At 54.1% G+C, this 57,671-nt stretch carries 55 protein-coding genes and 2 tRNA genes (1 of these 57 only partly in view); 38 read left to right on the forward strand and 19 right to left on the reverse strand.

Features of this window, described 5'->3' with window-relative positions:
• The 5 genes from NXT00_RS07990 to brnQ form a co-directional block, all read right to left on the reverse strand.
• Positions 1–555, reverse strand: the 5' portion of a protein-coding gene (locus NXT00_RS07990) for an ABC transporter ATP-binding protein (RefSeq protein ID WP_259158674.1). The gene continues 897 nt to the left of window position 1, outside the view; 555 of the gene's 1,452 nt are visible here — the first part of the coding sequence; its start codon is at positions 553–555; the stop codon falls past the left edge of the window.
• The gene (locus tag NXT00_RS07995) at positions 555–1,382 is read right to left on the reverse strand and encodes an ABC transporter permease (RefSeq protein ID WP_259158675.1); all 828 of its coding nucleotides are present in this window, start codon (positions 1,380–1,382) and stop codon (positions 555–557) included. Before NXT00_RS07995 ends, NXT00_RS07990 begins: the two co-directional genes overlap by 1 nt.
• A complete protein-coding gene (locus tag NXT00_RS08000; RefSeq protein WP_259158676.1) occupies positions 1,383–2,324 on the reverse strand; it encodes an ABC transporter permease in 942 nt (313 codons plus the stop codon).
• Positions 2,315–3,853 carry an ABC transporter substrate-binding protein gene (locus tag NXT00_RS08005; RefSeq protein WP_259158677.1) on the reverse strand — a complete coding sequence of 513 codons (1,539 nt, stop codon included), beginning with the start codon at positions 3,851–3,853 and terminating at the stop codon, positions 2,315–2,317. The genes NXT00_RS08000 and NXT00_RS08005 overlap by 10 nt, the downstream gene beginning before the upstream one ends.
• Positions 3,854–4,207: 354 nt before the next feature.
• Entirely contained in the window at positions 4,208–5,572 is a 1,365-nt protein-coding gene (gene brnQ / locus NXT00_RS08010) for a branched-chain amino acid transport system II carrier protein (RefSeq protein ID WP_259079849.1), read from the reverse strand.
• A 340-nt stretch (positions 5,573–5,912) separates the two neighbouring features.
• On the opposite strand from brnQ, the gene NXT00_RS08015 reads away from it, so the two are divergent.
• Both NXT00_RS08015 and idi read left to right on the forward strand, forming a co-directional pair.
• A complete protein-coding gene (locus tag NXT00_RS08015; RefSeq protein WP_259158678.1) occupies positions 5,913–6,410 on the forward strand; it encodes a hypothetical protein in 498 nt (165 codons plus the stop codon).
• Positions 6,411–6,436: 26 nt separating this feature from the next.
• Positions 6,437–6,976, forward strand: a complete 540-nt coding sequence (gene idi / locus NXT00_RS08020) for an isopentenyl-diphosphate Delta-isomerase (protein ID WP_259158679.1) — start codon at positions 6,437–6,439, stop codon at positions 6,974–6,976.
• Here idi and NXT00_RS08025 read toward each other — a convergent pair.
• Positions 6,973–7,770, reverse strand: coding sequence for a phosphotransferase (locus NXT00_RS08025; protein WP_259158680.1), 798 nt, complete (start codon positions 7,768–7,770; stop codon positions 6,973–6,975). The genes idi and NXT00_RS08025 overlap by 4 nt on opposite strands.
• Positions 7,767–8,978, reverse strand: coding sequence for an alpha/beta fold hydrolase (locus NXT00_RS08030; protein WP_259158681.1), 1,212 nt, complete (start codon positions 8,976–8,978; stop codon positions 7,767–7,769). Before NXT00_RS08030 ends, NXT00_RS08025 begins: the two co-directional genes overlap by 4 nt.
• 33 nt (positions 8,979–9,011) lie before the next feature.
• On the opposite strand from NXT00_RS08030, the gene NXT00_RS08035 reads away from it, so the two are divergent.
• The 8 genes from NXT00_RS08035 to NXT00_RS08070 all read left to right on the forward strand — a co-directional run bounded on the left by NXT00_RS08035 (position 9,012) and on the right by NXT00_RS08070 (position 16,222).
• On the forward strand, positions 9,012–11,072 hold the full coding sequence (locus NXT00_RS08035; RefSeq protein WP_259079859.1) for a M3 family metallopeptidase: 2,061 nt from the start codon (positions 9,012–9,014) through the stop codon (positions 11,070–11,072).
• 4 nt (positions 11,073–11,076) lie between these two features.
• A complete protein-coding gene (locus tag NXT00_RS08040) occupies positions 11,077–11,283 on the forward strand; it encodes a hypothetical protein (protein WP_259079861.1) in 207 nt (68 codons plus the stop codon).
• 258 nt (positions 11,284–11,541) lie between these two features.
• On the forward strand, positions 11,542–12,324 hold the full coding sequence (locus NXT00_RS08045) for a glycosyltransferase family 2 protein (protein WP_259079863.1): 783 nt from the start codon (positions 11,542–11,544) through the stop codon (positions 12,322–12,324).
• Complete coding sequence (locus NXT00_RS08050; RefSeq protein WP_259079865.1) at positions 12,324–13,223, forward strand: phytoene/squalene synthase family protein; 900 nt, start codon at positions 12,324–12,326, stop codon at positions 13,221–13,223. The genes NXT00_RS08045 and NXT00_RS08050 overlap by 1 nt, the downstream gene beginning before the upstream one ends.
• Positions 13,220–14,776 (forward strand): phytoene desaturase family protein, encoded by a 1,557-nt coding sequence (gene crtI / locus NXT00_RS08055; RefSeq protein WP_259079872.1) that lies wholly within the window; start codon positions 13,220–13,222, stop codon positions 14,774–14,776. Before NXT00_RS08050 ends, crtI begins: the two co-directional genes overlap by 4 nt.
• Complete coding sequence (locus tag NXT00_RS08060) at positions 14,773–15,102, forward strand: lycopene cyclase domain-containing protein (protein ID WP_259079874.1); 330 nt, start codon at positions 14,773–14,775, stop codon at positions 15,100–15,102. Before crtI ends, NXT00_RS08060 begins: the two co-directional genes overlap by 4 nt.
• On the forward strand, positions 15,099–15,368 hold the full coding sequence (locus NXT00_RS08065) for a lycopene cyclase domain-containing protein (protein WP_259079876.1): 270 nt from the start codon (positions 15,099–15,101) through the stop codon (positions 15,366–15,368). Before NXT00_RS08060 ends, NXT00_RS08065 begins: the two co-directional genes overlap by 4 nt.
• Entirely contained in the window at positions 15,365–16,222 is an 858-nt protein-coding gene (locus tag NXT00_RS08070) for a prenyltransferase (RefSeq protein ID WP_259079883.1), read from the forward strand. The genes NXT00_RS08065 and NXT00_RS08070 overlap by 4 nt, the downstream gene beginning before the upstream one ends.
• On the opposite strand, the gene NXT00_RS08075 is transcribed toward NXT00_RS08070, so the two are convergent.
• The 3 genes from NXT00_RS08075 to NXT00_RS08085 form a co-directional block, all read right to left on the reverse strand.
• Positions 16,219–16,968: an ABC transporter permease gene (locus NXT00_RS08075; protein WP_259079885.1), complete on the reverse strand. Its 750-nt coding sequence runs from the start codon at positions 16,966–16,968 to the stop codon at positions 16,219–16,221. The genes NXT00_RS08070 and NXT00_RS08075 overlap by 4 nt on opposite strands.
• Before the next feature lie 14 nt (positions 16,969–16,982).
• Positions 16,983–17,864, reverse strand: coding sequence for an ABC transporter ATP-binding protein (locus NXT00_RS08080; RefSeq protein ID WP_259158683.1), 882 nt, complete (start codon positions 17,862–17,864; stop codon positions 16,983–16,985).
• Between the two features lie 146 nt (positions 17,865–18,010).
• Positions 18,011–20,134 (reverse strand): 4-alpha-glucanotransferase, encoded by a 2,124-nt coding sequence (locus NXT00_RS08085; protein ID WP_259080022.1) that lies wholly within the window; start codon positions 20,132–20,134, stop codon positions 18,011–18,013.
• 170 nt (positions 20,135–20,304) lie between these two features.
• Between NXT00_RS08085 and NXT00_RS08090 the strand changes: the two genes are divergently transcribed.
• From NXT00_RS08090 to NXT00_RS08170, 17 genes are all read left to right on the forward strand, one after another.
• Positions 20,305–22,143, forward strand: coding sequence for a long-chain fatty acid--CoA ligase (locus tag NXT00_RS08090; RefSeq protein ID WP_259079888.1), 1,839 nt, complete (start codon positions 20,305–20,307; stop codon positions 22,141–22,143).
• A gap of 158 nt (positions 22,144–22,301) precedes the next feature.
• Complete coding sequence (locus tag NXT00_RS08095) at positions 22,302–22,976, forward strand: hypothetical protein (RefSeq protein ID WP_259079890.1); 675 nt, start codon at positions 22,302–22,304, stop codon at positions 22,974–22,976.
• A gap of 6 nt (positions 22,977–22,982) precedes the next feature.
• A complete protein-coding gene (hemW, locus tag NXT00_RS08100; protein ID WP_259079901.1) occupies positions 22,983–24,107 on the forward strand; it encodes a radical SAM family heme chaperone HemW in 1,125 nt (374 codons plus the stop codon).
• 4 nt (positions 24,108–24,111) lie between these two features.
• Entirely contained in the window at positions 24,112–25,107 is a 996-nt protein-coding gene (hrcA, locus tag NXT00_RS08105) for a heat-inducible transcriptional repressor HrcA (protein WP_259079902.1), read from the forward strand.
• A gap of 362 nt (positions 25,108–25,469) precedes the next feature.
• Entirely contained in the window at positions 25,470–26,384 is a 915-nt protein-coding gene (locus NXT00_RS08110) for a hypothetical protein (protein ID WP_259079904.1), read from the forward strand.
• A 150-nt stretch (positions 26,385–26,534) separates the two neighbouring features.
• A complete protein-coding gene (gene dnaJ / locus NXT00_RS08115; RefSeq protein ID WP_259158684.1) occupies positions 26,535–27,659 on the forward strand; it encodes a molecular chaperone DnaJ in 1,125 nt (374 codons plus the stop codon).
• Positions 27,660–27,661: 2 nt separating this feature from the next.
• Complete coding sequence (locus NXT00_RS08120) at positions 27,662–28,408, forward strand: 16S rRNA (uracil(1498)-N(3))-methyltransferase (protein WP_259158685.1); 747 nt, start codon at positions 27,662–27,664, stop codon at positions 28,406–28,408.
• 41 nt (positions 28,409–28,449) lie between these two features.
• Complete coding sequence (locus NXT00_RS08125; protein WP_259079911.1) at positions 28,450–29,427, forward strand: PhoH family protein; 978 nt, start codon at positions 28,450–28,452, stop codon at positions 29,425–29,427.
• A gap of 2 nt (positions 29,428–29,429) precedes the next feature.
• On the forward strand, positions 29,430–30,020 hold the full coding sequence (gene ybeY / locus NXT00_RS08130; RefSeq protein WP_259079914.1) for an rRNA maturation RNase YbeY: 591 nt from the start codon (positions 29,430–29,432) through the stop codon (positions 30,018–30,020).
• A complete protein-coding gene (locus tag NXT00_RS08135) occupies positions 30,017–31,324 on the forward strand; it encodes a hemolysin family protein (protein WP_259158686.1) in 1,308 nt (435 codons plus the stop codon). The genes ybeY and NXT00_RS08135 overlap by 4 nt, the downstream gene beginning before the upstream one ends.
• A 137-nt stretch (positions 31,325–31,461) precedes the next feature.
• Positions 31,462–32,355: a pyridoxal 5'-phosphate synthase lyase subunit PdxS gene (gene pdxS / locus NXT00_RS08140; protein ID WP_259079917.1), complete on the forward strand. Its 894-nt coding sequence runs from the start codon at positions 31,462–31,464 to the stop codon at positions 32,353–32,355.
• The gene (gene pdxT / locus NXT00_RS08145; RefSeq protein ID WP_259079925.1) at positions 32,356–32,934 is read left to right on the forward strand and encodes a pyridoxal 5'-phosphate synthase glutaminase subunit PdxT; all 579 of its coding nucleotides are present in this window, start codon (positions 32,356–32,358) and stop codon (positions 32,932–32,934) included.
• 21 nt (positions 32,935–32,955) lie between these two features.
• Positions 32,956–33,807, forward strand: coding sequence for a pyridoxal kinase PdxY (gene pdxY / locus NXT00_RS08150; protein WP_259079927.1), 852 nt, complete (start codon positions 32,956–32,958; stop codon positions 33,805–33,807).
• Positions 33,808–33,843: 36 nt separating this feature from the next.
• Positions 33,844–34,761, forward strand: a complete 918-nt coding sequence (gene era / locus NXT00_RS08155) for a GTPase Era (protein ID WP_259079936.1) — start codon at positions 33,844–33,846, stop codon at positions 34,759–34,761.
• On the forward strand, positions 34,761–35,486 hold the full coding sequence (gene recO / locus NXT00_RS08160; RefSeq protein WP_259079938.1) for a DNA repair protein RecO: 726 nt from the start codon (positions 34,761–34,763) through the stop codon (positions 35,484–35,486). Before era ends, recO begins: the two co-directional genes overlap by 1 nt.
• 33 nt (positions 35,487–35,519) lie before the next feature.
• Positions 35,520–36,257 (forward strand): isoprenyl transferase, encoded by a 738-nt coding sequence (locus tag NXT00_RS08165; RefSeq protein WP_259079941.1) that lies wholly within the window; start codon positions 35,520–35,522, stop codon positions 36,255–36,257.
• Positions 36,254–37,336 (forward strand): VIT1/CCC1 family protein, encoded by a 1,083-nt coding sequence (locus tag NXT00_RS08170; RefSeq protein ID WP_259158687.1) that lies wholly within the window; start codon positions 36,254–36,256, stop codon positions 37,334–37,336. Before NXT00_RS08165 ends, NXT00_RS08170 begins: the two co-directional genes overlap by 4 nt.
• 28 nt (positions 37,337–37,364) lie before the next feature.
• On the opposite strand, the gene NXT00_RS08175 is transcribed toward NXT00_RS08170, so the two are convergent.
• Positions 37,365–37,790 carry a Fur family transcriptional regulator gene (locus tag NXT00_RS08175; protein WP_259079947.1) on the reverse strand — a complete coding sequence of 142 codons (426 nt, stop codon included), beginning with the start codon at positions 37,788–37,790 and terminating at the stop codon, positions 37,365–37,367.
• 343 nt (positions 37,791–38,133) lie between these two features.
• The gene (locus NXT00_RS08180) at positions 38,134–38,469 is read right to left on the reverse strand and encodes a metalloregulator ArsR/SmtB family transcription factor (protein WP_259079948.1); all 336 of its coding nucleotides are present in this window, start codon (positions 38,467–38,469) and stop codon (positions 38,134–38,136) included.
• 430 nt (positions 38,470–38,899) lie between these two features.
• Between NXT00_RS08180 and NXT00_RS08185 the strand changes: the two genes are divergently transcribed.
• Both NXT00_RS08185 and NXT00_RS08190 read left to right on the forward strand, forming a co-directional pair.
• Complete coding sequence (locus NXT00_RS08185) at positions 38,900–40,285, forward strand: glycine--tRNA ligase (protein ID WP_259079949.1); 1,386 nt, start codon at positions 38,900–38,902, stop codon at positions 40,283–40,285.
• A 5-nt stretch (positions 40,286–40,290) separates the two neighbouring features.
• Positions 40,291–40,845, forward strand: a complete 555-nt coding sequence (locus NXT00_RS08190) for a hypothetical protein (RefSeq protein WP_259079950.1) — start codon at positions 40,291–40,293, stop codon at positions 40,843–40,845.
• 61 nt (positions 40,846–40,906) lie between these two features.
• Here the strand turns inward: NXT00_RS08190 and NXT00_RS08195 are convergent, their stop codons facing one another.
• Positions 40,907–42,973 (reverse strand): TPM domain-containing protein, encoded by a 2,067-nt coding sequence (locus tag NXT00_RS08195; RefSeq protein ID WP_259158689.1) that lies wholly within the window; start codon positions 42,971–42,973, stop codon positions 40,907–40,909.
• A gap of 56 nt (positions 42,974–43,029) precedes the next feature.
• Here NXT00_RS08195 and NXT00_RS08200 point away from each other — a divergent pair, with 56 nt between their 5' ends.
• Positions 43,030–43,680 carry a YdcF family protein gene (locus NXT00_RS08200; protein WP_259158690.1) on the forward strand — a complete coding sequence of 217 codons (651 nt, stop codon included), beginning with the start codon at positions 43,030–43,032 and terminating at the stop codon, positions 43,678–43,680.
• Positions 43,681–43,684: 4 nt separating this feature from the next.
• Positions 43,685–44,962, forward strand: coding sequence for a deoxyguanosinetriphosphate triphosphohydrolase (locus tag NXT00_RS08205; protein WP_259158692.1), 1,278 nt, complete (start codon positions 43,685–43,687; stop codon positions 44,960–44,962).
• Here NXT00_RS08205 and NXT00_RS08210 read toward each other — a convergent pair.
• Positions 44,942–45,370: a ribonuclease domain-containing protein gene (locus tag NXT00_RS08210; RefSeq protein WP_259079963.1), complete on the reverse strand. Its 429-nt coding sequence runs from the start codon at positions 45,368–45,370 to the stop codon at positions 44,942–44,944. The two genes, NXT00_RS08205 and NXT00_RS08210, sit on opposite strands and share 21 nt — an antisense overlap.
• 71 nt (positions 45,371–45,441) lie before the next feature.
• On the opposite strand from NXT00_RS08210, the gene glmS reads away from it, so the two are divergent.
• Together glmS and dnaG are read left to right on the forward strand one after the other, a co-directional pair.
• Positions 45,442–47,295 (forward strand): glutamine--fructose-6-phosphate transaminase (isomerizing), encoded by a 1,854-nt coding sequence (gene glmS / locus NXT00_RS08215; RefSeq protein WP_259158693.1) that lies wholly within the window; start codon positions 45,442–45,444, stop codon positions 47,293–47,295.
• 40 nt (positions 47,296–47,335) lie between these two features.
• Positions 47,336–49,231 carry a DNA primase gene (gene dnaG, locus NXT00_RS08220; RefSeq protein ID WP_259079966.1) on the forward strand — a complete coding sequence of 632 codons (1,896 nt, stop codon included), beginning with the start codon at positions 47,336–47,338 and terminating at the stop codon, positions 49,229–49,231.
• A gap of 42 nt (positions 49,232–49,273) precedes the next feature.
• On the opposite strand, the gene NXT00_RS08225 is transcribed toward dnaG, so the two are convergent.
• The 3 genes from NXT00_RS08225 to NXT00_RS08235 form a co-directional block, all read right to left on the reverse strand.
• Positions 49,274–49,885, reverse strand: a complete 612-nt coding sequence (locus NXT00_RS08225; protein WP_259158694.1) for a thiamine biosynthesis protein — start codon at positions 49,883–49,885, stop codon at positions 49,274–49,276.
• Positions 49,885–50,130: a hypothetical protein gene (locus tag NXT00_RS08230; RefSeq protein WP_259079970.1), complete on the reverse strand. Its 246-nt coding sequence runs from the start codon at positions 50,128–50,130 to the stop codon at positions 49,885–49,887. Before NXT00_RS08230 ends, NXT00_RS08225 begins: the two co-directional genes overlap by 1 nt.
• Before the next feature lie 114 nt (positions 50,131–50,244).
• Positions 50,245–50,318 (reverse strand) — tRNA-Ile (locus tag NXT00_RS08235).
• Positions 50,319–50,489: 171 nt separating this feature from the next.
• On the opposite strand from NXT00_RS08235, the gene NXT00_RS08240 reads away from it, so the two are divergent.
• The 4 genes from NXT00_RS08240 to NXT00_RS08255 all read left to right on the forward strand — a co-directional run bounded on the left by NXT00_RS08240 (position 50,490) and on the right by NXT00_RS08255 (position 53,216).
• Positions 50,490–50,562, forward strand: a tRNA-Asn gene (locus NXT00_RS08240).
• Between the two features lie 625 nt (positions 50,563–51,187).
• Entirely contained in the window at positions 51,188–51,949 is a 762-nt protein-coding gene (locus NXT00_RS08245) for a trimeric intracellular cation channel family protein (RefSeq protein WP_259079971.1), read from the forward strand.
• Positions 51,950–51,959: 10 nt separating this feature from the next.
• Positions 51,960–52,760 (forward strand): serine hydrolase domain-containing protein, encoded by an 801-nt coding sequence (locus NXT00_RS08250; RefSeq protein WP_396124964.1) that lies wholly within the window; start codon positions 51,960–51,962, stop codon positions 52,758–52,760.
• Between the two features lie 156 nt (positions 52,761–52,916).
• A complete protein-coding gene (locus NXT00_RS08255) occupies positions 52,917–53,216 on the forward strand; it encodes a hypothetical protein (protein ID WP_259079973.1) in 300 nt (99 codons plus the stop codon).
• On the opposite strand, the gene NXT00_RS08260 is transcribed toward NXT00_RS08255, so the two are convergent.
• Complete coding sequence (locus NXT00_RS08260; protein ID WP_259079974.1) at positions 53,166–53,486, reverse strand: acyl carrier protein; 321 nt, start codon at positions 53,484–53,486, stop codon at positions 53,166–53,168. The genes NXT00_RS08255 and NXT00_RS08260 overlap by 51 nt on opposite strands.
• A gap of 124 nt (positions 53,487–53,610) precedes the next feature.
• Between NXT00_RS08260 and NXT00_RS08265 the strand changes: the two genes are divergently transcribed.
• The gene (locus NXT00_RS08265) at positions 53,611–54,582 is read left to right on the forward strand and encodes an alpha/beta fold hydrolase (RefSeq protein ID WP_259158695.1); all 972 of its coding nucleotides are present in this window, start codon (positions 53,611–53,613) and stop codon (positions 54,580–54,582) included.
• 59 nt (positions 54,583–54,641) lie between these two features.
• On the opposite strand, the gene aceE is transcribed toward NXT00_RS08265, so the two are convergent.
• The gene (gene aceE / locus NXT00_RS08270; protein ID WP_259158696.1) at positions 54,642–57,380 is read right to left on the reverse strand and encodes a pyruvate dehydrogenase (acetyl-transferring), homodimeric type; all 2,739 of its coding nucleotides are present in this window, start codon (positions 57,378–57,380) and stop codon (positions 54,642–54,644) included.
• Positions 57,381–57,671 lie beyond the last annotated feature (291 nt).

Raw genomic sequence — 57,671 nt, forward strand, 5'->3', positions numbered from 1 at the left:
TTCACGCACCAGCTTCATAATGAGCTCAATAATCGCCCGCTGGCTGGTGACGTCCAATGCTGTGGTCGGCTCATCGCAGATCAGTAGCTCTGGATCGTGCGCAAGCGCCATGGCAATAAGAACACGCTGACGCTGACCGCCGGAGAGCTCGTGCGGATAACGTCCTAGTAATTCACTATCTAGTTCTACTTTGGCTAAGAGCGCCGCTGCCTTGCGGTCGGCGTTGGTGCGCGAAACCTTTTTGTGGATCCGCACCGCTTCGGAGACTTGCGCCCGAATAGTCATCAGAGGATTAAGCGCCGTCATGGGTTCCTGGAAAATCATGGCGACTTTCTTCCCCCGTAACCCGCACAAAGCCTGCTCCGAGAGCTGATCGAGCCGGGTTCCATCCAGGCTGATGGCGCCAGTTGAATCGATCAGACGCATAATGCTTAAAGCAGTGAGTGTTTTACCGGAGCCTGATTCTCCGATCAAACCAACGCGTTCGCCCCTGCCAATTTCGAAGCTGATGGCGTCGATGACGCCATGGGTTCTCAATTCTTCGACTTTTAGCATTACAGAGCCGCCTTTCTATTAAAACGGGGATCTATAACATCGCGGAGGCCGTCGCCTAAGAGGTTGAACCCGAGCACCGTCAACGCGATGGATAGCCCCGGCCACAGGGCAAGACTAGGAGCGGTTGCCAGCGAGGACTGTGCAGTCTGCAACATTCTTCCCCAACTAGGATCAGGGGGAGGAGTGCCTAAACCGAGGAAGCTCAGTCCTGCCTCCGCCAAGATGGCTAGCGCAAAGGAGACAGAGGCTTGAACGATAATCACACCCAAGATATTGGGCAGCACATGGCGGTAGGCAATATATATGTTGGACTTCTGTGCAGTTCGCGCTGCTGCCACATATTCGCGCCCCATTACCGATAGCGCCGCCGCCCGGGATACGCGAGCGAAGGCAGGGATTGAGGCGATACCAATGGCGACCATAGCAGTGATTGTGGTGGCGCCAAAGATTGCGGTGGCAATGATTGTGAGCAGCAGGCCGGGGAAGGCCAGTAGGAGATCTGAGGCGCGCATGATGATGGTTTCCGCCAGGCCTCGGCGCATCGCAGCCCAGATCCCCAAGGGCACACCATATAATAAGGCCACTGCTACCGCAACGACACCCACCAGCAAAGTGATACGTGCGCCTACCATGATCTGGGAAAAGACATCCCGCCCGAAGCGATCGGTGCCCATGATGTGGGCAAAAGAGCTTGATTGTAGCCGTGCACTGGGATGAGCTTGTAAGGGATCGTAGGGAGTCCACACCAGTGAGATGAGAGCAAGAATGACCACGCAACCGATAATGGCTCCACCGATCATGGCGGTGGGGGGAAGTTTCCGCAACATTTAGACGCTCCTTCGGGTGCGGGGGTCAACCAGGGCATAGGTGACATCAACAAGGGCATTAACCACAACCGCGAAGATCACCAAGATCATCACAATTGTTTGAACCGTAGGAAGATCGCGGTTAGTCACAGCGGTGAGGAGTAAGGAACCCAAACCTGGGATCACGAAAACCTTCTCGATGACCACCGCGCCGATAAGAAGCGAGGTAAGTTGCAAACCCAAGACCGTTATCACGGGCAAGGCTGCATTGCGTAGGCCGTGAGCTCGCAATGCCTGCGCGGGGCTTAAGCCCTTAGCTCTCGCGGTGCGCATGAAATTCTCGTTCATAACCTCCAAAATGGCGCCTCGAATATAGCGGGTCATAATGGCGCCTTGAACAAGGCCCAGGGAAATAACGGGAAGGATGAGATGCGAAAGGAATCCCCCAAAATCCTGATTAGGCACCTCCCAGCCATTGGCTGGGACCCAATCAAGCCGGATGGCGAAGGTGGCCACTAAGAGGATCGCAGCGAGAAAAGAGGGGACCGCAATACCCACTTGGCTTAGAGCGGTAATGATCACTCCGTCGAGATTGTGGGCGCGGTAGCTAGCCCACATACCTAGTGGGATCGCGATACACAGGGACACAACCATCGCGCAGATAACTAAGATCATGCTGACCTGAAGGCGATCAAATACCTGGGTAGAAATATCGGTGCCCGAGGTGAGCGAGATCCCCAGATCTCCTCGTAAAAGCCCCCCAATCCATTGGGCATATTGGATCCACATGGGTTGATCAATACCCATCTTCGCCTCTAGATCAGCTACCGATTCCGCCGTGGCGGTGACACCCAGGGCGATCTCAGCCGGATTACCAGGGATAATACGCAAGGCGATGAAGATAACCACACTGGCGATAAATAGTGTGAGCGCATAGCGGATCAGAGCGTTAACTATTCGCATGCTTGGTCTCCTTGGGTGGAAATATCGGCAAGCAGGAGTCCATCTGCCACCGAATTAATTGGGATACCGCACACTCCTTGGCGAGTCACCACCACGAGCGGCAAATTATAAAGAGTATCTGCTGGGGCCTGCGCCATGATTTCGGCGACGACGTCTTTCATCATCGATGGGTACTCAGTCGCGGGCGCTTGGTCTGCGGCCTCGAGGAGATTTTGAACCTTCTTGTCGTTATAGCCTAAGTAATAGTCGGGATTGCCGAAGATATTGGGGATATCGCGCGGTTCAACATGCGCAATGAGCGACATATCATAATCTTTAGCCTTATAAACTTTCGCTAACCACACCGCTGGAAACTCGGTGGATTCGATGGTGACCTTAAAGCCAATATCGGTCAGTTGAGAGTAGAGTAATTCGCTCGCAGCTTGGGCGTAGGGCAAAGAGGGGACCGAGATCGTAATCGGAGTGCCTTGAGCGTTGGCCTCTTTCATGAGCGCCTGGGCTTTTTCCAGGTCATAGTGATAGCTGGAGGTGCCGGTGTACCACGGATCGGTGGGAGCGACAGGAGTGCCACCAGTATCGGTGCCGTAGCCCTCCCAGGTGGTATCGATAACGGCTTGGCGGTCGATCCCATACATCACCGCTTGGCGTACCCGGATATCGTTAAAAGGTGCCCGGGCATTATTCATGCTGAGTAGAGCTTCGCCGTTGGTGGTACCAACCTCAACGGATAGATTCTTATCAGCCCTTAAACTATCGAGCAGCTCTGGGGATTGGATGCCGATGGCGGCATCGATATTATTACTGCGCACCGCGTTGGTAAGAGCGATTGCATCGGTGAAATAGCGAAAGACTGCTCGGGAATTCTTTGGGGGATCCCCCCAATAATCTTCACGCGCATCCAAGCTTAAGGACGTTCCCACGGACCACCGGTCGAGGGTGTAGGGGCCGGTACCGACGGGTGATTCCGCGAGGTTGTCTACCCCATTCGGGCTCATCATGGCGCCGACGAGGGTACCCATGGCCCATAGCCAGGTATTCGAGGGACGTTCGAGAGTGACTTTGAGCGTGAGGGGGTCGATGACCTCTACTGAGTCCACGACATCCATTTGCTTTTTCAATCCATTCGACCAAGCATCACCAAGGACCCGATCGATTGAAAAGCGGGCGGTTTCGGCATTAAAACTATCACCATTAGAGAAGGTGACACCCTCGCGGAGATAAAAGATATATTCGGTACCATCGGGGGACTTATCCCAGGATTGGGCTAAGAGGGGCTCAATGTCCCCCTCCTGATTAATGCGAACGAGACCTTCATAGATATTGCCCATGAGGGCTTGAGGAATCGCCGCGCCGCCGGTGGTCGTGAAGTCAAGACTCGCAGGGGCGGCGGAGACTCCAACGGTTACGGCGTTGGAGTCTGAGAGCTGTTCGTGCACGCTTTGGCTGGCGGTACTGCCCGCAGAGCAACCAGATAGAAAAATTCCGGCTCCCGCGATGCTAGCAAGCGCGATGCGAGTGTTATTGGACATGGTTCAAGAGTAGTGGTTTGCGCGTGTAAAAAAAATTTTCACACACACTTAAATCCCCCCGTATGGACACTAAAGTCAAGATTAAAGAGACGGTATTTGAGGGAGGGGATCCACATCAAGAATCGACCCTCCTCGCCGGGGGTGTGACGCCCCCAATGACAGGCGTGGTTTCAGCCTCGGAACTGGCAGTTCTGCATCGGTATTGAGATGATTGCCATGAGGGTAGACAGGAAGAAACCGGACTGGCCTACGCGGTAGAAGTTATGTCCGGTTCTTATTTAGTTTTCACAATTCTTTTTCGAAAATTGTGAGCACTCATACTTTCACTGAATAAGTATTAGTGATTATTTAATATTACTGGGTTTGGATATTCTCGTATGCCTTCTTAATGGCGGCACGAGATCGCTCAGGATTGAAAAGATCTAGAAATAATCCAATGGTTAGAGCCACCAGAGCGGGAATCAACCACCCAAAATTGGCTTCCTGAAGTGGAGCGGAGCTTAATAAATCAGGCATGACGGTTGTGGTAAAACTCCATGCCGCCACCGTCCACACGGCAAAGCGGAAACTATAAAAGAGCGGTAAAGGCAGGAAATGACCGAAGAAGGTCAGGGCCACCACCGTAATAGCAATGGGGTACAGGAAAATGATAATCGGGACAGCAAGAGCTAATACCGTTTCCAATCCTGTGGTGGCAATCACGCAGGAAATAACGGCAAATCCCGTCAACCAGTAGTGATAACGCACCGCTGGAACCAGAGACTGAAAGAATTCACTGGTTGCAGCCAACAACCCAGTAGCAGTGGTCATACACGCCAAAACCACAATGCCTCCGAAAACAACCTGGCCTTGGAAGTTAAGGACTCGCAGCGCGGCAGCAGATAATAGGGCAGCACCTTCGGGATAGCTTTGGCTGTCTTCTAAGTGGAGGCCGATATAGGCCAGTCCGAAATAAATAATTGCCAAGAGCAGCCCCGCAACTAAGGCGGCTACCGTGGTGGATTTATGAACGGGAATTGAGGTGCCCGCCGTCGAGCGCTTGACAGCGGAAATAACCAAGATGCCGAATGCGAGGGCGGCCACGGAATCCATAGTCATATAGCCAGCAAATAAACCGGTAGCCAGCGGGGAGGTTTCGTAATCCGGCAGTGGGCTAGGGGAGGGGTTCTTGAGTTTAAAAAAGCTCATCACAATTAACACGGTGAGGAGGAGCAAGAGAGCGGGAGTCAAAATGGCACCCAAGCGATTCACCAAATTGCCAGGCCTAAAGGCTAATGCATAACAAATAACAAAGAAGAGCACGCTAAAAAACAAGGAAGCACTCGTTGAAGTCCATCCCGTGATGGGGCTAATAGCAACGGAATAAGCCACGGCAGCGGTACGCGGAATACCGAATAAAGCGCCAATTGCTAAGTACACGGCAACAGAGAAGGTAACGGCGAAGATCTTGCCGGCACGCGCTGGCAACGAGCGAATATCATGCCCCGATAACCCCATGGTGATGACGGTAATAATGGGCAAGGCCACAGAACCGAGAAGAAAACCAATAATCGCGGGTGTGAAATTAGCGCCTGCGCCAGCCCCCAGAACGGGCGGGAAAATGAGGTTTCCAGCGCCGAAGAACATCGAAAAGAGCATAAGCGCGATGGGGGCTAAGATCCGTGGGCTCAGTATCGAGGCACTGCCGGATTTCTTAATCACGGTGGGTTGAGAAGACATAGGTAGCGGGAGCTTTCCTTAAATTAATCGTTAAAGACTGTGATCGAGTAAAGCAGCGGTGATAGATGCTTAACTCATCGCTTATTTCTTGGTATCGCACAGAGCGGCCTCGTAGCCGCTCATCAAGACCGTGCCCCTACCAAAACTGGATACTTAAGGTAGCTGGTTCATCCTGCGGTGATGGTGGCTGCAGACAACCAATAAAGGGTGTAGAACAAGTTGTACAAACTATACAGCAACGCGGGCACTTTTCTCATCTGAGATCGAGCCGTGACTAATCGGCTCATTTATTGCTACTATTTTCCTGAATATAGTTCACCAACAATATGGGTCGAGGACGATGAAGATACTAAAGTCTGCGAATATGCTTATCGCTGCGGCACTGGCATTAAGCCTTGGTGCCTGCGCGGCGTCGGAACAGCAAGAGCCCATTAAGACGCAGGTGGCCCAAGCCCAGGAAACGTCAGCCGCACCCCAATTTAGTGCCGTCGATATTCCCGAGAAGATTGTCACAGACTTAACAAAACCCGCCGAGGACCCAGGGCTTAATATCAAGGTGGAACTGCAAGCAACTGGATATAACCAGCAAGCAACAGGTTCAGTTATTTACCTGCTTGTCACCAATACTGGCGATATAGCGCTTCCTCCTCAAGAACTACAGGTGAGCTTAGATGGTGCTGAACTCGTTCCTGAAGGCACCATCGACCTAGACCTTCCTTTAGGTGCTGGGGCTTCGACGAATCTGCAGTATGCCTTTGCCATCGATTATTATCAGCTCTCCCAAGCGCGGTTGAAAGTAGGTAACCTCGTCTTTGAGGGCAACCTCAATAGAGTATAAGTACCCAACCAAGAAGAGGCAGTGATATGACAGATACCGTTGTGCTTGTCGACGATGAGGGAACCCCATATTCCACTGCCCCTAAAGCAACCGTGCATAGCAGCACCACACCATTGCACTTGGCTTTTTCCTGCTATGTTTTCAATCCCCACGGCCAATTTCTCATGACCAGGCGAGCCCTCTCAAAGGCCACGTGGCCTGGAGTGTGGACCAATTCCGCGTGCGGGCATTTAGGCCCACACGAAACCGCCCTCGACGCCGTGCACCGCTGGGTTCCCCACGAGCTGGGAATAGAGAGCCTCGATGAGGTTGAGGTTGTGCTGCCGGATTTCCGCTATCGTGCCGTTGATTCCAGCGGGATCGTGGAATACGAAATCTGCCCCGTTTTTATCGCCCGCATTAGTGCCGACATAGCTCCCGATCCAACCGAGGTGGATTCCTACCGGTGGGTGAATGCCACCGATCTCATCCGTGCCGTTGACTCAACCCCTTTTGCTTTTAGCCCGTGGATGGTTGAGCAACTCGGTCACCAGCCGTTGCGCGAGCGACTCCTCGCCGGTTTTTAGGAAAGTAGCGTCCGCGCCGCATTCAGGGGAATCTGCACCCAATCGGGACGGTGATGTGCTTCGTAGTCGATCTCGTAGAGCACCTTATCCACCATATAGGCCTCAAGAAGCTGTGCGTCATAGTCACCGTAGCCAGTGAGGAAATCCTCCCCATAATCGAGACCAGCATAATCGAAGCTCCGGATCATGCCCGCGAGATCTCGCATAGGAGAATCCGGGAGTCGGCGCTGGGATAGCGGAACAGTAGGCTCACCTTCGAAATCTATGAGGTAAAACGCCCCGTGTGATCGAAGAATTTGGCCAAGGTGAAGATCCCCATGAATGCGTTGCACAGGGATAGGGCGATCAAAGATCGAGTATATCCGCTCCGCCGCGGGGAGAAATTCCTCAATAATCTTGGTACGCGAGGCAAAAAGGTGTAGGCGTTCAAGAAATGTCTCCCGCAGATCTCGCCGCTGGCCCGTAGGAAAGGCATGGGCTAGATCTTCGTGCACTTCTTTAAGGATCGCGCCCATTGCAGAGGCATCATGAGGATCTAGTTGCTCTCGTGCCGCCCAGCAATCTTGGGCATCGGGCAGGACAGAGGTGATGATGACCGCGGTGGCATCACCGTCGCGAATCTCACCAATAAATTCTGCAACGTGTCGGTGAAGCGCAGCTGTGATTTCAACATCAGGATGAATTCCAGGTTCCGGATGCGCCAGCACCTTCCACACCTGATCGCCGAGAATATAACTGGCATTGGTTTGGGTACCGCTGAGGCGTTGAAATGCCGGCCCCGCAATACTAATCATAGGCCGAGAGTCACCCGCAACTGCCCATAAGGGTCACTCTCGGGATAGGGCTCGCGTCCGATCGGTGCAATAAGAACCTGTCTATTGGCGGAATAATCAGGCCAGGAGGGAAGCACACCGCGAAGGTAGTCCTTGACAATATTAAAGATCGGGGGATTGGGGGCGCTTCCGAATACCCAGCGTAGATCCGCCCCATGAATGATCGGAGGGTCTCCCTGGTAATCAATAAGCCACGTATCTTTTGGTCTCACCTGACCGATACCGAGGGCCCATTGCCGGATCATAGTATCTCCGACAAGTGAACCGAGCAGGGGACCATCAGGCTCATAGCTTTGTGGCATCCCGAAAATCCTACGCAGGATAGAACCCGGAATAAAGGGCTTCTCTTTGAGGTCAAACATCTCACCATCGGTGCAGCTAATAATAATGGGCAGATCCGCCATCTCCGCAGGCTCGAAAGGATAAGGGCCGAAAGCGAGATCGCTTGCTACCAGTCGACTAAATCGCTGCGCGCCTTTTTTCAGTCGGCTTGGCGCCAGATTAAGCAGGCTGCTCTTCGTCAACGGTACGCGCAAACATGCCCGCAAGAGATTTTTTCTGAAAGGACGGCGCGGAAAAGCGGGACTAACAGCCAGGATGCGTCGAAAAGTGCCGTCGTAATGATCCTTGCGCCCCAACCAGAGAGCTATGCCTGCCCCCGCAGAATGCCCCACCACCGTTATATTGGTGGGATCACCGCCGAAGCGCTCAATATTATCAGCCACCCACCCAATTGCTTCACGGCAATCTTCGATTCCGCGATAATCCTTCTCCCCTGAAAAGCGAACGAAGCCTTCGATAGCCAAACGGTATTCCACGCTCACTACAATAAAGCCTTGCTCAGCCAAGGCCGCAGCCTCAAATACTGGTTCGCGGAAATGCCCCGACTCATAACTACCACCGTGAATAAAAACCATCACCGGGCAATCGTGCAGTGGCTCAGCCGACTGTGGTGCCGTGATGAGAAGGGGGAGTAAAGATATCTGATCGGCACCGCGATGCGGCTGCGCTAGGGTGAGGGTGCTCAGGGCCTCGCCGGCAAAGGTGGTGCGATAGGAGGGCTCAAAGGGGCGGTAGCTGGCATAACTGGCCAGGAAATACCGCACCGCAGTAGACGGTGCCAAGGGATTGTCGATCGCTTCGACCGTCGGTTGCACATCTGGTTGCATAGCCTTAGATTTTAGCAGCTAGCATAGGTAGCCATGAGCGAATATAACCCCCTTTTAGTCCCCTCCACGTTGCCCTACCAACTTCCGCCCTTCGCGGACATCAAAACTGAGCATTTCCAGCCAGCATTCGCAGCGGCCATAGCCGAGCACGACGCTGAGATCACCGCGATTGCCACCAACGAAGATCCAGCAACATGGGACAATACTGTAGAAGCTTGGGAAAAATCCGGTCGCAATCTCGAGCGCGTAGCCGCGGTCTTCTTCAATCTTCTTGGCACCGATTCGACTACCGAGTTAGAAGATATTGCGGCCACCGTCGCCCCGCAGTTAGCAGCCCATACTGATGCTATTTTCCTCAATGCTCAGCTCTATCAGCGGCTTAAGGATGTGCAAGTTCCCGTTGCCCCTGAATCTCAAAGACTTTTTGACCACCTGATGCGGCAATTTACAAGGAGGGGGATCAATCTCAGCGCGGATAAGCAGCAGCGGTTAAAGGAGATCAACGCGCAGCTCTCTTCGCTATCCGAGCGCTTTAATTCCGAGCTTCGGAAATCCACTACTCAGGATGCGCCTACTTTTGACCGGGAAGACCTCCGTGGGCTCGATGAGGCTACTATTCAGTCAGCCCGCCATTATGCTCAGGATCTAGGGCGCGAAGGCTATGTCTTGCCACTCGAGCTTCCAACCGCACAATCGGCTTTAAGTCATCTAGAAAGCCCCACGGTTCGGGCCACTCTCTATGAAGCATCCAAGAACCGGGGTGCGAGCAATGCTGAGACCGTTATCAAAACGGTGCAGCTGCGCGCTGAGAGAGCTGCTTTATTGGGCTATGACAATCACGCCGAGTACGTGATCGCAGAGGAAACCGCCCCTGATAGTCATGCAGCCTCGCAACTGCTATCAGATTTGGCACCCGCTGCCGCCACAAATGCTCGCAATGAATTCAAATTACTCCATGAGGCCGCTGATCTGGACAGCGAATCAGACCACGGTGCGACTATCGGGGCAGCAGACTGGCCTTACTGGGAAACTTATATACGCCACCGCGACTACCACCTCGATGAAACCGAACTGAAGAAATACTTCCCGCTCAGTCGGGTTGTTAACGATGGCCTCTTCTATGCAGCTTCTAGGCTCTATGGCATCACTGTACAGCCACGCCCCGATTTGGTGGCCTACCACCCGGATGTGAAGATTTATGAGATCCTGGAAGAAAATGGGGAAGGGATCGGGCTAGTGCTCACGGACTATTTCGCCCGCCCATCCAAGCGTGGAGGAGCCTGGATGAGCTCATTTGTGGATCAGTCCGAGCTACTGGGGGATAAACCGGTCGTGGTCAACGTGCTCAATATTAATAAGCCCGTCGATGGCTCCGATCCGCTGCTGAGTCTCGATGAAGTCACCACACTCTTCCACGAATTCGGCCACGGTCTGCATGGACTGTTTTCCCAGGTGAAATATCCCACCTTTTCGGGTACCCGGGTGCCTCGAGATTATGTGGAATTCCCCTCCCAGATCAACGAGAATTGGGCCTTTGATGACGCTATCCTCTCCCACTACGCCTTCCATATTGACACAGGAGAGCCACTTCCCACCCAGATGCGAGAGGCCATGACAAAGGCCCAGCAATTCGGTCAAGGTTGTGCAACCTCTGAGTACCTCGCCTCCGCAATCATCGACCTCGCATGGCACAGCCTCTCTCCGGACGAAGCACACAAACTGCGCCCTGAAGATATAGCCGAGTTCGAGCGCCAAGCTCTTGCGAAGGCGGGGCTTGAGGTGGCCCATCTAGCCCCGCGCTATGGGAGTCTTTATTTTGCGCATATTTTTGCTGGCGGTTACTCAGCGGGCTACTACTCGTATTTATGGGCAGAGGTTCTCGACGCCGATGGATTTGATTGGTTTACCGAATGTCACGCTGCGGGAGCACACGCTGGCGATGCAGCGGCTCGGCAGGCAGGTCAAAAATTCCGTGACCTCGTTCTCTCCCGGGGTGGAGCCGATGATTACCACGAAGCTTTTATCAAGCTGCGCGGCCGAGAAAAAGATATCACTCCGTTGCTGCGCCGTCGTGGACTAGCGGGTAGCTTATAAAATTATGGATGCCTTCACCCAATTCCTCACCACCACCAATTTCTGGTTGCAGGTTGTTGTGGTGTTTGTTGTGGTGGTCCCCCTCGGCGCTATGATCGCTGTGGTGTGGCTGCGGGTGGTGGATATTTCAGGGTCACTGTGGCTGCGCATAGTGGCGTGGGTGAAGAATGCCCGTGTGAAAACCGTGAATACTGGGGATGAAAGGAACTAATGGCTAACCCCGAAGAACTCCGGAAAAAAGATCAAAACCTCCCTAAACGGAGGCGTAGCTATCCACGTTCGCGAGTCACCCAGGCACTGTATCTGTTGCTAGCGGTCGTTGTTATCGCGTGGATAATAAGCCAATATTCTTAAAAAGGAAGCCCCCGCAACTGAGGGGTGTCGATTAAGATAGAAGGACGCAGCCACCACCGTCGCCATGCCACTCGAGCCCGAGTCAAGCAGAGGCAGTCTGGAGAAACCCCACTTGATGCATTCTCGACGCATATCCATGATCATCCCCTGCCTCAATGATGCCCCCCTGTTAGCGCGGCTGCTGGAAAGCCTGAGCGACCAGACTATTCCTGCAGATGAAGTCATTGTGATTGATAATGGGTCGGAAGATCATTCCGCCGAGGTGGCAGAAAAATTTGGGGCGCGAGTAGTCAGCGAACCACACCGCGGAATAACTCGAGCGGTGTGGGCCGGTTTCGAGGCGAGCACGGGCGATATTATGGTGCGCACAGACGCCGATGCAGTTCTGCCCCGTGACTATATTGCAAAGCTGCACACCACCTTTGATCGCGCCGATAAAAATCCTGGTCTGCGCGTGGTAGGGATCACAGGCAATGCACGATTCCAATTACCATCCCCCTGGTCTCGTATCGCAAGCAAGCTCTATGTGGGTAGTTATCTCTCCACCACAGCTTCCGCATTAGGGCACTACCCGTTCTACGGAACCAATTTTGCCATTCGGCGCAGCTGGTGGGAAGAGGTGCGGGATCAGGTCGATTTCACTGATACTTTCGTCCACGAAGATTTGAATCTCTCCTTCGCGGTGCGCCCCCATGAGACCGTCTGGTACCAGGATGATCTCCTCGTTGAGATGGATCCCAGAGCGCTTTTCGGAGCGCGGCAGCTCTTTATTCGCTTCACACGAGGTTTCTACACCATGTTTAAGAATTTCCGTACCCAACCTCCACCACTGCGTTTGAGCCACCGCGGTGTGCTGGGTTCCACCATGCAAAAACTAGTCAGTGGGAGGGAAAAATAATGCGACTTCGCCCAAGCCTTAGCTACTTAGAGCGCTACGATAACGCCTCCTCTGCCGCTAGTCGGGAGATTATCAGTTCGTATTCCACCAGTTTTTCTTTGGCAACGAAACTTCTGGCACCCCGCGTACGACGCGATATCGCCCACCTTTATGCCATGGTGCGCATTGCCGACGAAATCGTCGATGGGACCGCCGGCGAGGCTCAGCTCAGCACAGCCGACGTAAGTGCGGAATTAGACGCCTATGAACAGCGGGTTTTACTAGCTCCCAGGCAGCGTTTCCATACTGATCCGGTGCTGCATGCCTACGGTCAAAGCGCTAGACGCTGCGGCTTTAAGGAAGAATATATCCGGGCCTTTTTCGCCTCGATGCGCCGCGATTTACATCAAACAACATACGATGCTTTAGATTTCGCCGCTTATGTCTACGGCTCAGCTGAAGTCATCGGACTATTATGTTTGCAAGCCTTTATCGTCGATATCCCTATCACAACCCAAGAAAGAGAGCTCATGGAGGAGGGGGCAAGAGCCTTGGGAGCAGCATTCCAAAAGATCAACTTCCTCCGCGATCTATCGGAAGACTCCCACGCTCTCGGTCGCCGATACTTCCCCCAGCTTGCAGAACGCGAACTGAACGATGCAACTAAAAAAGAGCTCATCGACGATATCCGCCATGACCTCCGTCTCGCCCGAACTGTTATTCCCCATTTGCCCTATTCCTCTCGCATGGGGGTGATCGCAGCTACTGATTTCTTTGCGGAGTTAACCAGGTTGCTCGATCAGACACCAACCTCGGATATCTATTCCCGGCGAGTCAGTGTGAGCTCGATCACGAAAACTAAAATCTTTGTGCGCGCAATCCAGCGCGCATTTACCACTACATCAAAGGATAGGATATGAAAGTTCTCATCATCGGCTCCGGTTTTGCGGGCCTCGCCACCGCCGCACTACTGGCCAAAGCGGGTATGCAGGTGGAAGTGATAGAAAAAAACAGCGGCATCGGAGGTCGCTCCGGTGAAATCACCGACCAGGGGTTCCGGTGGGATACTGGCCCGTCCTGGTATCTCATGCCCGATGCCTTTGATCATTTCTTCGAGCTCATGGGTACCAGCACCGGGCAGGAACTCGATCTTGTGGATCTCGAGCCCGGCTACCGCCTGTTCCCAGAAGGGCGCCCGCCCCTTGATATTCCCTCCAACCGCGCCGCCGCCATCGAATTATTTGAGAGTATCGAAGAAGGGGCCGGTGAAGCCCTCGAACTCTACCTTGATAGCGCCAAAGATGCCTACGATCTATCCATCGAGCGCTTCTTATATACAACATTTTCCTCCATCAACCCCTTTATCCACCACACGGTTCGCCAACGCCTCGGGCGCCTGGCGACATTGCTGTATAAGTCATTAGCGGATTTCGTCGATGAACGCTTCAGCGATACGAGGCTGCGCCAGGTCCTTAAATACCCAGCAGTCTTTTTATCCGCCCGCCCAGAGACGACACCCGCGCTCTATCACCTCATGAGCTATACCGATCTGGACTTGGGAGTAAAATACCCGCAAGGTGGCTTCATGGCAGTGGCGAAAGCCATCCACCGCCTCGCCGAGCACCACGGTGCAATATTCCGCTTTAATACCTCCGTCGTTGCTATTACCACCGAGAATAAAAAAGCCACCGGCTTGCGGGTTCGCAACGAAGACGGTGACCTCGAAGAACTCCCCGCCGATATCGTGGTGTCTTCCGCCGATTTACACCACACCGAAACCCGGCTACTTCCCACCGAGCTGCGCACCTATAGCGATGCCTACTTTGGTAAGAAAAATCCAGGCATTGGCACCGTGTTGCTCCTTCTTGGCGTGCGCGGCCGGCTGCCCGAATTAGATCACCATAATCTGCTGTTCAGCAGGGACTGGTCCCACGATTTCGATGCTGTTTTCTCTGGCCCCAGTGATCAGCGTCCCCTCGAAGCATCCCGCTCGATCTATATATCTATGCCGTCGAAGACAGACCCTGAGGTCGCCCCCGAGGACCACGAAAACCTCTTCGTTCTCATCCCGGCCCCGGCGCGCACCACCTTCGGCTATGGGGATGCTTACCGCGAGCAGGCAGACCCCGCGATTAGTGCAATTGCCGACGCCGCCATCGAGCAAATCGCTGCATGGACCAAGGTCCCAGATCTCGCCGAGCGCATTGTGGTGCGCAAGAGCCTAGGACCGAGCGATTTTGCCGAGCACTTCCATGCCTGGCGGGGCGGATCGATCGGTCCGGCGCATACTTTGAGCCAGTCCGCTTTCTTTAGGGGCAAAAATAAGTCCTCGAAAGTCGCAGACCTCTACTATGCTGGTGCTACCACGCTGCCAGGTGTTGGGGTTCCCATGTGCCTAATCTCTGCAGAGAACGTACTTAAGCGCATCAACGGCGACACTTCTCCTGGTCCTTTAGATACGGTGGGTTCATGACGGGTCTGGTCTATCTGCTGATCCTGCTCGGTTCACTAAGCGCTATGGTGGCCTGCGACTACCGCTATCGATTAGCATTCTTTCTCAACGCCCGTCACGCCGGGATCATCATTGCCCTGCTCGTGCTGATCTTTTTAATCTGGGACGGGCTAGGAATTATTACTGGAACATTCTTTCGCGGGGGATCGCCGTATATGACGGGGATTCTTCTCGCTCCTGAACTTCCTCTCGAGGAGCCAATCTTTCTGATATTTCTGTCCTATCTGACCATCAACCTCACCACAGCTGTGAGGCGATTGAGCCGCGCACAGGAGGTTCGGCAGTGATCTATACCCTGATTAGTGTGCCCTTTGTGCTCGGGGCTGGGGTAATGTGGTGGCGATCTGAGCACCGCAATATTAAAGAACTGGGCATCGTGACTGCGTTGTTGCTCATTCTCACCGCTATTTTTGACAACCTTATGATTTGGGCGAAGCTCGTCGCTTACGGCCAGGATCAGCGCCTTGGACTACACCTCGGACTTGTTCCCGTTGAAGATTTCTTCTATCCCATCGTAGCCGCCCTCTTTATTGCCGCCTGGTGGAAGCCATGACTACTTGTGTAAATATCCTTAAAGCCTCTCGGCCTATTAGCTGGGTTAATACGGCCTTTCCTTTCGGATTAGCCTATCTCTTAGCTGGCGGTCAGGTTGACCTGCTCTTTTTCGGTGGGGTTTTCTTTTTCCTCATTCCCTACAATATTGCGATGTACGGCATCAATGATGTCTTTGATTACGAATCCGATATACGCAACCCACGCAAGGGTGGGGTAGAGGGCGCCATCTTGGCGCGGTCTATGCACAAGCCACTGCTTATCGCCTCCGTGGTGAGTACGGTACCCTTCCTCATCTGGTTCTTCCTTGTGGGTACATTCACCAGTGGAGCGTGGTTGGCTCTCTCTGTGGGTGCCGTGGTGGCATATTCTGCACCTCCGATGCGCTTCAAAGAGCGTCCGGTGCTAGATTCGATTACGTCCTCGGCGCACTTTACTACTCCCGCACTGGTGGGGTTGACCATTGAGCACCCGGATTTTCCGCCCACGTATTGGCTACCTATCCTCTCCTTCTTCTTCTGGGGGATGGCTAGCCATGCTTTAGGGGCAGTCCAAGATGTGAAGGCGGATCGAGAGGGGAATCTGCACTCGATCGCAACCGCACTAGGGCCTAGATTGACCACAAGATTAGCGGGTCTATTCTACCTCGTGGCTGCAGTGATGCTCTTCGCCCTGCCCTTCCCGGGTTGGCTCATTGGGGTGTGCGGTCTGGGATATGTGGCCAATACGGCACGGTTTTTCTTTATCACCGACGAGACCTGTGAGGAGGTCAATAAGGCGTGGCGGGTATTTCTCGTGATGAATTATTTCACCGGGATGATCGTTACCTTCGCCGTGATTTCGCTCTATTACTAAGCCCGGTTTTTATCCCGCGTTGCTGCGTAAATACAACCAGTGACTAAGATCGTGGTCCAGATCCCGAAATTGGCGAAGGCAAGGGCCAAAGAGGTGGTCATCAGCCCAGCATCTTGGGTGAATTGAGAGCCTTCTGCCACGAAATACCGGGCTAATACCCCGCTGCCAAACATCGGGGTCCACTCCCCCCACCGCACAATTGCCTCCGGCATGGGCATAAAGAGATTGCCTAGAAAAGCCAGCAGCACGATCGAGGTTGTGGCGATAGTAATCGAGGTGGAGGAGGGGAGGAAGCTGGCCCATAAGAGCCCATAAAAGCCGAAGGGGACAGCGACCGCGACGGTGACGAAAAAAGTGAGTATCCACTCATCCATTCGTGCGCCCAGCATATAGCCAGTCGCAAGAACGGCCGCCACGGGTAGCATCGTAAAAGCGAAAATCGTACAGATTTGGGCAGCGATATAATGCCGTAACCGCAAGGGCGTGGTAGCCATCATGCGACCCCACCCACTGTTTTGGTCAACCACCGCGCTGCCAGCGGTATTGACTGCCGCCACTACCCCTCCATAAAGGGCGAGACCGATGAGAATATAGGCTTCTACATTCCCACCTTTAAGCGTTACCCCCTGATAGTCCTGGGCGGCACCGAAAATAATATACAAGGCCACGGGCAGACCCGAGGTGAGGATGACATTAGTGGTGTCTTTAAAAGGACGCTTAATGGATAACAGATAATAATCGAGCACAGGCGGCCTTCTTTCTAGTTCTTCTCTAAGGCAAAGAGCTCGTCCAAGCTCATGGCACTAATGCGAAGATTCTGAGTACCGTTCAAAGATAAGAGCGCCTTGGCGAGATAATCAGAATCGCGTGTTAAGAAGTGGTGGGTGTGCCCATGACGACTGTACCCAGAGCTGAGATCAATAATATGCGGGGGAATATCACCCGGGTAGTCCACATCGATACTGATTTCACCTTGGGCTTGGAGAATCTCCTGTGGAGTCCCAGAGGCGATAACGCGGCCTCGTTTAAGGATAATAAGCCGGTGGGCGAAGTCTTCGGCTTCCTTTAAATAGTGAGTGGAAAAGAGTACCGTTTTGCCGCGCGCGGCGAAGCGTTCGAGAGCATCCCATAATTTTTGTCGGGCACTCGGGTCCATCGCCGTGGTGGGTTCGTCCAGGAGCAGGAGGTGTGGATCGCCGAGGAGAGCAATGGCGAGTTTGACACGCTGCTGCTCTCCGCCAGAGCAGGCGGCAACCTTGCGTGATGCCAGCTCGTTGAGTTCGCAGATCTCGAGAATTTCCTCTAAGGGGAGATGCTGGCTATAGGTTGCCTGCACCATTCTTAAAGTTTCACTAACGGTGAGGATAGGCAATAGACTGCCGTTTTGGAGCATGGCGCCTACCAGTCCGCGAGCAATAGCCTGGCGGGGTTTGAGTCCATAGACTTCTATGCTGCCCGCGGTAGGGGAGGTCAATCCTACGATGAGATCGATCAGGGTTGTTTTGCCGGCTCCGTTATGGCCGAGGAGGCCAACGACCTCGCCTTCTTGGACATCAAAGGAAATACCGCGCACGGCATGAATAGAGCCCCTGCGGAAGCTTTTTGCTAGACCGCGGGCGCTCAGGGCTGGAGCTGGAGTCATGGAAATCTGTGCCTTCTTGTTCACTACTTGAAGAGACATACATTTCTGCGATGACACTTCGTACTCCATTTATTCTACGCAGATGAGGCCGCATACGTCAGCGAGAATTAAAAAATGCAGGCCCGAAAGCCTGCATCAGAAGCGCATTAGGGTCGCGCGGAGGCGGCCGCAATATGCTGGAAACTCGAGCTCGAATACAGATCCTCGATCAGCACTGCCTTGCCCTCATGATCGGTAAGTGGCACACACCAGTTCGGGTAAAGATCCTTCGTGGTACCTGGCTGATTCTGCACGCGCCGATCGCCAACCATATCTACCAAAGCTGTGCAGGTCAGCGCGGATGGGGTGTGGGCGATAAAGCGGTGTAGAGCTGCGACGAGAGTTTCGGTATCGCCGCGCTCATCGCGGGCTACGCCGTGGAAGTTTTCCACTGAGTTATCCTCGCCCTCGAAACCGCCCTGCTCCTTGACCCGGTTGAGTACTTCAGCCTGCCAATTCAGATCTTCGGCAATTTCCTGGTCTGCATCAGTAATCAGCAAGCCGAGCTGCTCGCGCAAAGTGATATGGCGACCTTCCAAATACCCGCAGGTAGGAGGAAGATCATGGGTAGTCACCGAGCTTAGTGCAGCCTGACGGTACTCGCCTTGATAGCGTGGCCCTCCCTGAGATGGCGAGGATTCAAACCACAAGACGGAGGTGCCCATAATGCCGTAGTCGGCGAGAGCCTGTTGTACCCATGGTTCGAAAGTGCCGAGATCTTCGCCAATGACTACAGCTCCTGCGCGCTCAGCCTCGAGAGCCAGAATGCCGACGAGAGCGCGGTAATCATAGTTCACATAGGTGCCAGTGGATGGGTCTTGTAAGCGCGGAATCCAGAAGAGCCTAAATAAGCCCAGCACGTGGTCAACGCGAATGCCGCCAGAATTGCGCAATACTGTGCGCAGCATATCGCGCCATGGCTTGTATCCAGCAGCAGCGAGTTTCTCCGGATGCCACGGAGGCTGCGACCAGTCCTGGCCTTGCTGGTTATACGCATCCGGTGGGGCGCCGACGCTGGCGTCGGGGGCCAAATATTCGGCGAGGTTTTCTGCATCGGATCCACCTGGGTGTACGCCCACCGCAAGATCGGCCATGATGCCAATCTTCATACCGGCATCGCGCAATGCCTGCTGGGCGGCAGCGAGTTGGCTATCGCAGATCCATTGCAGCCACATATAAAATTCCACAGCATTTGCGTTATCCATGGCGTGGCCGCCGGCGAGTTTAGCTTCCTGTTTGGCACACCACGATGCAAAGCGTGCGAGACCTTCGCCTTCGCGGGCAATATATGCCTGGAATTCAGCTTCCCGTTTCTTATTTCGCCCGGCATTGAAGACCTCATGAAGTACCTGTAACTTCGCCGCATAAATGGGGTTGCGGTCAATGATGGAGGCATCACGATTCTGGGATTGGAATTCCTCAGCAATATCAGCAATATCTTCCAAAATATCGCTATCAAGGAGATCAATCTCGGGGATATCTTCGATGCGTATATAAATCGGATTGGTAAAACGACGTGAGGTAGGCAGGTAGGGGGAATCCTCCACTGGGGGTAGCGGCTCCCCAGCGTGCATCGGATTGACCAGGAGGAAGTCGCCTGCCTTCTGCTCGGCGATAAAAGCACCTAAGGTGGCAAGATCGTGAAAATCGCCGATGCCCCAGCTGTCTTCGCTGCGCACCGAGTACATTTGTGCCATCACTCCATGCACCGGCCGGTCGATATACGTAGCGGTGGTAGACAGTCGCGCAGGGGTCACTATCAAAGGACAGGTCTCACGTATCCCTGTAGAGGTCAGCGTAATGGTGTGCCAGCCTTGCGGGAGTCCGGCTGGGATCTCGAAAGTTGCCTCCCCCCATGTAACACCGGCAATCGTGCGAGCTGGAGTCCAGTTCTCTACCTGATCGGCCTTAGCTAAGCTACCATCTTCGAGCGTGATGGAAATATCTGCGGGCGCACCATCATGGACGTGCACATGCAGGTAATAGTTGGCTTCATCGATCATGACCACACTGCGCGGCAGCGGTCTTGAGAATTCGCCGTCGTGTCGCTCTTGGAGCTTGCGGTGAATCTCCTCCTCGGAAGGGTGATCGCTGATATCAACCTCTAAGGCTTTCAGCGTCTTGATTAAGGTGTCGTCAGACACTTCGATGGGCTGTCCACCGAATCCGGTGTAGCCCGTTGATATTGCGTATGCAGCGGCTAATTCGCGCAAAGATTCTTGATAACCCACAGTTGCCCATTGTGCCACCACCGTGAGTGAACGTGGGAATTTTTCAGCCTAAATGTGATGAATATGATGATCTCTTAAGTTACGCGTGGCACGGGCTTCCTGGGCAGGCGGGGGTATAGTGCTAGGTCGAAGATGCACCTCGGAGAGAAGATGGAGATGAAAGACACGTTATGCAGTTAGTGACTACCGAAGCTGAGTACACGATAGGCAAGCACGATACATGTCTGACTGCCCTGATGGCTACCGCTAAAGCCCGCCCGTATGGGGTGATGTTTACCAGGCCTAAGAATTTCGAGTGGGTCAATGTCTCCGCTAAGGAATTCATCGACGAGGTTTTCGAAGTAGCCAAAGGCTTTGTAGCCAACGGGGTGCAGCAGGGCGATCGCATTGCATTGCTCTCTGAGACTCGCTACGAGTGGTCGCTCCTCGATTTTGCCATCTGGGCGGCGGGAGCGGTGAGTGTGCCCATTTATGGTTCCTCCTCGATCAGTCAAGTGCAGTGGATTATTGAAGATTCGGGTGCGGTTTTCGCCGTGACCGAGACACGTGAGCATACCGAGCTCATGAAGAACCTCGTCCTCGACGAGTCGGGCACACCGCCACTTCTTCGGTCCACCTCGCAATTGCGCCGGGTACTCGAGATTAATGCCTCCGCTATTTCAACGTTAAAATTTGAGGGCCGCGATATACCCGATGAGGATATTTCCTCCCGCATCGCTGCAACTAAGAGCTCCGATCTCGCGTCGCTGGTCTACACGTCCGGTACGACAGGGCGGCCGAAGGGATGCCGGTTAACACATAAAAACTGGCTTGCCGAAGCGTGGGGATTATTAACCAACAAAATTGGCAGCATTGCTGCTCCGGGAACTCAGGTGCTTACCTTCCTCCCGCTCGCGCACGTTTTCAGCCGATCTGTATCACTTGCGGTGGCAATCAGTGGCGCCACGCAATCGCACTGGTCAGATTTCTCCACTCTCGGCGTGCAATTCCAACGCTCTCGCCCCAATCTTATCTTGGGGGTCCCTCGAGTTTTTGAAAAGGTGCGCAACTCCGCAGCGGCTAATGCCGCGGAGGGGGGACCGGTGAAGGCGGCGCTATTTGCGCGTGCAGAAAGAGTTGCGATCGAATATTCCAAAGCACTCGACGATCCTGAGGGGCCATCTCGGGTATTAAAGATTAAACATGCAGGCTTTGATAAATTGATCTATGCGAAGATTCGCCAAGCCATGGGTGATTCAGTGAAATATGCCATCTCCGGCGGCAGTGCGATGGATCCAGAATTGATGCACTTCTTCCGCGGGATAGGAGCCCGCATCTACGAGGGTTATGGCCTCACTGAAACGGCCGCTGCCGTAACAGTGGACTTCGAGAATCAAAGGATTGGTACCGTTGGCCCACCCATCGGCGGAATGAGTGTCCGCATCGCCGAAGACTCTGAGATTCTCATCCAAGGTCCCACTGTGTTTGATGGTTACTGGAATAACCCCGAAGCCACCGACAAAGTCTTTGACGAAGAGGGATGGTTCCACACAGAAGACCTTGGCGAGTTGAGCCCCGAAGGTCACCTCATTATTACTGGGCGGCAAAAGGATCTCATTGTCACTGCCGGCGGCAAGAATGTTTATCCCGGCCCCATGGAAGACTCGCTACGATCTCATCCGTTGATCTCTCAAGCCATGGTGGTTGGTGACGGCAAACCCTTCGTGGGCCTATTGGTCACACTCGATGAAGAGGCCATGAAACGGTGGAAATTGAATATGAATATTCCGGAATCGCGCAGTATCGCCGATCTCGCTACCAACCCTATGCTGCGGGCTGAAATACAGGATGCCGTCAATCAGGCCAATGCGAGTGTTTCGCATGCGGAAGCGATCAAAAAATTCTATATTTTAGATCGCGATCTCACCGAGGGTGATGATGAACTCACCCCCACCATGAAGGTAAAGCGCGCCGTGGTACAGCGCCGCTACGCAGCCGAGATTGAGCACCTCTACCAGCGCAATCAGTAATCTTCCAGGGTGCGCTTGAGTAGCGAAGAAGAAATTATAAAGGGGGCACGGCGAGCCGTGCCCCCTTTGCTTGTCAGATGTTTTAGAGTGATCGAAGCGAGGGCGACAACCTAGGAGTGCCGCCTACAGGTCTCGACAAAAAAAGGGGGTGTAAACGGGTGCTACATGTTTTCGATGCAACCGTTCGACACCTGCAACTAACTCAGGAAATCTTTAATATCGGCGATGAAGTTGCCACCTATATCGAAAACTTGGCCGAAGCCATCGCCGATTGGGATGCCGAATTGGTTGAGGATTGCCTCGAAGAATTTTCCCTGATTGTCGAAGACGCTCGCGATGATTCTCGGCGCGTGATGGCCGAGCTGATCGGCTTGCGTCAGGCCCTAACCTCTGGTCTTGCCTCTGGAACAGTATCTATGGCTGCGCCGCGATTAAAAGAGACGGATCGGCCCGTGATCGTCAATAGCGCTAGTCTCAGAGAACGTTTTCCGCTCCGGCAATCGCCGGTGAGTGTTCAAGAACTGAGCATAGCCTTGCGGGCTCGCACTGAATTCATAGGCGAATATTTAGACCATATTGTGCAGTGGGAACTCAAAGAAACGGAACGCGCGGCTCGCGACGTTGACAGCCTTAGTCTGCCGCTGCTGTATGCCCGCACCTTTGAAGCAGTCACAGCGGCCAGCGATGCCTGGTTGCAGACGGTAGCAACCGAACACCCACGTTTTACCGCTGGGCTGCGCGGATCTCACCCACCGGCTTTCTTGAGTGAGCGGGCGCGTATCGATGCTGTGGTGGCTCGGGTCAAAGCCAAAAAACACAACAAAGTATCCTAGGTTCAGATGTTCGGCGTATATATCCACGTCCCCTTTTGTCAATCCCGGTGTGGTTACTGCGATTTCAACACCTACGTCCCAGGCGAATTAGGTGCGTTTTCACCCGCTACATACCTTGACGCCCTGGAGCGCGAGCTTCAGCTCATGGTTCAAAGCTACGATATAGGTCCAGCACATACCGTTTTTATTGGTGGGGGAACCCCATCAGTTCTCGGGGCTAAGGGGCTGAGCCGAATCCTCGATGCGATTAGATCTACGTGCGGAATCGCCCGTGGTGCGGAAATAACTACGGAATCCAATCCCGAGTCAACCTCACCCGAGTTCTTTGACTCTCTGCTGAAGGCGGGGTTCACCCGACTCAGTCTCGGCATGCAATCTGCGAGCCCTAGGGTTCTTAAAGTTCTTGAGCGCCAACACACCCCCGGGCGCGCCTTCGAGGCGGTGCGGGAGGCTCAGCGGGCGGGCATTAACCATATCAATCTGGACATGATCTATGGCACCCCCACTGAACGCGACTCAGATATACGCGCCACCCTCGAGCAGATCCTTGCTTTAGATATCGACCATATCTCGGCCTATTCCCTAATTGTCGAGGACGGCACGAGGATGGCCCGGAAAATTAGAAACGGCCATATTCCCGCACCAGATGAAGATATTTACGCTGACCGCTTTGAGATGATCGATCGTGCCTTACAGGCCGCAGGCTTTGATTGGTACGAGGTCTCTAACTGGGCAAAAAAGGGCGGGCAGTGCCACCATAATCTAGGTTATTGGCGCAATCACGACTGGTGGGGAGCAGGGCCAGGGGCTCACTCGCATCTAGACGGCACACGCTTTTATAACGTTAAACACCCCGCGCGGTATGCGCAGATGATCAATGCAGGTCAGTTGCCTATCGCAGAACGCGAGGTGCTGAGCACTCAAGAGCGCCACGAAGAGCAAGTCATGTTGGGGCTTCGGCTTAAGGAAGGTTTGGGAAAAGAGCATTTCAACGAGCTGGAGGTGCAGGTGATTCAGCGGTTCGCCGAACGCGGCCTCCTGACGGTGGGGCAGCGCGTCGCGGTCAGTGATAGGGGGCGACTACTTGCCGACGGAATGATTGCAGATATCCTAGTAGCAGGAGAAAGGTAGGGATATGAGCACACTGAAGCGTCGGCAAGAAGTGTTGCGTGCAATCGTCGCCGATTATATTCGCTCCCAAGAACCTGTTGGGTCGCAAGCCTTACTCGATCGCCATCAACTCAACGTGTCCTCCGCGACCATCCGCAATGATATGGCCGCACTAGAGGCAGAAGGCTATATCGCGCAGCAACATAAGAGTTCAGGCAGAATTCCGACGCATAAAGGCTACCGGCTTTTTGTCGACTCACTGCACGAGGTAAAACCCCTGAATCCCGCGGAGCGTCGGGCAATCTCGAGCTTCCTCGAAGGGGCCATCGACCTTGAAGAGGTGCTCAAGCGCTCGGTCCACCTGCTCGCGCAGCTCACGCATCAGGTGGCAGTGGTGCAAATGCCGACTTTAAAAGCGGCGCGCGTTAAGCACCTCGAATTGGTGACTCTCAATCCCACCAGGCTGCTCTTAGTGCTGATCACCGATACCGGTCGCGTAGAGCAGCGCATTGTCGACCTCGACGCCGCTATCGACGAGGATCAAGTAGCGCGCCTGAAATATCTGATTAATAGTGCCTTGGACGGTGTCTTCTTATCCGAGGCCGCCCTAGCGCTCAGCGGGCTGATGGCCCGTGCTGAAGCAGATTTAAGCCCGCACCTCATCAGCTGTGTGAGTGCGTTGGTCGATACTTTTATCGAGCACCCTAGTGATCGCCTCATCTTGGCTGGAACCCCGCACCTGCAGCGTTTCTCCGCTGATTTCCCCCGTGTTCTGGAGGCACTCGAGGAGCAAGTCGTGGTGCTGGAACTTTTAGCGAATGTGCAAGATCTCGGGACAACGAGCGTGATGATTGGCGAGGAAACCCGTGACGATAAGATGCGCGAAGCATCTGTGGTGGCCACCAGCTATGGGGTGGGCGGTCTGGGGGTTGTAGGGCCCACCCACATGGACTACCCAGCAACAATGGCCAAGGTGCAGGCGGTAGCGCACTATGTCTCTAAAGCTGTGATCAATTACTAGAAGAAGAAAAATCTAAGGGACCTAGAGCGAGAGGATCGATTACGCTTGAGCTTGCTAGCTTAAGCGCTATCGATATGAGAGCGGCCCTGCGTCGGAAAACTTATTGTTAGAGACCTGAGAATTTTCGCCCATACTCGACGCGGCGCAGTCCAAAGCCTTAAGAATCATCAGCCAACGATGGTTAATACCTATAAGGGATGATGACAGCGGGCAGTAGATTCGATTTTTATCTCCAGTATGGCCAAAAATGCTCCGAAAATAAGGGTTGAGCTTTCGTTTTGCAAGGGAAAATGGTGGGAGCTATATTTTTCTGGACATATTTACCAATCTCTAGTGCCCACGACAGGAAAGGTCATCTCATCATGAAGCCTCGTATCTTCGCTGGTTCGCGATCCATCACCCGGTTTGGAGCTGCCGGCCTCCTCGCGGTTCTTACCGCTGGCCTCATCGCCCCTGTGTCCCAAGCCCAAACCCAGCCTCCACAGGGAGTTGAATTTCCGTGGCGCACAGTCGCTTGCGATCATGTCTCCACCCATCCTGAGGTCACCGTGTCATGGCAGGATCGCGATGCGCGCGCTGGCGATACAATTTCCTACGAACTGGGAATCCGTAATAATGGCTTCTCTCGTGGGCCGTTCTATGTCGGTGTCACAGCTGATCCCTTCCTCAATTTCCACACCAACAGTGATAACCTCTTCCTGTTGTACCTACCTTGGCACGTCAAGGATGGACGGCGAGATCCGGTAGTCGAGAACGGATCATCGATCTATCTCACTTATACTCGCACGCTGACTCACGAAGATATCGCCGCTGGCACCGCACACCTAGAAGTGTCTGCACCGATTAGCGAGGGCCCCTCGGCTGAACCCATCTGCTCGGCGATCTTCACTCTCGACACTCCATTGATATCGAAGCGCCATGCACCCAGCTCCACACCGCGTCCTCATGCACCCAGCTCCACACCGCGTCCTCATGCACCCAGCTCCACACCGCGTCCTCATGCACCCAGCTCGACGCCACGTCCTCATTCTCCCAGTAGCACCCAAGAGAAGCCCGCTGTAGAAAAGCCACGGCCTATCCCTACCGCTACCAAAAACCAGCCTCAACCTTCTCAGCCTTCGCAACCTGCTCAGCCACTTCCTCCGGCAGACCAAGACTCCCCTCAGCAGTCCACCGGAAGTAGCCGCGGCGCCATCATTGGCTCAGTGATCGCAGCACTCATTTCGATTGTGGGAATCTTTGGTGGGCTATTCAATCACTTCCTCCTCGGCCGGTAGTATGAGTTTCTCTCTCCCGCCCCTCGGTCAAGTTAGCCGAGGGCGGTTTATCCATTGAGGGCGATTAGGGCCTAGTTATGGGAACGTGACTAGAATGTGCTTTTTAGACACGATCACCGTTTCGAACTAGTAGATAATAAAGGACTTTTTGTGGCTCGCGATTACTACGGCATTCTCAATATCTCCAAGGATGCATCTGATAACGAAATCAAGAAGGCCTACCGTAAGTTGGCTCGTAAATACCACCCGGATGTCAATGACACCCCAGAGGCGGCAGCGAAATTCAGTGATATCTCCCTCGCCCAGGAGGTTCTCCTCGACCCGGAAAAACGTCGCATTGTCGATATGGGCGGTGACCCCATGCAGCAGGGCGGCGGGGGACAGCACCCGGGCTTCGGCGGCGGTTTCGGAGATATTTTCGACGCCTTCTTCGGTGGCGGTGGTGGCGGACGGGGCCCAATAAGCCGGGTACGCCCAGGCGATGACGCCCTGGTGCGGTTGTCGATCACTCTCGAAGACGCTTTCCAAGGTGTCGATGAGGAGATCACCATCGACACCGCCGTGGTCTGCGATATCTGCCACGGTTCGGGATCGAAAACCAAGGCTCAGCCCGTCAGGTGTTCTCGATGCCAAGGCTCGGGTCATATCGAGCAGATGCAGCGCTCCTTCCTCGGCAATATGCTCACCACCGTCGCATGCCCAGTCTGCGAGGGCTTCGGCGATATCATCGAAGACCCGTGTGATAAGTGTGCCGGCCACGGCCGGGTGCGCACCCGACGCAATAAGTCGGTTCGTATCCCAGCGGGCATTGCCAGTGGTATGCAACTGCGTTTAAGTGGCGAGGGTGAGGTGGGCTTGGGCGGTGGCCCTGCCGGTGATCTGTATATCGAGATCACCGTTGCACCGCATCCTATCTTCGAGCGAGAAGGCGATCACCTCCATTTCCGGGCCAATATCCCGATGGTTGATGCGGCCTTAGGCACCGACTTATCAGTAACAGGTCTGGACGGGGCCGAGATCACTTTCGAGATCCCAGCCGGTACCCAGCCCGGTGAAGTTGTCACTATCGAGGAAAAGGGCATGAAGCAGCTGCGCGCGGACAGCTTCGGCAATATGATTGCCCATATCAATGTCATGGTTCCGCGAGAATTGGATGAACAATCGCGCAAGATTCTGCAGTCTCTGCGAGATCACCGCCAAGATTTAGCACAAGTCCATGAATCCGCGGATGATAATTCATTCTTCTCGCGGATCCGTAATAAATTCCGGAAGTAGTCATGTCACTACCAGTATTCCTCCATTCCGCCCCGCTGCCCCAAACAGGCGCCGTTGAACTAACAGGGTCGGAAGGGCGGCATGCGGTGAGCGCTAAAAGGATTGGAATCGGGGAACATATTGAGCTTGTCGACGGCCACGGTTCCCGGGCGTTGATCGAGGTTCAGGAGATTTCGGGCAAAGATACTCTGCGCGGAATGATCCTCCAGTGCGATAAAGAAATTCCTCAGTGCCCACATATTACGGTGATTCAGGCGCTGCCGAAGTCTGAACGCAGTGAGCTCACCGTCGACCTGCTCACCCAAGCTGGTGCGGATGCCATCGTGCCATGGCAGGCGAGTCGGTGCATCGCTCAATGGTCGGGGCCTAAAGCGGACAAGGGAATAAAGAAGTGGCAATCCGCAGTCCTAGCCGCCGCAAAACAATCCCGGCGAAGCTATCTCCCCGAGATCTATCCCCTGAGTTCGACACCTCAATTAAGGGAGATTTGCACCGAAATGGACCTGGTCCTCGTGCTGGCGGAGGATTCTGCGCAACCTATTGCTCAGGCTCTGCGTGATTATCCCCACGTCCAGCGCTTAGCACTCATTGTTGGCCCGGAGGGGGGAATCAGCCCAGAGGAATACCAGGTTTTCATCGACCTCGGAGCGCATTTGGTCAAATTGGGCCCCGAGGTACTGCGCACCGCTGCAGCTGGAATGGTGGCCTTAGCGGCTCTGGGCGTACTCACCCCACGGTGGTCGCTCTGATACTGTGAGGTGGACACTATACTTGTGGAAGGTAAATTTTTTTGAGTCAGATAGTACGCACGGTCGAAGTAGATAGTAATCATGCGCCGGTAATTTTCGGCATTAATGATCGCCATATCAAGGTCTTAGAAGACCACCTCGATTGCAGCATTCATATACGCGGAACTGTTGTCACTCTCAATGGGGTGGACCATGAGGTCTCCAGGGCGATCAAAGTGCTCAAGGAATTGCAGTCTATGGCGCGCCGCGGAGTGGAGATCACACCAGATGCTGTGAAACATACGCTGTCGATGATTACCATTGAGTCCCCCCAGTCAGTAGCCCGGGCGCTCGCTAGCGATATTGTGGTGCGCCGCGGAAAGTCAGTGCGCCCAAAAACTTATGGCCAAAAGGAGTATGTGGACGCGATCGACGATAATACGATCGTTTTCGGGCTGGGTCCTGCGGGCTCGGGTAAAACTTATCTCGCCATGGCTAAGGCTGTCCAAGCTCTCCAAGCTAAGCACGTGAGCCGCATCATTTTGACTCGCCCTGCTGTTGAAGCAGGGGAGAAGCTGGGCTTTTTACCCGGCACTCTCAACGACAAGATTGATCCCTACTTGAGGCCTTTGCACGATGCGCTGCGCGATATGGTGGAGCCGGAAGTTATTCCTAAGCTCATGGAAGCAGGTATTGTCGAGGTGGCTCCGCTTGCATATATGCGCGGCCGCACCCTCAACGATGCCTTCGTTATCTTGGATGAAGCTCAAAATACGACTGCGGCTCAAATGAAAATGTTCCTGACCAGGCTTGGATTCGGTTCCAAGATGGTTGTTACAGGCGATATCACCCAGGTGGATCTTCCTGGTGGCCAAAAGTCTGGACTGCGCCTCGTGCGCTCCATTCTGCGTGGGGTGGAAGGTGTCCACTTTGCTGAACTCGGTGCTGAGGATGTGGTGCGTCACCAGCTCGTCGGTCGCATCGTTTCTGCTTATGATTCCTATGAGGCCGCGGAAGAAAAGCGTCGACAAGAAAGATAACAATGAGCATCGAAATTCTCAACGAATCTGGGTATACGCTCATCAATGAGGTAGCACTCGTCGATTGCGCTCGTTTTGTGTTGCGGGAGATGGATATTCACCCGGAGGCGCTCTTGACTATTTCGTTGGTGGGTACCGCCACGATGAGTGATTTGCATATGCAATGGATGGACCTGCCGGGACCGACGGATGTTTTGAGTTTCCCCATGGATGAACTCACTCCGCATTCGCAGCGCCCAGATGCTGTGGACCTAGGGCCAGCAATGCTCGGCGATATTATTTTGTGCCCCGAATTTGCCGCTCAACAGGCTGATAAAGCCGGCCACGATCTCGCCCATGAATTGGCGTTATTAACCGTGCACGGCTGTTTGCATCTCTTAGGCTATGACCATATTGAGCCGCGCGAAGAGCAATATATGTTTGCCCTCCAGAATGATTTATTGCGGGATTGGTACGACGATTGCGCCGCGCGCGGTCTGGACTTCCAGCCTCGCCCTGAAAATGAGGGGGCTTTTCCCACCGCGGCCCAGCGGTTGGCCCTCGATCAACAGATGGACTCTGAGCAGTCAATCCCTGCTATTGGAGAACAGTGAACTCGCTTAGCCTCATCGTCATTATTGTCTTAAGCCTCCTGATCGCCACAACTCTAGGCGTCATCGAGGCCGCTATCGCGCATGTCTCCCGAGCGCGAGCGATCAAAGATGTCAAAGATGCCCCCACCCAGACCCATAAGAGCCTGGTTAAGGTTCTAGAGCGCCGCGAAGAACACAGTAATATACTTGGTCTCGCTCGTACCCTCTTCGGTGCTATCGCAGCCGTGAGTGCGGGCTTCCTCGCTGACTCCACGTGGCACCATTGGGGAATCTCGGTGGGCCTGGTTTTTGCCACTCTTATCGCCTATATGCTGCTGGCCGTTATTTCTAATTCCATTGGCCGGGCCGTCCCTTATGCGATTAGCGTGAATGCGGCAATCTTTCTGAATACGCTGGCCGTCATCCTAGGCCCGCTAACTCGGGTTTTAGTCTGTGTGGGAAATCGCATAGCGCCCGGCGCTGGCTATGGAGATGGTCCGTATTCGACGGAGATCGAGCTGCGTGAGATGGTCGATATCGCCTCGCAGCAGGGCGTCATGGAAAACGAAGAACGGCGGATGATCCAAAATGTCTTCGATCTAGCTGATACCACGGCCCGCGAAGTGATGGTGCCGCGCCCTGAAATGGTGTGGTTGAACTCCGGCATTACTACCCGCCAGGCCACGGGAGTCTTTGTGCGCTCGGGTCTGTCTAGGCTTCCTGTAATCGGGGAGAATGTGGACGATATCGTCGGTATTGTCTACCTCAAGGATGTGATGAAAAATACCTTCCTCAACGATGATGCCGGCACTACACCTATCGACGATATCCTCAGGCCAGCAAAATTCATTCCAGATTCAAAAAAACTCGATATTTTACTGCAGGAGATGCAAACCGAGCGTTTCCACCTGGCCATCCTCATCGACGAATTTGGAGGAGTTGCTGGCCTGTTGTCGATCGAGGATATCTTGGAGGAAATCGTTGGCGAGATCGCTGATGAATACGATCAGGAAGAACTGGCTCCAATCGAGGATCTCGCCGATGATTCTTATAGCTACCGCGTGGTGGCACGCCTGAATCTCGAGGAACTAGTGGAGCATATCCGAGAAAAGCACGGCATTGACTTCGAATTCTCAGATGAAATTGAAGACCAGGTGGAAACCGTGGCGGGGCTCATCTCCTTCGAGGAAGGCCGCGTGCCCTTGCCTGGCACGGTCGTTGAAACTAACGGTCTGCGTTTACAGGCCGAAGGGGGACGGGACACGCGTGGGCGGGTACGTGTGCGCTCTGTTCTGGTCACCCTTTTGGACACGCATCAAGAATGAGGGATTTTTGAATAAAAGTCCACTGATGTGGACGTTTTCGATGAAATCCATTATTAATAACACCTGGGTGAGGGCGTGAAGCCGGCTCACCCCTTATGATAAAGCAGTACCTTTGTACCTCACTTCAAGGAGATTTGATGAGCAGCGAAAAGTTTACTGGTACCGCGCGTGTTAAACGTGGCCTAGCGGAGATGCTCAAAGGAGGCGTGATCATGGATGTGGTCACCCCGGAGCAGGCCAAGATCGCCGAGGACGCGGGAGCCACCGCTGTGATGGCACTCGAGCGTGTGCCAGCCGATATTCGTGCCCAAGGTGGGGTATCGCGCATGTCAGATCCCGATATGATCGACGGCATCATCAACGCCGTCACCATCCCCGTGATGGCCAAAGCGAGGATCGGACACTTCGTGGAAGCTCAAGTACTGCAATCTCTAGGGGTAGACTTCATCGATGAGTCGGAGGTGCTCAGCCCTGCCGATTACACCAACCACATCGATAAATTCGCCTTCGACATCCCATTCGTCTGCGGGGCAACCAATCTCGGAGAGGCATTGCGCCGCATCAACGAAGGTGCAGCTATGATTCGCTCCAAGGGTGAGGCAGGCACCGGTGATGTATCCAATGCAGTCACTCATATGCGTACCATTCGTGCTGAGATCAATCGCCTCAGCTCCATGTCTCGTGATGAACTCTACGTGGCGGCCAAGGAGCTCCAAGCCCCTTATGAATTAGTCGTGGAGGTAGCCAGCACTGGGAAACTCCCAGTTGTGCTCTTTACTGCTGGAGGCATTGCCACCCCAGCTGACGCCGCCATGATGATGCAGATGGGGGCGGAGGGAGTCTTTGTCGGCTCTGGCATCTTCAAGTCCGGTAATCCAGAACAACGGGCCCGCGCAATTGTTCAGGCAACCCAAAATTATGACGACCCCGATACGATCGCTCGCGTTTCCCGCGGTCTGGGCGAAGCCATGGTGGGCATTAATGTCGATGAGATCCCCGTATCGCATCGCTTGGCCGAGCGCGGTTGGTAGATGATCGGCATCTTGGCGCTCCAAGGGGGCGTCAGCGAACATGCTCGCATGCTCGAAATTTTGGGTCGGGAGTACCGGTTGGTTCGCCGGGTCGAGCACCTTGAGGGGCTTACCGGGATTATCTTGCCAGGCGGCGAATCCACTACGATATCGACCTTGCTCGAATTAGGGGGCCTATTAGAACCGCTGCGCCACCTGGTGCAGCAGGGCTTGCCCGCCTATGGCACATGCGCTGGCATGATCCTCCTTAGTTCACGTGTGCTTGATACCAGAGCAGATGCGCACTGCCTAGGGGCACTAGATATAACGGTGCGTCGCAATGCATTTGGGCGTCAAGTCGATTCATTCGAGGAAACTCTCGATATAGCTGGTAAGAAGGTCAATGCAACCTTTATCCGGGCTCCCTGGGTGGAGGAGATTGGCCCCGGCGTCGAAGTTCTCGCTCGTACCGCGAACGGGGCGATTGTGGCGGTAAAGCGCAATCATGTGCTTGCTACTAGTTTTCATCCCGAGCTGGGACAAGATACCACGGTCCACGAGCTCTTTATCGACATGGTGGATAATTCCACTTCCGCCTAGGAGCGTGGAAGAATACTCGATATGAGCATTCTTTCGATTCAATCCCACGTTTCCTATGGGCACGTGGGTAATTCTGCGGCAGTTTTCCCCCTCCAGCGTATCGGCCACGAGGTGTGGCCCGTGCATACCGTTAATTTTTCTAACCATACCGGTTACGGAGATTGGGGTGGTCAGCTCATTCCGGCTGACCACGTTCGCGATGTCATAGCCGGAATTTCCGCCCGCGGTGCTTTCGCCAATATCGAGGCCATTATCTCGGGCTATCAGGGTGGATCCGATATCGCTGAGGTTATCACCGAGACGGTTGCTGCGATAAAGAGAAAGAATCCTTCAGCTCAGTATGCCTGCGATCCCGTTATGGGTAATGCGAAGTCGGGGTGCTTTGTGTCGGAATTAATCCCGCCCTTGCTCCGCGACGTCGTCGTGCCTGTGGCAGATATCATCACCCCCAATCAGTTTGAACTGGGCTATCTCACGGGGATGGAGGCGAGCGATCTTGAGTCCACTATCGCTGCAGCTGATAAGGCGCGCGCCCTCGGTCCGCATACGGTTCTAGTGACCTCTGTGATGCGTCCGGGCCGGCCAGAGCACACCGTGGAAATGGTGGTTGTTAATGATGAGGGTGCGTGGATCATCCAAACCCCTTATCTCGACGTTAAGCGTAATGGCTCCGGGGATGTCACCGCAGCTTTATTTACCGGCCACTATATTCGCGATTTCGATGCCAAAAAGGCATTAGAAAAAACAGCGGCCGCCATCTTTGATCTTATTTCGATGACGTACGAAGAAAACTCTCGGGAATTGCTGTTGATTAAGGCCCAAGATTCCTTTGTGAATCCACACCATCATTTTGTGGCGTCGAAAATCCGCTAAGCTAAAGAAATCCCAACACTCAATCTAAGGAGAAGGGTGAATTTTACCGATACCCCCGAGGGATTCCGCTCCGGTTTCATCTCATTTGTAGGACGACCCAATTCGGGAAAGTCCACGCTCACCAACGCACTGGTGGGAGAAAAGATTGCGATTACCGCCAATCAGCCCGAGACAACCCGCCACCCCATTAGAGGCCTGGTGCACCGCGACAACGCCCAAATCATCGTCGTGGATACCCCGGGTCTACACCGCCCGCGCACGCTTTTGGGTGAGCGCCTCAATGAGGTGGTCAAAGATACCTATGCGGATATGGATCTGATTGCGGTCACGATCCCAGCCGATGAAAAGATTGGGCCGGGTGATCGCTGGATTGTGGACAATATTCGCAGCGTCGCCCCGAGAACGCCTCTGATGGGCATTGTGACCAAGGTGGATAAGGTCAGCCGCGATCAAGTGGCCGTGCAGCTGATGGCTTTGCATGAACTTCTCGGTAGTGAGTGCGAGGTGGTACCAGTCTCGGCGATCACGGGTGAACAGCGTGAGGTACTGATCGATGTGATTATCAATCAGCTTCCCGAGGGCCCGAAATTTTACCCCGATGATCACATCACCGACGACGATACCCCCACTCGGATTGCGGAGATCGTGCGCGAGGCCGCACTTGCTGGCCTCAAGGAAGAATTGCCTCACTCGGTGGCCGTGGAGGTTGACGAGATCATCCCGAGCACCGAACGTGAGGGAGTTCTCGATGTTCATGTCGTGATTTATGTGGAACGCCCGGGGCAGAAGAGCATTATTATCGGTCGCGGCGGACGCGGTCTGGGCCGGATCATTTTTAAAGCTCGACCCAGAATTATCGAGCTACTTGGCAGCAATGTTTTCCTTGACCTGCGGGTGAAGGTGTTGAAGAACTGGCAGTCTGATCCAAAGCAGCTCGGTCGCCTTGGATTCTAGTGGCTAGACAATCATATAAGGTGCGCGCGGTTGTCGTGCGCACTTATGATTTTGGAGAAGCCGATCGTATTGTTGTTCTCTTAAGTAAAGAGCATGGCATTATCCGTGCGGTAGCTAAGGGAGTCAGGCGCGCAAAAAGCCGCTTCGGATCGAGGCTGCAGCCCTTTGTGGAGATAGATGTACAGCTTTATCCGGGTCGTAATCTGGAGACTCTTACCCAAGCAGATACGGTGCGTTTTTTTGCCACCGGAATTGTGGAGGATTCGCAGCGTTTTATTGCCGCCACAGCAATTCTTGAAGTGGCGGAGCGCCTGGCTGAAGATGATCTTTATGATCTCGTTCTCGACCATATCGAACTGATGCGGCAGACGGCTTATCCCACGGTCGTCCTGGATGCATTCTTATTGCAAGCCATGCATATCGCGGGTTGGGCGCCCAGCCTCTTCCTGTGTGCGCAATGCCAGAAACCGGGGCCCCATCATGCTTTTCACCCGGCACCTGGGGGTGCGGTATGTGTGAATTGTCGGCCCCCCGGTTCCAAGGAATTAGATCCCGAAGCCTTGCATATAGCGTGGCTTCTCGAGCATCAATTCCTTGACAACGCGATCGAGATCATTGCGCAATCTTCGCATTTTCAGGCCGAAGTTCATCAGTTCGTGCGCCTCCATTTTCAGTGGTATGCCGAACGCAAAATTGCCGCCTTAGAAGTTCTCGATCAGGTTTAGGACTCGGCTGTCGCTAATGGCAAGATAGGAGAGGTGAGCGATAATCTACAGGCACCTCAAATAGATCCGCAGTTTATCCCCAATCATATCGCCCTCGTTATGGATGGCAATGGGCGGTGGGCTACGCAGCGCGGCTTAAAGCGTACCGAAGGGCACCAGCGCGGCGAAGCCGTACTGTTGGATATGGTCTCTGCTTGTTTAGCGCTAGGGGTAAAAAATCTCTCCGCCTATGCTTTTAGCACCGAGAACTGGCGGCGCAGCGTAGAAGAAGTGCGCTTTCTCATGGGCTTTAACCGTGATGTATTATCGCGCCAAAAAATGTGGCTTCATGAGCGTGGGGTGCGAGTTCGCTGGGTTGGCCGGCGCCCACGGCTATGGCGCAGTGTCATTAACGAACTTGAAGCGGCGGAAGAGCTCACCAAGAATAATGAGGCGATGACGCTGTATATGTGTGTTAATTACGGTGGTCGCGCGGAGATCGTGGACGGGGTTCGCGATATTGCCCGGAAGGTTCAGCAAGGCCTTTTAGATCCAGAAGACATAACGGAGAAGAATTTTCACATCTTTCTCGACGAGCCCGATATGCCCGACGTGGACTTATTCCTGCGACCGTCGGGGGAAAAGCGAACCTCAAATTTTTTGTTATGGCAATCTGCCTACGCGGAAATGGTTTATCAGAATAAGCTCTTCCCCGATTACACACCTGCTGATCTCTTTGACGCAGTTATTGAATATGCTCATCGTGACCGTCGTTTCGGAGGAGTGAAGTGACCCCTACCCCGGATGCCAAAACAATCCGCAAATGGCAGCAGTATCTGGCCAATGAACGCGCCGAGGCCGCGGTTTATCGGCAGTTAGCTCATAAGAGAAGCGGTGAGGAGAAAGAGATCCTCTTAAGTTTGGCACGTGCCGAAGAACGCCACGAGAAATACTGGCGCGAAAAGTTGGGTGATGATGTGGGGCTCCCGCGCCGCCCAGATTTTAGCACCTTAGTGCTGGCGTTTATGACCAAGCACTTCGGTTCTCTTTTTGCTCTTGCATTAATGCAGAACGCGGAAATGCGCAGTCCCTATGAGAAGGATGCGGATGCCACGGCGCAAATGCACGCTGATGAGATGATGCATGGCGAGGTCATTCGTGGTTTAGCTGCGGATGCCAGGGAGAAAATGAGTGGCTCCTTCCGTGCTGCTATTTTCGGTGCAAATGACGGCCTCGTCTCCAATTTGGCGCTCGTCTTGGGAGTGATGGGATCGGGCGTCGATTCTCGCTTCGTCCTTCTTGCGGGTATCTCTGGTTTGCTCTCAGGGGCTCTGTCTATGGCGGCCGGAGAATATATTTCGGTGAAGAGTTCTCAGGAGCTGCGCGAGGCGTCCGCCCCGGATCAGAAGGCGCAGCGCAGTGTGGCGGCACTCGATGTGGATGCCAATGAGCTCGCGCTGGTGTACCGAGCACGTGGATTAGGTGATCACGAGGCTCAACTCAAGGCGGAGCAGGTCTTAAATTCCTTAGCGGATTCCCATGATCAGGCGTTGATAGAAGAGTTTGGGGAGAACAGCGACATCGACTCCAAGGAAGCTATTCATGCGGCCATCTACAGCTTCTGTTGCTTTGCTGGGGGAGCATTTATCCCGCTTATCCCGTTTATCCTGGCTTTTCAATTTAGTGGCCTCGTCTTGGGTCTAGCAGGCATTGTATTAGTTGGCATCGCCCTGATTGCTACGGGTAGTCTCACCGGTGTACTCTCCGGGAAACCTCCTGTGTACCGGGCGATCCGTCAACTGCTAATAGGACTCGGTGCTGCAGGTATCACCTATGTATTGGGTATGGCCTTTGGCACGATTATCGGCTGAACCCAGGGTTAGTGCCCTGGGTTAGGGGCTAGATAGTTGCGGCGCACTGTGAGCACGTGCCGTATATTTCGGCGTCATGTCCTGTAAGGGTGAAGCTATGGGCGCGGGAGACATCCTTCGCCCACTCTTCGACCGGGCCACCTTCGACCTCAACTGTGTGTCCACATTGGGTGCACACGAGGTGGTGATGGTGAGCGTTATTGAGGCATTGCCGATAAAGGGTTTCGCCGTTGGACATGTGCAAAGCGTCGACTGCTTTGATCTCAGTCAGCGACTGCAGGGTGCGATAAACGGTTGTCAACCCTACCTTGAGATTTCTCTTGGTGAGTTCCTCGTGGATCGTTTTTGCGGAGGCGAAATTATCAAAGTCGCGAAGAACAGTGACGACAGCGGCGCGTTGGCGGGTGCTGCGGACACCGAGCTTCGGAACCCTCGGTTCTAAAGTGCGGTTCATGATTCCATTCCCTTTTATGATTTTTTAGCTTCATACGCGCCTGTCAGAGCGCTATTGGCACCAGGTAGGGTGTCAGACCTAGGAGGTGGTAGATGAAGCAAAACGTTGCTATAGCTAGAAGTAAACAGGCCACGTGATGGAAAATTTCAAGAGCCTGAGCTGACTAGCTTCCATAGGGTGCTCACTGGTCGCGGGGACCGGTCAGCTGGAACAAACAGCACTTTACAGTCTAGCTATGACTCAAATCATACTAGATTTCGCTTTCATTAGCCGCAAAATGCCATCATGGGTTACGGTTTGATCCCGGATTTTCCGAGGGGTTGTTTTTTGTTTTAAAAGATATTTATCTCGATGATTCCGCTTGCATGGTGACCCGTTGAACAATGTCGAGCGCGAGGGGATTGCTAATGTGGTAAACGATTTTTCGGCCTTTTCGGGTACTACCCACGATGCCAGCTGTACGAAGTATCTTCAAGTGCTGGCTAATGAGCGGTTGGCTGCAGTCTAAGTGTTCGGCAATTTCGTTAACAAATAGGGGGCCGCCGCTTAAAAGCTGGATGATGCTTAAACGAGTGCTGCAGCTAAGGGAGGTAAAAAACCCCGCAGCCATTGTGAAATCGTGGCCCCAATTCATCGAGGTATTGCGGTTTTCTTGGGTACCGGTTAATGATCCCATCATCTCTCCATCGGTCGTTGCGTTTGGCTAACTAAACACTGTTCAATCGATATATCCCCTTCGGTGTTAATGGAGGTGGAAAAATCGATAGGTCAACAGTGGTTACGTGTATATACCTAAACTGTAGCGTTCCTGATACTTAAATATAGCGGAGATTCTACCTCGTACCACTTCCTCGCTCAGAACTTTAAGAACTGCTCCCGAACAAAAGCCCATATATAAGGTATTTGGCCTGTTTGTTTACTTAGGTAAGCCTTATACTTCTCAAAAGTGCTTGCCGTAGGGCACCAATTCTCTTAGGGAACTCGTGGAGGAGATTCTCTTCGGCAATCGGCTTAGGCTTCTCAGTCAAGAACTAGTAAAGTTGGAGGAACTCCCCGCGATTAACTGGGGGAAGGCTAATTACTAAGAAACCTCAAGGAGACCTTTTTCCATGGCTCAAAGCTCAGTCATTGATACCGTAGTAAACCTCTGCAAACGCCGCGGCCTCGTATACCCGTGTGGCGAAATCTACGGTGGCACCCGCTCCGCGTGGGACTACGGCCCCTTGGGTGTCGAGCTCAAAGAAAATATTAAGAAACAGTGGTGGCGCACCTTCGTTCAAGGTCGCGCCGATATGGTTGGGCTCGATTCTTCTATTATCCTGCCGCGCCAAGTCTGGGAGGCCTCCGGCCACGTAGCCACATTCACCGACCCCCTCGTGGAGTCGTTGCACACCCACAAGCGCTACCGCGCCGATCACCTAATCGAAGCTTACGAGGCTAAGCACGGCCACAAGCCCGAAAATGGCCTCGCTGATATTCCCGACCCAGAAACCGGACAACCGGGTGCGTGGACCGAACCCCAGATGTTCTCCGGACTGATGAAAACCTTCCTCGGCCCAGTCGATAATGAGCAGGGGCTACACTATATGCGCCCCGAAACTGCTCAAGGTATCTTCGTCAACTTCAAAAACGTCATGACCACCGCCCGCATGAAACCACCCTTTGGAATCGGCCAGGTTGGTAAAGCCTTCCGCAACGAAATCACTCCGGGCAACTTCATCTTCCGAACCCGTGAATTCGAGCAAATGGAGATCGAGTATTTCGTACCTGAAAATCAGGCTCAAGAAAAATTCGACCAGTGGGTTAATGACTGTTGGAACTGGTTCATCGACCTCGGTATTAACCCCGACAATATGCGTCAGTTTGATGTCCCAGAGGAAGAGCGCGCTCACTATTCCGCCGGCACCATCGACTTCGAATACCGCTTCGGCTTCAAAGGTAGCGAGTGGGGCGAATTAATGGGCGTGGCTAACCGTACCGACTATGACCTCGGCTGCCATATTGAGCATTCCGGTGAGGACCTCTCCTACCACGACCAGGTCAACGGCGAGCGTTATGTCCCACATGTCATCGAGCCCTCCTTCGGCCTCACCCGCGCCATGATGGCGTTCCTATGCGATGCCTACTACGAGGATGAAGCCCCGAATGCCAAGGGCGGGGTGGACAAGCGCGTAGTTTTACGCCTCGATCGCCGTTTGGCTCCCGTCAAGGTCGCGGTATTGCCACTATCGAAAAAAGACACCTTAACCCCAACAGCAGAGCGCATTGCGCAATCGCTGCGGAAATTCTGGAATGTCGATTATGATGTCGCGGGTGCTATTGGACGCCGCTATCGTCGACAAGACGAGATCGGCACCCCCTTCTGCGTTACGGTCGATTTTGATTCACTCGACGATGACTCCGTAACCGTGCGCGAACGCGATACCATGGAGCAAGAACGCGTCAAGATCTCCGAACTGGAGTCCTATCTAGCCGCCCGATTGGTAGGTTGTTAACAGATATGTCCGATCCCATATACACCCAGTGGGCCAAGCGCACAGGCGAGTTTGCACGCCTGCTCGACCCAGTGGAAGATGAAATCGCGGTATTCCCACTCAAGGTCGGCTCCGAGCCCGATACTGCCATGGTGGGAACTAGTCCGTGGAAGGTACGCGCCGATAAGAACGAGCTCGAGGCCACGCTGCCAACCGCGCAGGTGTATCGCGCAACCACTGGCGATAAGCCCTTTGGTCGATCGCATGAGATCACCATCGATCTTGCCGGAACTAAAATCCGAGCCGTCAATGAAGGTGGTCAAGATTGGGTATACCTCGACGCCACCAATCGCAAAGTCGGGCAGTTTTCTGGCGGCAATAACGGGGTTCGGAAAGCCATTACCGAATTCGCCGACGAGACCGGGCGCAGTACCGACGATATTCTAAGCCCTGAGCAGCGCGTATTCCTCTCGTGGGTGACTCGCACGCAATTAGAGTCGAAGATGATGTCAATGACTCTGGCGCTCATCCTCACCTCCCTCATGGCCATTGCGATTACAATATTCACCCTGCTGACCTAATCGCACTGACCCAATAAAAAAGATCCGGTTCACATAGCCTGTGAACCGGATCTTTTTGGGACTAGAAGCTGCCTCCGCGGGAGCCGCCACCGCCGAAACCGCCGCCGCGGGAGCCGCCCCCAAAACCGCCTCCCCCAAAGCCTCCGCCGCCGAAACCGCCACCAAAACCTCCGCCGAAGCCCCCGCCGCGGCGGCCACCGCTCAGAAGTTCATTAATGACCATTCCGGCGACAAATGAACCTGTTCCACCCCCGGAACGCGGAGTGGAGTGACGCATCCGGTAATCGTCATCATCGCGTTGCGCTAAGGTGAGCGCGGACTGGGCTAATTGAGCCGCCTGCCTTGCGTAATTAATCGCCTGACGGGTATGACGGTTACGTTCATTTTCAGCCTGTGCATAAGACCGCTCAGCCTCCGCCAACTTGGTGCGCGCCCCCGCCCGGACGATGCGCCCTCGCGTAGAAATCAGATCCCGCGCGGCCCGAATATGAGCAGCAGCGACATCAGCTTGTTGCGTATATACCTGCAGAAGGCGAGCATGACTTGTGGTACCCTCCTGGATTTGCTCGAGCATCTCATCAAGACGCGCATCGCAATCACTCAATAGAGTCCAGGTACCCAGGGGATCAGTCTGGGCATTCGTCCGAGCTTGCTCAACCACGTGGCGCGCCTGCTCAATAGTCTCTTCCACAGCCTGCCAATTCATCGGAGTCCCCTGAGATTCGCCCTGCGCGCGAATATCTATGGCTTGCTGGATCTCCTCCTCAATTTCGGTAATGAGACCTCCGATGCCTGCACGCGCGCGATTAATATCACTGTGCGCATGTTCGATAGCTTTAAGCATCCGATCAGTTTGCGCACTCGCGGCTTCGGCCAGGCGAATGGCATCGACGAGCCCACCTTGTTCACCTGCGGGGCGATTAAGGAGACTGCGCCCGATATCAAGCTGCTGGTCAGCTTCTTTGAGGGCGGCTTGGGCGATCTCAATATTATGAGCGATCGGGCTTAAGATTGGCTCCTCAAATTCTTCCTTGAGGGCGTCGAGCTGCGCCTCAGCCTCAGGGAGACGTGCATATAATTCCACTGTCTCTCGCGTAATTCGGTCTAAATTATCCTGGGCGTGGACAAGTAGGTTGCGCAACTGGGCAAAATTATTTGCCTGTGCCTCGAGTGCATCATCGGCTTGGCCACACGAGGAAATAATATCGACGAGCAATCCGCGTTTTTCGACCTCGCCCGCATAGAGGCCGCCGTCGAGTTGGCGCTTTAATTCAAAGGCCTTCTGCAAGGTATGTGTGGAATGATTCATTGCGCTGGTGAAGGCCCGAGTGCGTTCGGCCCCAAATTCTGCCATAGCGATATCGAGCTCGGTGCGCGCCCGCTGAATCGATTCATCGGTACTCACCAACTCCTCAGCAGCAAGCTGCTCTAAAGTATCCAGCGGTAGTTGCTGCAACGCAGAGGGCTGGGCGGGATCAAGAGCGCGCGCCTTCTCTAAAATCTCCTGAGAAGATTTCTTCGACTTCCGACGAGTTGCGGCATATATCCCCCCTCCCGCCAGGGCAGTGGCGCCGAGACCTCCGACAACCCATCCCCACGAACCGTCTGAGTCCGAGGCAGGATCTACGGCAATTATGGTGCCGGCAGGATGTGCGGCATCCATCAACGCCACGGCAGATCCCGCAAAATCTCTCGCACTCAACGCCTGCGAGGAGGCATTCCACATGGCATCGAGCTCAGCGGAACTAAAGCCAGAGCCACCGGTAAAACCATAACTATTCGCCCCAATCACCATAACGATATCCCGGGGGCGCGCCGCACCCTCATTGAGGACCTGCTCACTCCAAGCCTCGGGGGTCAAGCCATCAAAATCATTGACCATTACCAAGGTAAACGTGCCATCCTCACCGGCAGCATAATCAGCAGCACGCTCATTAATCCACTCGATATCATTGGCGCTTAAGCGATCGGTGAAATCAGTCACGACTTGGGGATAGCTCACCGCGGGTTCCGCGATAACGTTCAGGGTGCTGGCATAGGCCAGGGGAGCAGCTGCTAAGAATCCGCAGACGTTGAATCCCAAGATCCCCACGGCAGTAGTAAAGGTGCGTGATAGCAATGATGTCATACCCTCTACAATAGCTAATCACAGCCATATCTCTAGGGGCGATTACACTGGCACCCATGTTTCGTCTCGTCCTCCTCCCGCCCTTTTTTCTAGGCCTCACGATCTGGAGCTACGGGGTGCTGCGCACAGGCAGCGTGCCCCATACGCACGCCCCGTTTCTCGTACTAGGTGCAGCCCAAAAAGAGGGCCGGCCATCGCCCATATTCGCCCAGCGCCTTAAGTGGGCTGCAGAGCTTCACCAGCGTGATCGCAATCAAGAGATCATGACGGTGGGCGGAAAGATGCCGGGAGAATCCCACTCTGAGGCCGACGTGGGCCGCCAGACTCTTGAAGAGATGGGGGTAGCAGCGGACAAGATCCGGGTGATCGCCTCAGGTCATGACACCCGCGGCTCCCTTATCGATGTCGCAGCTATGTGCCCACCACCGTGGATCGTGATTACTCACCCCTCCCATGCCTTGCGGGTGCGTCTTTTGGGGGAACTGGAAGGCTTTGATTTTCAGCTGTCACCTACGCCTTATCATTCAGGTGTAGTAAAAGTGGGTCCGCTCATTCACGAAATGGGAGGAGTGACAGTATTAGCAGTTGAGCGCTTTATCTCGCCCAGGCTGGCCAAAGTCGTCCAGCGCTGGCTTCGCCGCCTCCAGGCATACTTCACACCACACCGCCTTGCTCGGGCAAAGCTATTGGAAAAAGCCTTAGAATAGGTGCATGATTTCCGCATACGGCTACTCCGACCATGACCGTCAGCGGCTTTATGAGGAGCCTGCTAAGCACCACGGTTTGGCTTCCACCCCTGAGGAACGCGGACCGTTCGCCCGTGATCGCGCACGGGTCCTGCACTCAGCAGCCCTGCGGCGCCTTGCTGACAAAACCCAAGTCGTAGGTCCCCGCGACGGAGACACCCCCCGCACTCGGCTCACCCATTCGCTCGAGGTAGCTCAGATTGCCCGCGGTATCGGGTCGTCCCTGGGGCTGAATGCCGATCTCTGCGAGATGGCCGGACTCACCCACGATATTGGGCATCCGCCTTACGGCCACAACGGGGAACAAGCCCTCAATATGCTCGCCACCGAGTGCGGAGGCTTCGAAGGTAATGCTCAGACCCTGCGCATCCTAAGCCGCTTAGAACCAAAAGTGCTTCTTGATTCAGGGGAGAGTGTAGGACTCAACCTCACGCGCGCCAGTTTGGATGCGGCATGTAAATATCCACGCACACGCACCAACCCTGACGGCAGCACCAACCGTAAATACGGCTGCTATGACGAGGACGCGGAGCTTCTTGAGTGGGTGCGCGCCGGACATGAGGATCAACAAAGCTCCATGGAAGCCCAAACTATGGATTTTTCGGACGATATCGCCTACAGCGTTCACGATGTCGAGGACGGGATCGTGTCCGGCCGCATTGATCTAGCAGTGCTCTGGGATTTCGTCGAGCTGGCTGCGCTTGCGGATAAAGGTGCGGAGGCTTTCGGAGGTAATATCGACGGCCTCATCGATGCAGCCGGCGCACTGCGGGAATTACCGGTGGTCAAACGCGCCGCAGACTTCTCGGGGACTTTTCAAGGCTATTGTGATCTCAAGGCTTTGACCTCGCAGCTCGTTGGTCGGTATATCTCGGCGGTAGTCGCCGCAACCCGGTTAGCCAACGATATGCCCGTCGGACGCTGCTTAGGCACACTCGTGGTACCTGAGACCGTTGTGAACGAAGTCACCTTACTCAAAACCATTGCGGTGCTGTATGTTATGGAAGACGAGCACCACCAGCAGCGTCAAGATCGACAACGCGATCGACTCTTCCGAGTCTATGATTATCTTGAGGCCTCGGGTCCAGGTGCCCTTGATCCGCTCTACGAATATTTTTTCGAGCGGGCCCAAACCTCAGCCCAGCGTCAGCGGGTAATAATCGATGCCATTGCCTCCATGACAGAGTCGCGCCTCGAGCGAGTGGCGCACCGTAGCGCTGAGCTACGGTCCTACTTCAGTTAGGCGATTACTCTCCGCATCAGGGATCAGGCAGAAAGACTGATAATGATCGGGGGAGAAGTACCACCTATCCGGGTCTGTGTCACTTCCACCACCTGTGACGATGCGCAGGGGGCCGCGATGGTTGAGGCCTGGAGTTTTAACTGTGTACTCGCGGTACTGCGAGTCTAAAGGAAGCAATCCCTCGTAATTGCCAAAGTGCCGATTATCATCGGCCGGAAAATCATACGGCCCACCACTGCGGATATCGCGGATAGTCTCCCACGCTTGGTCGGGGAGATCTTTAACATAACACTCGGAAAAAGCATTACCTGGAAAATCTGGGTAGCTCATATCGGTGTTAAACTCTTCGCCGAAGAAAAACATGGCTATTATCATCACACCACCGAGGGCTACGAGGAGTCGACGCATAGTTATATATTCTCGCAGATTTTTAAAAAAAAATTAGTGCAAGAAAGCAGAGCTGCAGTACATTTGGGACTATGTGCGGAATTGTAGGATATATTGGCCAAGATCAACCCCAAGCTCTCGACGTGGTCCTTCAGGGACTCAAGCGCCTCGAATACCGAGGTTACGATTCTGCTGGTGTGGCGCTCATAGCTAACGAGCAGCTGTATATGCGCAAAAAAGCCGGGAAGGTCAAAGACCTCGAAGCAGAGATCGCGGCTCATCCTGTGCAGCCTTCTCGGATCGGGATCGGACACACCAGGTGGGCAACCCACGGTGGTCCCACCGATGCCAATGCGCACCCGCACCTAGCCGATCATGGGGCGCTTGCACTCGTTCACAACGGCATCATTGAGAATTTTGCTGAATTAAAAGCCGAGCTAATAAGCACTGGCATCGAAATTATTTCTGATACCGATACCGAGATTGTCGCTCACCTTATTGCCTATGAGCTACATCAGTTGGGTGATCTTGAATCCGCAATGCGGGCTGTCTGCCAGCGGCTGGAAGGAGCGTTTACACTCCTGGCCATACACCAGAATGCCCCCGACCGAATCGTGGCCGCTCGCCGCAATTCTCCTCTAGTACTCGGTGTGGGCCATAACGAGATCTTCCTCAGCTCCGATGTCTCCGGCTTTATCGACTACACCAGGGATGCCGTTGAGATAGCAAATGACAGCATCGTGACGGCTACCGCCACCGGATACGAGATCACCGACTTCGACGGAGCCCCCATCTCAGGAAGCGCATTCAGGGTGGAGTGGGATGCCAAAGCCGCCGAAAAAGAGGGCTTCGACTCCTTTATGGAAAAGGAAATCCACGACCAGCCCGCCGCCGTTCGCGATACTCTTCTCGGGAGGGTCGATGCCACCGGCCATATTGTTCTAGACGAACTCCATATCGACGAGAGCATTCTGCGGTCGGTGGATAAGATCATTGTCATCGCCTGTGGTACCGCCGCCTATTCTGGCCTGGTGGCGCGCTATGCCATCGAACACTGGTGCCGGATCCCTACGGAAGTGGAACTCGCTCATGAATTCCGTTATCGCGATCCCATCGTGAACGAAAAGACCCTCGTTGTGGCGGTCTCCCAGTCTGGGGAGACCATGGATACCCTCATGGCGGTTCGCCATGCCCGTGAACAAGGAGCCAAAGTGGTGGCCATCTGCAATACCCACGGATCCACAATCCCGCGAGAATCCGATGCAGTAATTTATACGCACGCCGGACCCGAAATCGCTGTGGCCTCCACGAAAGCATTCCTAGCCCAGATCACCGCTTCCTATATCCTTGGACTCTACCTTGCGCAATTGCGCGGAAATATGTTCAGCGACGAAGTAGCAGCCATTTACGGGGAACTGCGCCGCATCCCAGAGAAGATCGCACGAGTTTTAGAATCCGAGCCTGATATTCAACACCTAGGGCGCAGGCTCTCTACGGCACAATCTGTCCTCTTCCTTGGTCGCCATGTTGGCTTCCCCGTCGCCCTCGAAGGGGCTTTAAAGCTCAAGGAAATCGCCTATATTCATGCGGAAGGGTTCGCCGCGGGCGAACTCAAGCACGGCCCCATCGCCCTCGTTGAAAAAGGGCAGCCTATCTTCATGGTGGTTCCTAGCCCGAGAGGACGAGGATTACTACACGCCAAAGTGCTCTCGAGCATTCAAGAAGTTAATGCCCGCGGCGCCTATACCATCGTGATCGCCGAGGAAGGGGATGAGAAGGTGGCAGAATGCGCGCACCATATTATCCGCGTTCCCACCACCCCCAGCCTCATGCAGCCATTGGTTGCAACCGTGCCCTTGCAGATCTTTGCAGCAGCCGTCGCTAAAGCCAAGGGCTATGACGTGGACCAGCCGCGCAATCTCGCAAAAAGTGTGACGGTGGAATAGGGAGCGGAAAAATTATCGGCTCTTGTTACACTCATACACTATGGGCAAAGGACGAATTCCGGAATCTGATATTCAGGCCATACGCGAACAGGCAGCGATCGAGGAGATCGTCGGCGAGTACGTCCAGCTCAAACCCGCCGGAGCCGATAGCCTCAAGGGCTTAAGCCCCTTTAAGGATGAAAAGACTCCGTCTTTTCATGTGCGCCCGCAACACGGCTATTTCCACTGCTTTTCCACAGGAAAAGGCGGAGATGTTTTTACCTTCCTCATGGAAATGGAACATATGTCCTTTCCTGAGGCAGTGGAAGCAGTGGCCGAGCACATCCATTACCGCATCAATTACCAAGGCGGAACCACAGGTGCGCCGGCCGTTGAGCCCGGCACCCGCAAACGTCTGATTGAAGCCAATCGGGCCGCTCACCGCTTCTACCGGGAACAACTTGAAACTCCCGAGGCAGAGACGGCGCGCCGTTTCCTGCTTGACCGAGGCTTTAGCAAGGATCTTATCTATACCTTCGAATGCGGCTACGCACCTGAAGGGTGGGATACCACGACCAAGCACCTGCTGAAATCCTTTAGTTTCAAAGAGTTGGAGGCGGCCGGAATTTCTACCATGGGCAAACGCGGCCCCGTGGATCGTTTCAGGCGGCGGCTAATATGGCCCATTAAATCCACCTCCAGTGATGTTATCGGCTTCGGCGCCCGCAAGCTGTTCGATGACGACACTTTGGGAAAATATATGAATACCCCTGAGACCATCTTGTATAAGAAGTCCAAGGTGCTCTTTGGTTTAGATAAAGCCAAAAAAAGTATCGCCCACAAGCATCAGTGCGTGGTCGTCGAAGGCTATACCGATGTCATGGCTATGCACGCGGCCGGCGTCGACACGGCTGTAGCGTCCTGCGGTACCGCTTTCGGCCCGGATCACCTCCAGATGATTCGGCGGCTCATGCTTGACGATAGCTATTTCCGCGGTGAATTAATCTATACCTTCGACGGCGATGAAGCCGGGAAAAAAGCCGCGGTGCGTGCCTTCGATGGGGATCAAAAATTCACCGGACAGTCCTATGTCTCCGTCGCTCCCGACGGGATGGACCCGTGCGATTTGCGGCTGGAAAAAGGCGATGCAGCTCTGCGGGATCTGGTGGCGCAGCGCCAACCAATGTTTGAATTTATCATTCGCAACCTCATCAGTGACTACCCCCTTGATTCCGCCGAAGGGCGCCTCCAAGCCCTGCGGCGCACCGTCCCTATCGTCGCTGGTATACATGACCGGGCGCTGCGAGACGAGTACGCACGGCAACTCGCCGGATGGGTGGGCTGGCCCAACGAAAGAGAGGTTCTCAACCAGGTACGAGCGGCAGCGAAATCCCCTCAACAATCCCAACCGCCTAGGCGTGCCCAACGCTTTTCTCCCAACACCGACCAGGCTCCTGCCACCCAGATGCTCAGCCACCCCGATCCTAAAGATAGTCAGCTATGGCCGGAGCGGGAAGTGTTGAAACTGGCGCTGCAATTTCCTCAGACCGCGGGGAGCTTTTTCGACGGATTGAGTGAGGAGAGCTTTGGGCACGAGACCTATAAGGTGATCGCCCGGGCCATTGCTAAGGTCGGGGGTTGTGAGCACGCTGCTGAAGATTTCATCGCCCAGGTGGCAGAAAAAATTCCTGACCTTATTGGACGCTCCGTGCTTTCGGAACTCGTAGTGGAAGAATTCCACACTGATTTTGATGATCCATCAGATCTTGATGCCTATGCTACGAAGGCCCTCTCACGCCTGCAGGAGAAGCGAGTAGGTAATCAGATTGCCATTTTGAAAAGCCAGCTGCAAAGAATGCGCCCCGACGAGGACGGTGATTCCTACCGTGATCTCTTCGCCGATTTGGTGGCTCTTGAGCAGGCCCGTCGAGAACTCATCGAGCGGATATTCTCCTAAAGAAAAAGCCCACCGAAGTGGGCTTTTTTATACCTGAGATTTCTAGGCCTTAAACGCAACAGGGATGGCAGCAACAGGGCGGAAGCCCTCAGTGTGATCACCGAAAACCTGCAATAAGCAAGCATCAGTGGAACAATCGACACCCTCACCAACAGCGGTAGCAGTCAAGGTAAAGGTAGCGGTGCCGTCGTCGGAGATCTTCACGGTGCCGCTATCGTCGCCTTTCAGCCACGCAGCGGTATTGGGGTCAGTCAAGGTGCCTGTACATAGTGGTGCAGCACCATCGGGGGTGGGAGTCTTGCAAATAGCCGTATAATAACCAGCTTCCGCGGCCAGCCCAGTGATCTCTACATCGACGAGCTCTCCCTCAGTGAGTTCGGTTGCGGAGAGAGCTACCGTGACGTTTTCTTCCCTGGGTGCGGCTTTTTCCACACTCGTGGTCATCTCGGCGGCTTCCTTATCCTCCATACCCTCGGTGCTCTTAACGGCCACCTGACCGTCTACCGCGGTATCGACTTTCTTGTCGGAATCAATATGAGAAGGAGGGGTACATGCCGCAAGGCCGAGTCCTGCAATGGTGAGGGATGAGAGGGCGACTGCGGAGAAGCGCAGGGAACGTGCCATAATCGTGTCCTTAAATGTCTTTCTAGTCATTAATCGTGGTCTACTTCAAAGATTTCGGGGTCGTTCTTACTCTTCTTCACGCCTTTGACTTCGCGCAAACGAGGCTGAGGGTCAAGCTTATTGGCAAGAGCGGAACGAGTTTTTCCGAGCGCGTATTTGGTGACGGGGGAGTTCATCGTCGCCCGGTAACCCCGCTTCATTTGTTCGTACCGGCGTCTACCGGCCTTGGTGCCAAAAATATAGCCAGCAGCGGCCCCGACGACGAATTGAAACATCTGGATAAAACTCCCTTTGCTCGGTTGAAATCTGACTTCCAACTCTACCGAAAATACCCTTGATGTGCAGCTAAGAAAAAGATCCCTGCACCATACAGGTGCAGGAATCTTTTGTGGGGCCACCGGGGCTCGAACCCGGGACCAACGGATTATGAGTCCGCGGCTCTAACCGACTGAGCTATAGCCCCAAAAAATAAAATACCAGCTAAGTACTCAGAAGAATAATTGGCAAAACTCATCTCAGATCGCGAGTAAAATTATTGGCGATGAGCTGCTAATTTGTGCCACTTTGCGGTCCTGTGTATAGTTTCAATCGTTGCCACGGAGGCGCTTTAAGTACAAAGCTTCTCAAAGCATATTCCCCCATAGCTCAATTGGCAGAGCATTCGACTGTTAATCGAAGGGTTACTGGTTCGAGTCCAGTTGGGGGAGCATAACAACCCAGGCTGATAATCAACAGTCTGGGTTTTTTCGTATGCGTTTTGCCTTGCTTCGCACATGCTCCCTTCTGGACCTTAGCTGGTGCGAATTTATTTGGTGAGCCGCGCCCAGATGCATGCAGTCCACACGCCTGCCTGCAGGGGAGTGCTATCTCCCTACGATCTACACGCGAGGAGCGAGCACTAGTGGAGGCCCTAGCAGCAGCCAGTGCAGGATCTCTGTGCTGTAGTGTGCTCAGACCGTAACGAGCTCACATTCACGCTGCTCAGGGCTATATCCGGCGCGACCTCCTCGAGTAGATCGCGGGGTTCATGTCCACAAGTTAAAAACCTGGGAGGTGTGCCTCATCTAACAACCGAGAAAATTAAAGCGGAGAATTGCACCCTACCCTTAGATCGCACGCCTCACATGCTAAAGCATGATCAGGTGAGAAAAATATAAATTCAGCTCCTGACTGCTGGCTCGCATTTATGTCAGTAGACCCCAACGAATGGACTGCTAGATTTTCCCACGGTGGAGGATGAACCACTCTTAGGATATCGCCAAAAATTTTTGTACAGTTAGTGATTGCTGTGCCATTAGATCGTCGTTGTACAAAAAGAAAGCTCGGTGCGAAGTGGCTGACGTCGACCCCTTGATTTGGAATCTCTACCAAATTTTTGACCTCATAGGGGTTGTCCTCAATGGAATCATTGGGGGCACGATTGCGCGGCAGCGGAATTTTGACTTCGTAGGTTTTGTCTTCCTAGCCCTATTTTCGGCACTCGGTGGTGGTATGATCCGTGATGTGCTCATGCAGCGCGGTACCGCTGCGGCCATCGCTGATCCCACCTACCTCCTCCTTGCCCTACTCGGCGCGGTGATTGCCCTCGTCACCGCACTCAAAGGTCGTGCGTGGGAGCTCTTCAAGGTACATGCCGATGCCATTATCCTAGGTGTCTGGGCTGTCACCGGGTGCGTGAAGGCAGTGACCTTCGATATGCCGCTTGTTTCTGCGGTATTCATGGGCGTCATAACCGCCGTGGGCGGCGGAATGATCCGAGATGTTGTCACCGGGCAAGTGCCCACAATTTTCGGCGGAGGCACACTCTATGCAGTACCTGCTTCTGCGAGTGCCGCAGCCATGGCCTTTAGTCATGCTGCAGGCCATGACGTTATCGGGATGATTATTGCGCCACTAATTGGGGCGGGTCTTGCGATTATTGCCTACTGGCGCGGATGGGTCCTCTTTAGAAGCTCCGAGTGGGCACCTGTGAATATGACGGCAGCCCAGCTGAGAGCTCTTATCAAGCGCGCGGAGCGCAAGGGGTGGAATAAAGGGCGCGGTTCTAATCCCACCTTCGAGGGGGAGTTTAAAAACACCAAGCAAGCGCGCTAAGTTAAGAATTATGTCTTCCGATTTCAGCCAGTGGCCTGTCGATACCGTGTCCGCAGCAATCATGAGCGATCCTGCGCAGCCACCTCAGCTATACGGCGATCCGCAGCATATTTTTGAGCTCGCAAGTGTGACGAAACTTCTTGCAACCTACGGCTTCCTCATCGCCTATGAAGAAGGCATTTTCGAGCTGGACGAGGAGATCTTCCCCAACAACATCACCGCGAGACACCTGCTCAGCCACGCCTCGGGAGTCGGTTTTAGCGCCTCTGACAGCGCAAAGCCACCACTGACGCGGCGCATCTACTCCTCCTACGGGTTTGAGATGCTAGCGCAGAAAGTGCAAGCAGAAGCAGAGATGAGCTTTGCCACCTACCTCGATGAAGCGATATTCCAGCCCTTAGGAATGACTGCTACTTCTTTATGGGGATCGGCAGGGCACGAGGCGCGAAGTTGTGTGCGAGATCTCCTAGCGTTCATGCAAGAGCTCACTCACCCTCAGCTACTTGCCTCTGAAACCCTAAAACAGGCGTGGACCGTCCAGTATCCACAGCTAGATGGGATTGTGCCAGGCTATGGCATGCACAAACCCTGCCCCTGGGGCTTAGGATTCGAGATCCATGGAGAAAAATCGCCGCACTGGTTGGGTCGGTCCATGCCTGCCGATATAGTGGGCCACTTTGGGCAGTCGGGCACTTTTATGTGGGTGCACCCCCGTAGCGGCAAAGGTGCGGTGGTGCTGACTGATCGCCCCTTTGGTCCGTGGGCTAAAGATCTGTGGGCTGTGGCCAACGAAGAGATCTTTAAAGCTTAACTTTAGCTTTAATAAATAGGTGGTGAGCTGGGGGTTAAAGCTCGCCTTGAGAGTTGATTTGTGGCTTCATTCTGCGTTGAATCATAGGGTGATTCCTTTTGTTTATTCACAAGTTTGTTGGGGAAGACAGAACTTGTTAAACGAAAGGACACCACCATGCCCACCACCTTGAATTTTGCAGTCTTAAAAATCTGGGGGATGCCGACTCGCTGTCGCATGCGAGTCGAAGAAGCAATGGCCTCGGCATTACAGTCTGAACCTGTCGCAGCATTGCCGGGAACAGACTATTTAGACGTAGCGCAATGCACAACATGGCGAAAGTCGCGTAAAAGGGGTGCAGTAGACTGCCGTCAAGTACTCAACGCTGAAGCGAAAGAGTTCGCGGAACTAGAGTCCATGATGAAATCACTCGCCGCCGAGTTCGGATTCCTCGTCTCCCTCACGCCCGTCAATTAAGGCGCGCAGATCGGCGACTGTCTCAACCTTCGCGTAGCGTTCAAAGCTTGCCTTTAAGCCCCACTGATCTTCAATCCTAATGGCGATTTCTATAAGATCCAGCGAGCTTAAACCAAGCCCTTCCTTAAGTGTTGCCTCCGGGAGGATGCTCTCGGCATCAATTCCACTGAGGCGGGATAGTAAAGCCCGAAGCTGGGGATAGTCCTCGGACATTTCCTCAGGTTCATCGGGAGTAATCAGAGCCTGCAGTTGATCGTGGAGTGATGACATGATTGGGGGATCCTTCCAACGCGCGCTGAGAAAGAGGGAAATGTCAACTATCTCATACCGCGCTCTTGTTATTTTTTAACTATCACATCTAAGGCTACGCGCCTCATGCGGTAGTGTAATATTTATGCTCCTGAGTCAGTTAAAGAAGCGCTATCGGAAATGGCGAATCGCACAGAATACCCGGGAGCAGGAGTATCGACCACCCCAGTTCAGTACTGGCTTCAACGCCGACGGCGTCCGCTATTACTGCGAAGGGGAACCCTCAAACGACGCACCCGTGACGGTCGTATTCGTCCACGGGTATACTCTGACCGCCACCTCATGGCACTTACAGATCGCATCGCTAGCTCATCAGGTTTCCTGTGTGGCTATGGATCTGCGGGGGCACGGCAAATCAGAGGTCATCCCTGTCAGTGAATGCTCCATCGATGGAGCTGCCGATGACGTTATGCTAGTTATTGACGATGCTGAGATTACGGGGCCAATTATTCTGGTGGGCCACTCGATGGGTGGCATGGTGATTCTGAACCTCTTGCGCCGCTACCCGCAGCTGCGTTCTCGTTGCGCAGGAATTGCCCTCATTTCCACCTCAGCGAGGCCATTTGCTCATTCGGGGCTGTCACAGGTGCTCCAACTTCCTATCGTGGACGATATTCGCTCGATAGCGCGAGCCGCAGCGGAGGAGACTGACTATGTGCGCGAGGTATTGCAAACAACCCTCGTGCCGCTGTTGAGCAATTTAGCTATCGTGACGCGCTCCACGGAGGAGACACGCAAGCACCACATTAAGATGATCGATGGGACTCCAATTGAGACCCTGGTGGGCTTCCTCGACGATTTAGAAACACATGACGAGTCGGAGGCGTTGAAATATATACGGGATATCCCCACCCGTATCATGGTGGGCGATAAGGACGATTTCACCCCCGAATCGCAGTCAAGCTTCATGTTGTCCCAATTAACCAAGGGCCGCCTGGTGGTGGTGCCTGATGTGGGACATATGCTACCCATGGAGAATCCCGGGATCGTCAACGCCGAGATCGCCGACCTCATTGCACAAGTGATAGAGGATAATCATCACAGTCGTAACCGCTAGAAAAAGAGGGCTTCTCTTTCCGGTTAGGAAAAAGAAGCCCTCTAATTTTTATCTAGGACCTAGGCCTTTGTTGGATCCGTGATGTGGAATCGCTGAGCGGCCTCGGCGGCAACGGAGATATCAAGTTGACCGTCGCGCGCGAGAGCACTGAGAGCAGCAACCACAACAGATTCAGCATCGATATTGAAGAAGCGACGGGCTGCTTCGCGAGTATCGGAGAAGCCGAAACCATCGGCACCTAAGGTGGTGTAATCACCGGGGACGAAAGCACGAATTTGCTCCTGCAAATCGGTGGCGAAATCCGAGACTGCAATATACGGGCCTCGAGCCTTCTTCAACTGGCGTGTCGCAAATGCTTCCTCGATGGTCTTTTCGGGGTGGCGTAACTGCTCCCTCGACTTAGCGTGACCCTCGCGAGCAAGCTCGACCCACGAGGTGACAGAGAAGATATTGGCGGCTACATCATAATCATTAGCCAAAATCTCCTGGGCCCTGATGGCCTGCTGCATCCCGATACCAGAAGCAAGGAGAGAAACCTCGTGCGACTGTGTCTCCTCGGCCTTCTTCCACAGGTATATGCCCTTGTGGAGACCCTCGATATCAAGATCCTCGGGCTCCGCTGGCTGCGTGATGGGCTCATTGTAGATGGTGAGATAGTACATGACATTCTCACCGCGGCCTGGACCGTACATACGGTCAATACCTTCATGGAGCAGGTGGGCAACCTCGTAGGCAAAGGCGGGATCGTAGGACACTACTGCCGGGTTGGTAGAGGCCAGAATCTGGGAATGGCCATCCATATGCTGCAAGCCTTCACCCGTGAGCGTGGTGCGCCCAGCGGTGGCGCCTAAAATAAAGCCTCGAGCCATTTGGTCGCCGGCAGCCCAGAAGGAATCGCCGGTGCGCTGGAAGCCGAACATCGAGTAGAAGATATACAGCGGGATCATGGCCTCGCCGTGGGTGGCATAGGAGGTACCAGCAGCCATAAAGGCGGCAGCCGATCCCGCCTCATTAATACCCTCGTGCATGATCTGACCATCCTTGCTCTCCTTATAGGAGAGCATCAAATCGTGATCAACGGGCACGTAGTTTTGGCCATGAGGATTATAAATACCCATGGTGGGGAACCAGGAGTCCATACCGAAGGTACGAGCCTCATCGGGGATGATAGGCACCACGCGCCGGCCGAGATCCTTATCGCGCATGAGTTCCTTGAAGGCACGGACGACCGCCATGGTGGTAGCAACTTGCTGCTTCCCGGAACCCTTGCGGAGGCTGCGCATCTTCTCAATAGGCGGCACCTGGATGGGGGTATAGTCCACGCGGCGCTCGGGGAGATATCCGCCGAGTTCCTTACGGCGCTCGATCATATATTTGATCTCTTCGGAATCTGGACCCGGGTGATAATACGGAGGCAGATAAGGATCCTTTTCCAAAACCTCATCGCTAATGGGGATTTCCATCTTATCGCGGAAGACTTTGAGATCCTCGAGAGTAATCTTCTTCATCTGGTGGGTCGCATTGCGGCCCTCGAAGTTATGGCCTAAGCCGTAGCCCTTGATGGTATGCGCGAGAATAACCGTGGGGCGATCCTTGACTTCCATCGCGCGCTTATACGCGGCATAAACCTTACGGTAATCGTGTCCACCACGAGGCAGGCGCCAGATCTCATCATCAGTCCAATCCTCGACTAGCTTGGCGGTACGCTCATCCCTATTAAAGAAGTGCTCGCGCACATAGGCGCCGTCATTGGCCTTATAGGTCTGGAAATCGCCATCGGGGGTGGTATTCATCAATTCCACCAGGGCGCCTTCCTTGTCGGCGTCGAAAAGTTTATCCCACTCACGACCCCAAATAACCTTAATAACCGACCAGCCAGCGCCGCGGAAGAATGACTCGAGCTCTTGAATGATCTTGGTATTACCACGCACAGGACCATCGAGACGCTGCAGGTTGCAGTTAATAACAAAGGTCAAGTTATCGAGATTATTCAAAGCGGCTAGCTGAATGAGGCCACGCGACTCGGGCTCGTCCATTTCGCCATCACCAAGGAAGGCCCAGACATGCTGCTGCGAGGTATCTTTAATACCGCGGTTGTGCAGGTAACGGTTGAAGCGAGCCTGATAGATCGCATCCATAGGGCCCAAACCCATAGACACCGTGGGGAATTCCCAGAAATCGGTCATTCCGTGCGGGTGTGGATAGGAAGGTATACCACCCTGCGGGCGGGATACTTCTTGGCGGAATCCATCAAGATCATCCTCGGATAGGCGACCTTCGAGGTAGGCGCGGGCATAGATACCAGGAGATGCATGTCCCTGGAAGAAGATATGATCGCCGCCACCTGGGTGATCTTTACCCCTAAAGAAATGGTTAAAGCCAACCTCGTAGAGGGGAGCGGCACCAGCATAGGTGGAGATATGGCCACCAACACCGATACCAGGGCGCTGCGCGCGGTGAACCATCACTGCGGCATTCCATCGCATCCACCGCCGGTAGCGCTTTTCAATACTCTCATCGCCGGGAAATTCCGGCTCCATGGTGGTAGGAATGGTATTGACATAATCGGTCGAGGTCATCGGCGGCAGCGGGACGCGCTTCGCCGAGGCGCGCTCGAGTAGTCGTAGCATGATAAAACGAGCACGCTCCGGACTGGAATCGGCGAGCATGCCGTCGAGTGATTCCATCCATTCGCGAGTCTCTTCAGGATCAACGTCGTTTAAGTAACTGGCCACGCCGTCACGGATCATGGCGAAATTGGTGTCTTCTGTGTGCTTACCGTTTACTGGTTCAGCCATTCCACACCTCCAAGGGGGGGTAATTGGGGTTAGTAAAAAATATGTAGTTATCAGATTGCCCAAACTCACAGCGAACGTGAGAGCGCGCAGCTTCAGGGGGAGGAAAAGACCCCGAAAGAGTGGGTGCAACTCCCCTCATAGTCTATAGACAGACTACGTTAACTTTTTACTTTACGTGCCTTGCCACCATTTTAGGTAGTGCCGCCCCTTTCGCCTTGATGCACCTTTATGGCCCTGTGGTGGATAACTAGGAAAAGCATTTATGTCGTGCCCCTCACCACATGGGGGTAA

This window comes from Corynebacterium sp. ES2715-CONJ3 (assembly GCF_024814365.1).
In the GTDB taxonomy this organism is placed as follows: domain Bacteria; phylum Actinomycetota; class Actinomycetes; order Mycobacteriales; family Mycobacteriaceae; genus Corynebacterium.

Coding starts and splice junctions, on each gene's coding strand:
- aceE (WP_259158696.1), bottom strand. CDS start 57,380: ATGGCTGAACCAGTAAACGGTAAGCACACAGAAGACACCAATTTCGCC.
- NXT00_RS08040 (WP_259079861.1), top strand. CDS start 11,077: ATGGATGCCTTCACCCAATTCCTCACCACCACCAATTTCTGGTTGCAG.
- NXT00_RS08005 (WP_259158677.1), bottom strand. CDS start 3,853: ATGTCCAATAACACTCGCATCGCGCTTGCTAGCATCGCGGGAGCCGGA.
- NXT00_RS08120 (WP_259158685.1), top strand. CDS start 27,662: ATGTCACTACCAGTATTCCTCCATTCCGCCCCGCTGCCCCAAACAGGC.
- NXT00_RS08060 (WP_259079874.1), top strand. CDS start 14,773: ATGACGGGTCTGGTCTATCTGCTGATCCTGCTCGGTTCACTAAGCGCT.
- NXT00_RS08230 (WP_259079970.1), bottom strand. CDS start 50,130: ATGTTTCAATTCGTCGTCGGGGCCGCTGCTGGCTATATTTTTGGCACC.
- NXT00_RS08025 (WP_259158680.1), bottom strand. CDS start 7,770: ATGATTAGTATTGCGGGGCCGGCATTTCAACGCCTCAGCGGTACCCAA.
- NXT00_RS08205 (WP_259158692.1), top strand. CDS start 43,685: ATGATTTCCGCATACGGCTACTCCGACCATGACCGTCAGCGGCTTTAT.
- pdxY (WP_259079927.1), top strand. CDS start 32,956: ATGAGCATTCTTTCGATTCAATCCCACGTTTCCTATGGGCACGTGGGT.
- NXT00_RS08255 (WP_259079973.1), top strand. CDS start 52,917: ATGCCCACCACCTTGAATTTTGCAGTCTTAAAAATCTGGGGGATGCCG.
- NXT00_RS08180 (WP_259079948.1), bottom strand. CDS start 38,469: ATGATGGGATCATTAACCGGTACCCAAGAAAACCGCAATACCTCGATG.
- NXT00_RS08200 (WP_259158690.1), top strand. CDS start 43,030: ATGTTTCGTCTCGTCCTCCTCCCGCCCTTTTTTCTAGGCCTCACGATC.
- NXT00_RS08110 (WP_259079904.1), top strand. CDS start 25,470: ATGAAGCCTCGTATCTTCGCTGGTTCGCGATCCATCACCCGGTTTGGA.
- NXT00_RS08175 (WP_259079947.1), bottom strand. CDS start 37,790: ATGAACCGCACTTTAGAACCGAGGGTTCCGAAGCTCGGTGTCCGCAGC.
- pdxS (WP_259079917.1), top strand. CDS start 31,462: ATGAGCAGCGAAAAGTTTACTGGTACCGCGCGTGTTAAACGTGGCCTA.
- NXT00_RS08050 (WP_259079865.1), top strand. CDS start 12,324: ATGCGACTTCGCCCAAGCCTTAGCTACTTAGAGCGCTACGATAACGCC.
- NXT00_RS08190 (WP_259079950.1), top strand. CDS start 40,291: ATGTCCGATCCCATATACACCCAGTGGGCCAAGCGCACAGGCGAGTTT.
- NXT00_RS08015 (WP_259158678.1), top strand. CDS start 5,913: ATGAAGATACTAAAGTCTGCGAATATGCTTATCGCTGCGGCACTGGCA.
- hrcA (WP_259079902.1), top strand. CDS start 24,112: ATGAGCACACTGAAGCGTCGGCAAGAAGTGTTGCGTGCAATCGTCGCC.
- glmS (WP_259158693.1), top strand. CDS start 45,442: ATGTGCGGAATTGTAGGATATATTGGCCAAGATCAACCCCAAGCTCTC.
- NXT00_RS08210 (WP_259079963.1), bottom strand. CDS start 45,370: ATGCGTCGACTCCTCGTAGCCCTCGGTGGTGTGATGATAATAGCCATG.
- NXT00_RS08035 (WP_259079859.1), top strand. CDS start 9,012: ATGAGCGAATATAACCCCCTTTTAGTCCCCTCCACGTTGCCCTACCAA.
- NXT00_RS08195 (WP_259158689.1), bottom strand. CDS start 42,973: ATGACATCATTGCTATCACGCACCTTTACTACTGCCGTGGGGATCTTG.
- dnaG (WP_259079966.1), top strand. CDS start 47,336: ATGGGCAAAGGACGAATTCCGGAATCTGATATTCAGGCCATACGCGAA.
- NXT00_RS08185 (WP_259079949.1), top strand. CDS start 38,900: ATGGCTCAAAGCTCAGTCATTGATACCGTAGTAAACCTCTGCAAACGC.
- NXT00_RS08030 (WP_259158681.1), bottom strand. CDS start 8,978: ATGCAACCAGATGTGCAACCGACGGTCGAAGCGATCGACAATCCCTTG.
- NXT00_RS08070 (WP_259079883.1), top strand. CDS start 15,365: ATGACTACTTGTGTAAATATCCTTAAAGCCTCTCGGCCTATTAGCTGG.
- idi (WP_259158679.1), top strand. CDS start 6,437: ATGACAGATACCGTTGTGCTTGTCGACGATGAGGGAACCCCATATTCC.
- NXT00_RS08045 (WP_259079863.1), top strand. CDS start 11,542: ATGCATTCTCGACGCATATCCATGATCATCCCCTGCCTCAATGATGCC.
- NXT00_RS08000 (WP_259158676.1), bottom strand. CDS start 2,324: ATGCGAATAGTTAACGCTCTGATCCGCTATGCGCTCACACTATTTATC.
- brnQ (WP_259079849.1), bottom strand. CDS start 5,572: ATGTCTTCTCAACCCACCGTGATTAAGAAATCCGGCAGTGCCTCGATA.
- crtI (WP_259079872.1), top strand. CDS start 13,220: ATGAAAGTTCTCATCATCGGCTCCGGTTTTGCGGGCCTCGCCACCGCC.
- NXT00_RS08260 (WP_259079974.1), bottom strand. CDS start 53,486: ATGTCATCACTCCACGATCAACTGCAGGCTCTGATTACTCCCGATGAA.
- NXT00_RS07995 (WP_259158675.1), bottom strand. CDS start 1,382: ATGTTGCGGAAACTTCCCCCCACCGCCATGATCGGTGGAGCCATTATC.
- NXT00_RS08090 (WP_259079888.1), top strand. CDS start 20,305: ATGCAGTTAGTGACTACCGAAGCTGAGTACACGATAGGCAAGCACGAT.
- hemW (WP_259079901.1), top strand. CDS start 22,983: ATGTTCGGCGTATATATCCACGTCCCCTTTTGTCAATCCCGGTGTGGT.
- NXT00_RS08080 (WP_259158683.1), bottom strand. CDS start 17,864: ATGACTCCAGCTCCAGCCCTGAGCGCCCGCGGTCTAGCAAAAAGCTTC.
- ybeY (WP_259079914.1), top strand. CDS start 29,430: ATGAGCATCGAAATTCTCAACGAATCTGGGTATACGCTCATCAATGAG.
- pdxT (WP_259079925.1), top strand. CDS start 32,356: ATGATCGGCATCTTGGCGCTCCAAGGGGGCGTCAGCGAACATGCTCGC.
- NXT00_RS08225 (WP_259158694.1), bottom strand. CDS start 49,885: ATGACTAGAAAGACATTTAAGGACACGATTATGGCACGTTCCCTGCGC.
- NXT00_RS08265 (WP_259158695.1), top strand. CDS start 53,611: ATGCTCCTGAGTCAGTTAAAGAAGCGCTATCGGAAATGGCGAATCGCA.
- NXT00_RS08250 (WP_396124964.1), top strand. CDS start 51,960: ATGTCTTCCGATTTCAGCCAGTGGCCTGTCGATACCGTGTCCGCAGCA.